Source organism: Ruegeria atlantica, from assembly GCF_013032505.1.
GTDB classification, from domain to species: Bacteria; Pseudomonadota; Alphaproteobacteria; order Rhodobacterales; family Rhodobacteraceae; genus Ruegeria; species Ruegeria atlantica_F.
Genome location: NZ_WQCG01000008.1, coordinates 55,984 through 111,754, shown reverse-complemented (window position 1 = coordinate 111,754; position 55,771 = coordinate 55,984). Strand labels below are relative to the sequence as shown.

Annotated in this window: 59 protein-coding genes (2 of these 59 running past the window's edge); 38 read left to right on the top strand and 21 right to left on the bottom strand. The window is 58.4% G+C overall.

Annotated features, from left to right (window positions below):
* From fabD to mltG, 7 genes are all read left to right on the top strand, one after another.
* A protein-coding gene (gene fabD / locus GOW92_RS21250; protein WP_170564606.1) for an ACP S-malonyltransferase crosses the window boundary here: on the top strand, positions 1–857 show its 3' portion. It extends 82 nt beyond the left edge of the window; 857 of the gene's 939 nt are visible here — the last part of the coding sequence; its start codon lies beyond the left edge, outside the window; the stop codon is at positions 855–857.
* A gap of 41 nt (positions 858–898) precedes the next feature.
* A complete protein-coding gene (gene fabG, locus GOW92_RS21245) occupies positions 899–1,636 on the top strand; it encodes a 3-oxoacyl-[acyl-carrier-protein] reductase (RefSeq protein ID WP_170564603.1) in 738 nt (245 codons plus the stop codon).
* Positions 1,637–1,845: 209 nt separating this feature from the next.
* Positions 1,846–2,079, top strand: coding sequence for an acyl carrier protein (locus tag GOW92_RS21240; RefSeq protein WP_005982462.1), 234 nt, complete (start codon positions 1,846–1,848; stop codon positions 2,077–2,079).
* Between the two features lie 140 nt (positions 2,080–2,219).
* Positions 2,220–2,759 (top strand): GNAT family N-acetyltransferase, encoded by a 540-nt coding sequence (locus GOW92_RS21235; RefSeq protein WP_170564600.1) that lies wholly within the window; start codon positions 2,220–2,222, stop codon positions 2,757–2,759.
* 123 nt (positions 2,760–2,882) lie between these two features.
* Positions 2,883–3,626 carry a HisA/HisF-related TIM barrel protein gene (locus GOW92_RS21230; RefSeq protein ID WP_170564597.1) on the top strand — a complete coding sequence of 248 codons (744 nt, stop codon included), beginning with the start codon at positions 2,883–2,885 and terminating at the stop codon, positions 3,624–3,626.
* Positions 3,627–3,819: 193 nt separating this feature from the next.
* Positions 3,820–5,085, top strand: a complete 1,266-nt coding sequence (gene fabF / locus GOW92_RS21225) for a beta-ketoacyl-ACP synthase II (RefSeq protein WP_170564594.1) — start codon at positions 3,820–3,822, stop codon at positions 5,083–5,085.
* Positions 5,086–6,246, top strand: coding sequence for an endolytic transglycosylase MltG (gene mltG / locus GOW92_RS21220; protein WP_170564591.1), 1,161 nt, complete (start codon positions 5,086–5,088; stop codon positions 6,244–6,246).
* Between the two features lie 45 nt (positions 6,247–6,291).
* On the opposite strand, the gene GOW92_RS21215 is transcribed toward mltG, so the two are convergent.
* Entirely contained in the window at positions 6,292–7,554 is a 1,263-nt protein-coding gene (locus GOW92_RS21215; protein WP_170564588.1) for a DEAD/DEAH box helicase, read from the bottom strand.
* Between the two features lie 265 nt (positions 7,555–7,819).
* Between GOW92_RS21215 and GOW92_RS21210 the strand changes: the two genes are divergently transcribed.
* The 19 genes from GOW92_RS21210 (at position 7,820) to GOW92_RS21120 (ending at position 23,015) form a co-directional block, all read left to right on the top strand.
* On the top strand, positions 7,820–8,083 hold the full coding sequence (locus GOW92_RS21210; RefSeq protein ID WP_170564585.1) for a hypothetical protein: 264 nt from the start codon (positions 7,820–7,822) through the stop codon (positions 8,081–8,083).
* A gap of 217 nt (positions 8,084–8,300) precedes the next feature.
* A complete protein-coding gene (locus GOW92_RS21205; protein WP_170564582.1) occupies positions 8,301–8,645 on the top strand; it encodes a hypothetical protein in 345 nt (114 codons plus the stop codon).
* A complete protein-coding gene (locus tag GOW92_RS21200) occupies positions 8,554–9,924 on the top strand; it encodes a DNA-packaging protein (RefSeq protein ID WP_170564578.1) in 1,371 nt (456 codons plus the stop codon). The genes GOW92_RS21205 and GOW92_RS21200 overlap by 92 nt, the downstream gene beginning before the upstream one ends.
* Before the next feature lie 554 nt (positions 9,925–10,478).
* Complete coding sequence (locus tag GOW92_RS21195) at positions 10,479–11,639, top strand: phage portal protein (RefSeq protein ID WP_170564575.1); 1,161 nt, start codon at positions 10,479–10,481, stop codon at positions 11,637–11,639.
* Positions 11,632–11,850 carry a GTA head formation protein, RCAP_rcc01685 family gene (locus tag GOW92_RS21190; protein WP_170564572.1) on the top strand — a complete coding sequence of 73 codons (219 nt, stop codon included), beginning with the start codon at positions 11,632–11,634 and terminating at the stop codon, positions 11,848–11,850. The genes GOW92_RS21195 and GOW92_RS21190 overlap by 8 nt, the downstream gene beginning before the upstream one ends.
* A 26-nt stretch (positions 11,851–11,876) precedes the next feature.
* Positions 11,877–12,422, top strand: a complete 546-nt coding sequence (locus tag GOW92_RS21185) for an HK97 family phage prohead protease (protein ID WP_438826361.1) — start codon at positions 11,877–11,879, stop codon at positions 12,420–12,422.
* 34 nt (positions 12,423–12,456) lie between these two features.
* Positions 12,457–13,635: a phage major capsid protein gene (locus tag GOW92_RS21180; protein ID WP_170564566.1), complete on the top strand. Its 1,179-nt coding sequence runs from the start codon at positions 12,457–12,459 to the stop codon at positions 13,633–13,635.
* A gap of 169 nt (positions 13,636–13,804) precedes the next feature.
* The gene (locus tag GOW92_RS21175) at positions 13,805–14,404 is read left to right on the top strand and encodes a head-tail connector protein (protein ID WP_170564562.1); all 600 of its coding nucleotides are present in this window, start codon (positions 13,805–13,807) and stop codon (positions 14,402–14,404) included.
* Positions 14,401–14,739, top strand: coding sequence for a head-tail adaptor protein (locus tag GOW92_RS21170; protein WP_170564559.1), 339 nt, complete (start codon positions 14,401–14,403; stop codon positions 14,737–14,739). The genes GOW92_RS21175 and GOW92_RS21170 overlap by 4 nt, the downstream gene beginning before the upstream one ends.
* Positions 14,736–15,149, top strand: a complete 414-nt coding sequence (locus GOW92_RS21165; RefSeq protein ID WP_170564556.1) for a DUF3168 domain-containing protein — start codon at positions 14,736–14,738, stop codon at positions 15,147–15,149. The genes GOW92_RS21170 and GOW92_RS21165 overlap by 4 nt, the downstream gene beginning before the upstream one ends.
* A gap of 20 nt (positions 15,150–15,169) precedes the next feature.
* Positions 15,170–15,583: a phage major tail protein, TP901-1 family gene (locus tag GOW92_RS21160; protein WP_170564553.1), complete on the top strand. Its 414-nt coding sequence runs from the start codon at positions 15,170–15,172 to the stop codon at positions 15,581–15,583.
* 4 nt (positions 15,584–15,587) lie between these two features.
* The gene (locus GOW92_RS21155; RefSeq protein WP_170564550.1) at positions 15,588–15,908 is read left to right on the top strand and encodes a gene transfer agent family protein; all 321 of its coding nucleotides are present in this window, start codon (positions 15,588–15,590) and stop codon (positions 15,906–15,908) included.
* Complete coding sequence (locus tag GOW92_RS21150) at positions 15,905–16,114, top strand: rcc01693 family protein (RefSeq protein WP_170564548.1); 210 nt, start codon at positions 15,905–15,907, stop codon at positions 16,112–16,114. Before GOW92_RS21155 ends, GOW92_RS21150 begins: the two co-directional genes overlap by 4 nt.
* On the top strand, positions 16,101–16,763 hold the full coding sequence (locus GOW92_RS21145; protein WP_170564545.1) for a phage tail tape measure protein: 663 nt from the start codon (positions 16,101–16,103) through the stop codon (positions 16,761–16,763). Before GOW92_RS21150 ends, GOW92_RS21145 begins: the two co-directional genes overlap by 14 nt.
* A 16-nt stretch (positions 16,764–16,779) precedes the next feature.
* Positions 16,780–17,412, top strand: coding sequence for a DUF2460 domain-containing protein (locus tag GOW92_RS21140; RefSeq protein WP_170564542.1), 633 nt, complete (start codon positions 16,780–16,782; stop codon positions 17,410–17,412).
* Positions 17,412–18,299: a DUF2163 domain-containing protein gene (locus GOW92_RS21135; RefSeq protein WP_170564540.1), complete on the top strand. Its 888-nt coding sequence runs from the start codon at positions 17,412–17,414 to the stop codon at positions 18,297–18,299. The genes GOW92_RS21140 and GOW92_RS21135 overlap by 1 nt, the downstream gene beginning before the upstream one ends.
* Positions 18,296–18,742 (top strand): NlpC/P60 family protein, encoded by a 447-nt coding sequence (locus GOW92_RS21130; RefSeq protein ID WP_170564537.1) that lies wholly within the window; start codon positions 18,296–18,298, stop codon positions 18,740–18,742. Before GOW92_RS21135 ends, GOW92_RS21130 begins: the two co-directional genes overlap by 4 nt.
* Positions 18,743–22,711, top strand: coding sequence for a baseplate multidomain protein megatron (locus GOW92_RS21125; protein WP_170564534.1), 3,969 nt, complete (start codon positions 18,743–18,745; stop codon positions 22,709–22,711).
* Between the two features lie 7 nt (positions 22,712–22,718).
* The gene (locus GOW92_RS21120) at positions 22,719–23,015 is read left to right on the top strand and encodes a DUF7742 family protein (RefSeq protein ID WP_170564532.1); all 297 of its coding nucleotides are present in this window, start codon (positions 22,719–22,721) and stop codon (positions 23,013–23,015) included.
* On the opposite strand, the gene GOW92_RS21115 is transcribed toward GOW92_RS21120, so the two are convergent.
* Positions 22,996–23,334 (bottom strand): TraR/DksA family transcriptional regulator, encoded by a 339-nt coding sequence (locus GOW92_RS21115; RefSeq protein WP_170564529.1) that lies wholly within the window; start codon positions 23,332–23,334, stop codon positions 22,996–22,998. The genes GOW92_RS21120 and GOW92_RS21115 overlap by 20 nt on opposite strands.
* Positions 23,335–23,418: 84 nt before the next feature.
* Here GOW92_RS21115 and cysE point away from each other — a divergent pair, with 84 nt between their 5' ends.
* On the top strand, positions 23,419–24,228 hold the full coding sequence (cysE, locus tag GOW92_RS21110) for a serine O-acetyltransferase (protein ID WP_058277511.1): 810 nt from the start codon (positions 23,419–23,421) through the stop codon (positions 24,226–24,228).
* A gap of 6 nt (positions 24,229–24,234) precedes the next feature.
* Here the strand turns inward: cysE and GOW92_RS21105 are convergent, their stop codons facing one another.
* The 7 genes from GOW92_RS21105 to GOW92_RS21075 form a co-directional block, all read right to left on the bottom strand.
* Complete coding sequence (locus GOW92_RS21105) at positions 24,235–24,471, bottom strand: hypothetical protein (RefSeq protein ID WP_170564526.1); 237 nt, start codon at positions 24,469–24,471, stop codon at positions 24,235–24,237.
* Between the two features lie 148 nt (positions 24,472–24,619).
* On the bottom strand, positions 24,620–25,930 hold the full coding sequence (locus GOW92_RS21100) for a pyruvate dehydrogenase complex dihydrolipoamide acetyltransferase (RefSeq protein WP_170564523.1): 1,311 nt from the start codon (positions 25,928–25,930) through the stop codon (positions 24,620–24,622).
* A 14-nt stretch (positions 25,931–25,944) separates the two neighbouring features.
* Entirely contained in the window at positions 25,945–27,318 is a 1,374-nt protein-coding gene (locus GOW92_RS21095) for a pyruvate dehydrogenase complex E1 component subunit beta (protein ID WP_170564521.1), read from the bottom strand.
* A gap of 15 nt (positions 27,319–27,333) precedes the next feature.
* Positions 27,334–28,323, bottom strand: a complete 990-nt coding sequence (gene pdhA, locus GOW92_RS21090; RefSeq protein WP_170564519.1) for a pyruvate dehydrogenase (acetyl-transferring) E1 component subunit alpha — start codon at positions 28,321–28,323, stop codon at positions 27,334–27,336.
* Positions 28,324–28,480: 157 nt separating this feature from the next.
* Positions 28,481–28,780 (bottom strand): FtsB family cell division protein, encoded by a 300-nt coding sequence (locus GOW92_RS21085; protein ID WP_170564516.1) that lies wholly within the window; start codon positions 28,778–28,780, stop codon positions 28,481–28,483.
* A gap of 164 nt (positions 28,781–28,944) precedes the next feature.
* The gene (locus GOW92_RS21080; RefSeq protein ID WP_170564513.1) at positions 28,945–29,289 is read right to left on the bottom strand and encodes a lysozyme inhibitor LprI family protein; all 345 of its coding nucleotides are present in this window, start codon (positions 29,287–29,289) and stop codon (positions 28,945–28,947) included.
* Between the two features lie 65 nt (positions 29,290–29,354).
* Positions 29,355–30,545, bottom strand: a complete 1,191-nt coding sequence (locus GOW92_RS21075; protein ID WP_170564510.1) for a phosphoglycerate kinase — start codon at positions 30,543–30,545, stop codon at positions 29,355–29,357.
* Positions 30,546–30,681: 136 nt separating this feature from the next.
* On the opposite strand from GOW92_RS21075, the gene GOW92_RS21070 reads away from it, so the two are divergent.
* Positions 30,682–31,188: a peptidylprolyl isomerase gene (locus GOW92_RS21070; protein WP_170564507.1), complete on the top strand. Its 507-nt coding sequence runs from the start codon at positions 30,682–30,684 to the stop codon at positions 31,186–31,188.
* Positions 31,181–31,729 carry a peptidylprolyl isomerase gene (locus tag GOW92_RS21065; protein ID WP_058277518.1) on the top strand — a complete coding sequence of 183 codons (549 nt, stop codon included), beginning with the start codon at positions 31,181–31,183 and terminating at the stop codon, positions 31,727–31,729. The genes GOW92_RS21070 and GOW92_RS21065 overlap by 8 nt, the downstream gene beginning before the upstream one ends.
* Before the next feature lie 39 nt (positions 31,730–31,768).
* Here the strand turns inward: GOW92_RS21065 and GOW92_RS21060 are convergent, their stop codons facing one another.
* The 7 genes from GOW92_RS21060 to GOW92_RS21030 form a co-directional block, all read right to left on the bottom strand.
* On the bottom strand, positions 31,769–32,611 hold the full coding sequence (locus GOW92_RS21060) for an alpha/beta fold hydrolase (RefSeq protein ID WP_217356569.1): 843 nt from the start codon (positions 32,609–32,611) through the stop codon (positions 31,769–31,771).
* An 85-nt stretch (positions 32,612–32,696) separates the two neighbouring features.
* Entirely contained in the window at positions 32,697–33,386 is a 690-nt protein-coding gene (gene aqpZ / locus GOW92_RS21055) for an aquaporin Z (protein ID WP_170564503.1), read from the bottom strand.
* Positions 33,387–33,499: 113 nt separating this feature from the next.
* Entirely contained in the window at positions 33,500–34,309 is an 810-nt protein-coding gene (locus GOW92_RS21050; RefSeq protein WP_170564500.1) for a zinc-dependent peptidase, read from the bottom strand.
* 115 nt (positions 34,310–34,424) lie between these two features.
* A complete protein-coding gene (locus GOW92_RS21045; RefSeq protein WP_170564497.1) occupies positions 34,425–34,925 on the bottom strand; it encodes a bactofilin family protein in 501 nt (166 codons plus the stop codon).
* Positions 34,915–36,240: a DUF5930 domain-containing protein gene (locus GOW92_RS21040; RefSeq protein ID WP_170564494.1), complete on the bottom strand. Its 1,326-nt coding sequence runs from the start codon at positions 36,238–36,240 to the stop codon at positions 34,915–34,917. The genes GOW92_RS21045 and GOW92_RS21040 overlap by 11 nt, the downstream gene beginning before the upstream one ends.
* A 183-nt stretch (positions 36,241–36,423) precedes the next feature.
* Positions 36,424–37,236, bottom strand: a complete 813-nt coding sequence (locus GOW92_RS21035; RefSeq protein ID WP_170564823.1) for a ferritin-like domain-containing protein — start codon at positions 37,234–37,236, stop codon at positions 36,424–36,426.
* An 85-nt stretch (positions 37,237–37,321) separates the two neighbouring features.
* The gene (locus tag GOW92_RS21030) at positions 37,322–37,783 is read right to left on the bottom strand and encodes a peroxiredoxin (protein ID WP_170564491.1); all 462 of its coding nucleotides are present in this window, start codon (positions 37,781–37,783) and stop codon (positions 37,322–37,324) included.
* 68 nt (positions 37,784–37,851) lie between these two features.
* Here GOW92_RS21030 and GOW92_RS21025 point away from each other — a divergent pair, with 68 nt between their 5' ends.
* The 4 genes from GOW92_RS21025 (at position 37,852) to GOW92_RS21010 (ending at position 44,430) form a co-directional block, all read left to right on the top strand.
* The gene (locus tag GOW92_RS21025; protein WP_254453106.1) at positions 37,852–41,235 is read left to right on the top strand and encodes a YhdP family protein; all 3,384 of its coding nucleotides are present in this window, start codon (positions 37,852–37,854) and stop codon (positions 41,233–41,235) included.
* 77 nt (positions 41,236–41,312) lie between these two features.
* On the top strand, positions 41,313–42,359 hold the full coding sequence (queA, locus tag GOW92_RS21020) for a tRNA preQ1(34) S-adenosylmethionine ribosyltransferase-isomerase QueA (protein WP_170564488.1): 1,047 nt from the start codon (positions 41,313–41,315) through the stop codon (positions 42,357–42,359).
* Between the two features lie 112 nt (positions 42,360–42,471).
* Entirely contained in the window at positions 42,472–43,743 is a 1,272-nt protein-coding gene (locus GOW92_RS21015; protein WP_170564485.1) for an MFS transporter, read from the top strand.
* Between the two features lie 108 nt (positions 43,744–43,851).
* Positions 43,852–44,430 (top strand): DUF924 family protein, encoded by a 579-nt coding sequence (locus GOW92_RS21010; protein ID WP_170564482.1) that lies wholly within the window; start codon positions 43,852–43,854, stop codon positions 44,428–44,430.
* Here GOW92_RS21010 and GOW92_RS21005 read toward each other — a convergent pair.
* On the bottom strand, positions 44,427–44,861 hold the full coding sequence (locus GOW92_RS21005) for a hypothetical protein (protein ID WP_170564479.1): 435 nt from the start codon (positions 44,859–44,861) through the stop codon (positions 44,427–44,429). The genes GOW92_RS21010 and GOW92_RS21005 overlap by 4 nt on opposite strands.
* Positions 44,862–45,077: 216 nt before the next feature.
* On the opposite strand from GOW92_RS21005, the gene lpdA reads away from it, so the two are divergent.
* On the top strand, positions 45,078–46,472 hold the full coding sequence (gene lpdA, locus GOW92_RS21000) for a dihydrolipoyl dehydrogenase (RefSeq protein WP_170564476.1): 1,395 nt from the start codon (positions 45,078–45,080) through the stop codon (positions 46,470–46,472).
* A gap of 54 nt (positions 46,473–46,526) precedes the next feature.
* Here the strand turns inward: lpdA and GOW92_RS20995 are convergent, their stop codons facing one another.
* The gene (locus GOW92_RS20995) at positions 46,527–47,912 is read right to left on the bottom strand and encodes a dipeptidase (RefSeq protein ID WP_170564473.1); all 1,386 of its coding nucleotides are present in this window, start codon (positions 47,910–47,912) and stop codon (positions 46,527–46,529) included.
* A gap of 335 nt (positions 47,913–48,247) precedes the next feature.
* Between GOW92_RS20995 and hemA the strand changes: the two genes are divergently transcribed.
* From hemA to ispG, 3 genes are all read left to right on the top strand, one after another.
* Positions 48,248–49,471, top strand: a complete 1,224-nt coding sequence (gene hemA, locus GOW92_RS20990) for a 5-aminolevulinate synthase (protein ID WP_170564471.1) — start codon at positions 48,248–48,250, stop codon at positions 49,469–49,471.
* A gap of 129 nt (positions 49,472–49,600) precedes the next feature.
* A complete protein-coding gene (locus GOW92_RS20985; protein WP_170564468.1) occupies positions 49,601–50,815 on the top strand; it encodes a helix-turn-helix domain-containing protein in 1,215 nt (404 codons plus the stop codon).
* Between the two features lie 71 nt (positions 50,816–50,886).
* Positions 50,887–52,008, top strand: a complete 1,122-nt coding sequence (gene ispG / locus GOW92_RS20980) for a flavodoxin-dependent (E)-4-hydroxy-3-methylbut-2-enyl-diphosphate synthase (protein WP_170564464.1) — start codon at positions 50,887–50,889, stop codon at positions 52,006–52,008.
* Between the two features lie 26 nt (positions 52,009–52,034).
* Here ispG and GOW92_RS20975 read toward each other — a convergent pair whose 3' ends face one another.
* From GOW92_RS20975 to GOW92_RS20965, 3 genes are all read right to left on the bottom strand, one after another.
* Positions 52,035–53,105, bottom strand: coding sequence for an agmatine deiminase family protein (locus GOW92_RS20975; RefSeq protein WP_170564461.1), 1,071 nt, complete (start codon positions 53,103–53,105; stop codon positions 52,035–52,037).
* A 62-nt stretch (positions 53,106–53,167) separates the two neighbouring features.
* Positions 53,168–53,926 carry a DsbA family protein gene (locus GOW92_RS20970; RefSeq protein ID WP_170564458.1) on the bottom strand — a complete coding sequence of 253 codons (759 nt, stop codon included), beginning with the start codon at positions 53,924–53,926 and terminating at the stop codon, positions 53,168–53,170.
* Positions 53,923–55,305: a M48 family metalloprotease gene (locus tag GOW92_RS20965; RefSeq protein ID WP_170564455.1), complete on the bottom strand. Its 1,383-nt coding sequence runs from the start codon at positions 55,303–55,305 to the stop codon at positions 53,923–53,925. The genes GOW92_RS20970 and GOW92_RS20965 overlap by 4 nt, the downstream gene beginning before the upstream one ends.
* Between GOW92_RS20965 and GOW92_RS20960 the strand changes: the two genes are divergently transcribed.
* Positions 55,304–55,771, top strand: partial view of a pyridoxal phosphate-dependent aminotransferase gene (locus GOW92_RS20960; protein ID WP_170564453.1) — the 5' portion only. 696 nt of this gene lie beyond the right edge of the window; only the first 468 of its 1,164 coding nucleotides appear in the window; its start codon is at positions 55,304–55,306; the stop codon falls past the right edge of the window. The two genes, GOW92_RS20965 and GOW92_RS20960, sit on opposite strands and share 2 nt — an antisense overlap.

Sequence of the window (55,771 nt, the reverse complement as noted above, 5' to 3'; positions counted from 1 at the left end):
CACAGGCTGTTTTCGACGAGGTCGATGAAGCGCTGGGTGAAAAGCTGAGTGACCTGATCTGGAATGGTGACATTGCAGACCTGACCCTGACGCAGAACGCACAGCCCGCATTAATGGCAACCTCGATGGCCGCGATGCGTGCGTTGGAAGCCGAAGGTGCAGCCGTCACGGATGCTGCGTTCGTAGCGGGGCACTCGTTGGGGGAATACTCGGCGTTGGCCGCTGCTGGCGCGCTATCGGTTGCTGATACGGCGCGTCTGCTGCGCACCCGTGGTCAAGCGATGCAAAGCGCTGTGCCAGTTGGCGAAGGCGCGATGGCCGCCATTCTGGGGCTGGACCTTGAGGCCGTGCGCGCAGTCGCAGAAGAGGCCGCGCAAGGTGAGGTCTGTCAGGCCGCGAATGACAACGACCCCACACAGGTTGTCGTTTCGGGGGCGAAGGCCGCCGTGGAACGCGCCGCCGAGATTGCTAAGGAAAAAGGTGCAAAGCGCGCTGTAATGCTTCCCGTTAGTGCTCCGTTCCATTGTGCGCTGATGCAGCCTGCTGCCGATGTGATGGCAGAGGCACTGGCCGCGGTGGAAATCAAGGCTCCGGCGGTTCCGCTGATCGCCAATGTGCGGGCTGAGGCTGTCAGCGACCCGGACCTGATCCGTCAGTTGCTGGTCGAGCAGGTCACCGGGTCAGTGCGCTGGCGCGAGAGCGTGCAGTACATGGCGACGCAGGGCGTCACCGAGACTTGGGAGATCGGTGCAGGCAAGGCGCTTTCGGGGATGATCCGCAAGATCGACCGCGCGATTGCTGGCAAGGCTGTCGGCACGCCGGATGACGTGCAGAATGTGGTTAAGAGCGAATCATAAGAACAATGTGCAACCAAGTTGCGCTGCAAAAGGAAGATCGAATGTTTGATTTGACAGGTAAGAATGCGTTGATCACCGGTGCATCCGGCGGGATTGGTGGTGAGATTGCGCGCGTGTTGTACGGTGCGGGGGCCACGGTTGCGTTGTCAGGCACACGTGTCGAACCGCTCGAGGCACTGGCTGCCGAGCTGGGTGAGCGGGCGCATGTCCTGCCGTGCAACCTGAGCGACGGTGAGGCCGTTGCGGCGCTGCCCAAGCAGGCGGCCGAGGCGATGGGCTCAGTTGATATTCTGGTCAACAACGCCGGGATCACACGTGATAACCTGTTCATGCGCATGTCGGATGATGAATGGCAAAGCGTGATCGACGTGAACATGACCTCGACTGCCAAGCTGTGCAAAGGCGTTCTGCGGGGCATGATGAAAGCCCGTTGGGGTCGGATCATCAACATCTCGTCCGTGGTTGGCGCCACCGGCAACCCCGGTCAAGCGAACTATGCCGCGTCGAAGGCGGGTATGGTAGGTATGACGAAGTCGTTGGCCTATGAAGTTGCCAGTCGTGGGATCACTGCTAACGCGGTTGCGCCTGGCTTCATCACCACAGCCATGACTGACAAGCTGACCGACGATCAGAAATCGGGCATTTTGGGGCAGGTTCCCGCCGGTCGTATGGGCGATGCGTCGGAAATTGCTGCGGCAGTTCTGTATCTTGCCAGCCCCGAAGCAGGATATGTTACCGGAACCACCTTGCATGTTAACGGCGGTATGGCCATGTTGTGAGCGCGGACAGGGGCAGGTGCGAAAGCGTTTGCCTCGCGCGTTGTCTATGCTATAGGCGGCGCATAAATGCTGGGGTCGACCAAATGGTCGGCCTTCTACTTTCCCGGTCATCCGGGACCCAACCGCCCGCACCGGGCAAATCAAAGCCAGCCTGAGCGGGCAAGGGCAGAACCGGGCACTAGGCCCTGAAAACGGAATGAGGAATAGACATGAGCGACGTCGCAGATCGCGTAAAAAAGATCGTTGTTGAGCACCTGGGTGTTGAAGAAGACAAAGTGACCGAAAACGCGTCCTTCATCGACGATCTGGGCGCAGACAGCCTGGACACTGTTGAGCTGGTTATGGCCTTCGAAGAAGAGTTCGGCATCGAAATCCCTGATGACGCAGCCGAGACCATCCAGACATTTGGCGACGCCGTCAAATTCATCTCGGAAGCTTCCTAATAGCTTCGAAATAGTTGAAAAGCGGCGCTTCCGGGCAACGGAGGCGCCGTTTTTTTGTGCCTTTCCCAATTCTGGCTTGCAAGGTGCCGTATTCGTTCGCAACCTTTTACCCGAGGCTCATAATTCAGAGCGGGAAGGGCATGATAAGATCCACCCCGATGATCAATACGGCCCGTTTGACGCTGAGCGGCATGCGGCCAGAGGATTTCAACCGGTTCGCCGAGATTTGGCGTAACCCATGCATTGTGCGACATATCGGCGGCAAGCCGCGGTCGCGCGGTGAGGCGTGGGATTCCTTCCTTCGCAATGCGGGTCACTGGCAAATGGCCGGGTTTGGCCAATGGGCCGTGGTTCAGCAGTCGAATCGGCAGATGATCGGTCAGGCGGGATTCTTTTACGGCAACCGATCTGTTGGCGAAGATTTCGACAATTTCCCCGAGGCAGGATGGATTCTGGTCCCTGAGGCGCAAGGGCAGGGATTGGGGCTGGAAGCAGCACAGGCTGCCCATGACTGGTTTGACCGGATCATGCCCGGGCCATTAGTCGCTATGGTGAATTCGGAAAACCTGGCTTCGCAAAAGCTTGCGGATAAGTTGGGTTACATTCCAATGCGTGAATGCGTTTTCAACGGCAGCGACGTTACGCTACTGCGCCGCAACGGACCTCCGCCGCGCCACTGACAATTTGAGACTTCCTGAATGCCGCAAACCGGCCGTAGTTTGCCGATCCTGGTAAAATCGGGCTGATTATCCGCGTGTATGGTACTCTGGATTTGCAGAGCGATTGAGCGGAGGAGAATGCTCATGAGGATTTACCCCACGATGGAATTGCAGAACGGCCGGTGTGTCACACTGGACAAGGGCCGTCTGGACGACGCGATGATCTGGCATGTGAATCCGACGGACACGGCACGCAGCTGGTCTGCGGCTGGTGCCACGTGGATGCACCTAACGGATTTCGACGCAATCGAAGGCCGGGATACCAACGCCGAGTTGGTTGAGGAAATCATCCGCACGTCTGAGATGTCGGTGCAACTGGCCGGCGGTATGCGGACGCGAGAACAGGTCGAGTACTGGATCGACAAGGGCGCAGGGCGGATCGTGATTGGCACGCTGGCGGCCTGGGATCCGAATCTGGTTAAGGAGCTGGCCAAGCTTTACCCGGATCAGATCGTTCTGGCCGTGGATGTCTGGCAAGGTCAGGTCATGACCGAAGGTTGGCGCAGCCAAAGCGCGTTTACGCCCGAAGCCTTCATCGAAGCCTTCAAAGGAACGCCCTTTGCAGCGATTCTGGTAACCGATATCGACAGCGATATCGAAGATGTTGACGCGCAGCTGGGACTGATCTCCGGTCTCGCCGAAGCGTCACGGACGCCGGTTATCGCTAGCGGTGTCGTCCGAACCTCGGATGACATCTCGCGTCTGGCCTATGTGCACAACATCTCGGGTGCTTTGGTCGGGCGGGCTTTGTTCCGCAAAACGATTGACTTGGCGGATGCTATTAACGTCGCCGCGCATGCCCACGAGCCGGTCGCTGAGTTCCAGTAAATCTATGCCACAAGATATTGCCCCGGCTCTTTCAAATCTGCGAAAGGGTCGGGGCAATTTGTTTCGGCACAACTCGCACCGGCGGACGACCCGGCGAAATGGTGCCGGGATGGAATGTGCCGTTGCTCTTGCCCCCGGACCCCGGGCCGGGGTATGAGCGGTTCTCAAATAGGAAGCAGGCAAGAGGCATTTCATGCGCAGAGTCGTTGTAACCGGTCTGGGATTGGTCACTCCTTTGGCCAGCGGGGTCGAGGAATCTTGGTCACGGCTGTTGGATGGGGAATCCGGCGCGGGCCCGATCACGCAGTTTGATGCCGAAGCAAGCGGTGTCACCACGACCTATGCCTGCGAAGTACCGCGCGGCGATGGAACCGACGGGACGTTTAACCCAGACGATTGGTTGCCACCTAAAGAGCAGCGGAAGATCGAAGACTTCATTCTGTATTCGATCGCGGCAGCCGATATGGCCTGCCAAGATGCCAACTGGCTGCCTGAGGATGAAGAAGACCGCCTGCGTACGGGTGTGTTGATCGGTTCGGGTATCGGTGGATTGGGCTCGATCGCTGAAACAGCGAACCTGATCCGCGATAAAGGTCCGCGCCGTGTATCGCCATTCTTTATTCCCGGAGCGCTGATAAACTTGGCATCCGGTCAGGTGTCTATCCGCCACGGGTTCAAGGGGCCCAACCATTCGGTCGTGACAGCTTGTTCGACCGGTGCGCACGCCATTGGTGATGCCAGCCGCATCATTCGTGCAGGTGACGCGGACGTCATGGTTGCCGGTGGCGGTGAAGGCTGCATCTGCGAGATCGGTATCGCTGGTTTCAATGCGTGCAAAGCGCTGTCGACAAAGTATGCAGACGACCCGAAGAAAGCCAGCCGCCCGTATGATGTGGACCGTGATGGCTTTGTCATGGGTGAGGGGGCAGGCATCGTGGTTCTGGAAGAATACGAGCACGCCAAGGCCCGTGGTGCGAAGATTTACGCCGAAGTCTTGGGCTATGGCATGTCTGGCGACGCTTATCACATCACCGCGCCGTCCGAGGATGGCGATGGTGCCGAGCGTTCAATGAAAGCCGCCTTGCGTAGCGCGGGCCTTGAGCCTTCGGATCTGGATTATATCAATGCGCATGGCACATCGACCATGGCTGATACGATCGAACTGGGCGCGGTAGAGCGCCTGTTGGGCGATCACGCCGGCAAGGCCACGATGACTTCAACCAAATCGGCCACCGGTCACCTTTTGGGTGCGGCAGGCGCGATTGAGGCAATTTTCTCGATTCTTGCGATCCGGGATCAGGTGGCCCCGCCAACGATCAACCTGGACAACCCTGCCGTTGAAACTCCGATTGATCTGGCACCCAACGCCAAACGTGAGCGTGAAATCAACGTGGCGTTGTCGAATTCATTCGGCTTTGGCGGCACCAATGCCAGCGTGATTTTCGGAAAGGTCAGCTAAATGTTGCGGGCTCTTGCTTCGAATGCGCTGACCCTGCTGATTGTTGGCTTGTTCCTGATGGGCGGGCTGGTTGTGTGGGGGCAGTCGCAATACAAAGCCGAGGGTCCACTGGAAACCGCCATCTGCCTGCAGGTCAGGAGCGGGTCGAACATGACCCGCGTCAGTCAGCAGCTTGAGGATGACGGAGCCATCAGCAGCGCCATGATATTCCGAATGGCAGCGGATTATTCAGATAAATCGCAGCAGCTTAAGGCCGGCAGCTTTTTGGTTCGTGAAGGCGCGTCGATGGAGCAGATCATCGACGAGATCACGAGCAGCGGTGCCAGCACCTGCGGGTCCGAGATTGAATACCGAATTGGTGTTACGCGCATCCAGACGCGAGTGCGTGAACTGGACCCGGCGACACTGGAATTTGTCGAAATCGCTTCGTTTGATGTGACCGACGAGGAAATCCCTGCTGAATACACCCAAAAGCGTGAAGAGGCCGACACTCGGTATCGTGTGTCCGTTGCCGAAGGTGTTACGTCTTGGCAAGTGGCTCAAGGACTGCAGTCCATTGAATCTCTGACAGGCGAGATTGCCGAAATCCCTGCAGAGGGGATGCTGGCACCTGACAGCTATGAATTGGCACCGGGCGACGACCGGACCGCTGTTCTGCAGGCGATGCAGGACAAACAACAGTTGCGCATCAATGCAGTGTGGGAAAATCGCCAAAGCGACCTGCCCATCAGCAGCCCGGAAGAAATGTTGATCCTTGCATCGATTATCGAAAAGGAAACCGGTGTTCCCAATGAACGTGGGCAGGTTGCAAGCGTCTTTGTGAACCGGCTTGAGCAGGGTATGAAGCTGCAGACGGACCCGACTGTCATCTATGGCGTTACCAAGGGTCAAGGTACGCTGGGTCGCGGCTTGCGTCGTAGTGAGCTGCGTCGTGCAACGCCTTGGAATACTTATGTGATTGACGGTTTGCCGCCGACGCCAATTGCCAACCCAGGTCTGGCCAGTCTTGAAGCCGCGGTTGCCCCGGAAGAGACCAATTTTGTCTTCTTTGTTGCAGATGGAACCGGAGGGCACGCGTTCGCGGAAACGCTTCAGGAACACAATCGAAACGTCGCCAAGTGGCGCGAAATCGAGGCGGAGCGAAACAGCTCAAGCAATTAAGAAATAAGGGCCGCGTCTAAAACGCGGCCCTTATTGTTTGAACGTTTATGCAGCAGGGCGCCTACGTGGACGGCGACGCTTGGATGGTGCCGGTTTTTGTCCGGCGTTCGCTGCCTTTGGCTTGACCCCGCGTCCGCGGAAGCCACCGCGGTTGCGCGGTTTTTTAGGCTCTGCATGTTCTGGCATGGTGCCGCTTGCCACCGGGATTTCAATTTTCATGAGTTTCTGAATCTGGCGGAACTGATCCAGCTCATCAGGGGCGCAGAATGCAATGCCTTCACCTTCGCGCCCGGCCCGTGCGGTCCGGCCGATGCGATGAACATAGTTGTCCGGCACCTCGGGCAGGTCATAGTTGATTACATAGGCCACGCCCGGGATATCGATACCTCGTGCGGCTACGTCGGTGGCGACAAGCACGTTGATTTCGCCTGCGCGAAACGCCTTGATTGCTCGGTCGCGCTGTCCTTGGCTTTTGTTGCCGTGAATTGAAGCAGCGTTAAACCCGTCCTTTACAAGGTCCTTCATCAACCGCTCGGCACCGTGCTTGGTCCGTGAAAAGACCAAAGTCAGCGCGCCCATATCTGCCGACAGGATTTCGCGCAGTTTAGCAGGTTTCTCGGTCCGGCTTAAGAAGTGTACGGACTGCGCGATCTTATCGGCCGCCTTGCCCGGAGGTGATACCTGTACACGGTGTGGGTTGGTCAGGTAGGCCTGGCTCAGTTCTTCCATCTGCTTGGGCATAGTTGCTGAAAACAACATGGTTTGACGTGGGGTACCCAGCTTGGGCGCGATTTTGCGCAAGGCATGGATGAAACCCATGTCCAGCATCTGATCAGCCTCGTCCAGAACCAAGTGGCGTACCTGACCAAGGTCGACTGCCTGGCGTTCCATCAGGTCAATCAAACGTCCGGGCGTGGCGACCAGAATATCGGTGCCGCGCGACAGGAATGAAATTTGTTTTCCGATCGACTGACCTCCGACCACAGTAGCTACGCGTAGCTTGGTGTTGCCGGTCAGGTTGCGCAGGCTGTCTGCAATCTGATTGACCAGTTCGCGGGTGGGGGCAAGGATCAGCGCCTTGGCGGTTTTGGGCGCGGGTTTACCGGGCTGTGCCAGCAGGTGGTCGATCAGGGGCAGGCCGAAGGCCAGAGTTTTGCCGGTGCCAGTCTGTGCCAGACCGAGGATATCGTGACCATTCAGCGCCAGCGGAATGGCCTGGTTTTGAATTGGGGTCGGTTGCGAAAAGTTAGCGCGTTTCAGCGCGTCATTCAGGGCTGGTGCAAGCCCCAGCATGTCAAAGTCGAACAAGTAACTATCCTTTATAGTCCGCGAGCCGGTGGCCGCGCGAACGAGAAGTGACTGGCCACGCAGTACGTGACCGGCAAGGGTTCCGCGTGACCTCGGGACGTGCAGGCGAACCCTGCGCCATCCGGTCGTCGCGTCAAGAACCCTGCGTGAAGGGGAACTGGATGTTATGGGCGCTGTGGGGCAGATGTGCCCGTCGATGCTCACGCGTCAGCGCTTGAATTTGGTGGGCAGATGACGGGTATCCGGGAAAAAGTCAAGTTCGATCATGAAAAAGCCGAATTCTGTTGTGGAGCTCGCCAATGCAGTCGAAGTCTTTATGGAGTGTCAGGTTTTTGAAAAGCGAAGCGTTTCAGGCGCCCAGAAAATGAAGGAAAACAATCGCGCGCAACACCTTTCAGTGGCAAAACCTGGATCACTTCGATTTGACCCTGCCCAGCTTCGCGCTTGTTCGCAAAAATACAGTGAATACCGGGCAAAGAGAGTTTTTGATGTCGCCGATTGGGGGCTCTTGTGTGTTGTCGAGGATTGAAGGCAAATGACGCTTGCAATGGGTAGGTCTTAAGATCGGGTTACCCGATCGCGCCTTTCGTGTTGCGGGCGTGTTGCGTAAATCATTGACTTTACGTGATTAATATCGTACTCATTGTGCCATGCTAGAAGAAGTGGGCAACGGCCCCGGGGAAACCCGGCGGCCGTTTTTCGTTTCTCTCGTGCGGAAAAACTCACGCATGAGGTCACAGGCAAACATGACTTTGATTACCCCGGAAGAGCGGATGTCCCAGACGGCAGAACTATTGCAGTCGCTTGAGACGTCCATTCGCGGTCTGCGCAAAGCAGCAGAAGAACTGCACAGGCAGATCGGAGCCGGGGAGGATGCAGATCTTGCTGGTACAGGCAAGCAACTGGGTCAGCTAGAGGGGCTGATCCGAAGTTGTCAGAAAGTGGAGACAAGCTTTGTCGAACAACATCACAGACAAGCCGGAATTGCCCAAGGGGGCTATGCGCTCGACCTTGATCGGGCACGATCTGAGATCGGGTGCAGGCTGGCTCGCCTCCGCGCCTGCTGCGGTGCAAGACAGATTTCTGAGTGAGATCGGGGAGGGGGGGCTGTGTGCCCTCCCTTTCCTGTTCGAGTTCTGGGCGCTGCCACATCAGTTGCCGCCCGAGGGCGACTGGCGGTCTTGGGTCATCATGGGCGGGCGCGGTGCAGGTAAGACGCGGGCCGGGTCTGAATGGGTGCGGTCCATGGTTGAGGGGGCGAAGCCGCTGGATCGGGGTGAGGCCAGCCGTGTGGCATTGGTTGGTGAGACATTTGATCAAGTGCGCGATGTGATGATCTTTGGCGATAGCGGGATATTGCAGTGCGCACCGCCGGATCGTCGGCCTGTGTGGAAGGCGTCGGAACGCAAGCTGGTCTGGCCCAACGGGGCCGAGGCGCAGGCGTTTTCGGCGCATTACCCAGAGGGGCTGCGCGGGCCGCAGTTTGATGCGGCCTGGGTGGATGAGCTGGCCAAGTGGAAAAAGGCGGGCGAGACCTGGGATATGCTGCAATTCGCGTTGCGTCTGGGCGAGCGGCCTCGGGTCTGTGTGACGACAACGCCGCGGAATGTGAAGGTTCTGAAGGAGTTGCTGTCGTCTTCGTCTACGGTGCAGACCCATGCGCCGACCGAGGCGAACCGGGCCAATCTGGCGGTGTCGTTTCTGGACGAGGTACGCGCGCGTTATGCGGGCACGCGGTTGGGGCGGCAGGAATTGGACGGGGTGCTGCTGTCGGATGCTGAGGGCGCGCTGTGGACCGGGTCTATGTTGGAGGCGGCGCGCTGCGCGCAGGTGCCTGAGTTGGATCGGATCGTGGTGGCGCTGGACCCTGCGGTGACCGCGGGGGCGGATGCAGATGCCTGCGGGATCGTGGTCGTGGGTGCACAGGTACAAGGGCCGCCCGAGAAGTGGCGCGCCTATGTTCTGGCCGACCGGACAGTGCAGGGCGTCGGCCCGGCGAGCTGGGCGCAGGCGGCGATTGACGCCATGGACGAATTCGGAGCCGAGCGTCTGGTGGCCGAGGTCAATCAGGGCGGACAGCTGGTGGAAGAGGTCGTGCGGCAGGTGGACCCTCTGGTTCCGTTCCGCGCGGTGCGGGCCTCACGCGGCAAGGTCGCGCGGGCCGAGCCTGTGGCAGCATTGTATGAGCAGGGGCGGGTAAGCCATGTGGCCGGGCTAGACGCGCTGGAGGAGCAGATGTGCCAGATGACCGCGCGTGGGTTCGAGGGGCAGGGCTCACCCGACCGGGTGGACGCATTAGTCTGGGCGCTGCATGAGGTGGTTGTCGGGCCTGCGGGGGCGTATCGGCGCCCGAGGGTGCGGGTGCTGTAGAGCCGAGCGGTCAATGATGTCTGCTAAGGAGTTACGACAGAATCCTGGCAGTTCTAGAGAATAACGTGTCCAGCGTCGTAGCAGCACCTTTTGCCGAGCGACGCAAATCAAACCGCCCTTACGAACAACAAGCAGCCTGTCTGATGTTCGGATAGGCCAGTGTCTATCGCCCAAATCAACGATGACCAACCTATCATTCATCGATTTTCCCGGAGCCTGTATGACGTCTACCACGTGTACCTTATGGTACTCGACTCCGATTTTCATATCATAAACAACGAGGGCGACGATTAGGAATAGGATACATCCTCCAATAACATTGAGTTTACGCTGTATTCGTGTGCGAATTGGTGCTCTCAAAAAAGTTAGCCTTTATAGAGTATTGCGGGCGATGCTAGCAATGGCTTCGAGCTTACACAGTCCTTGATTGAACGTTGCGATGCGGTCACAACCCGTTGCCCAACCCCCGTACGCCCAATTCCCAAGGTTTAAACTTCTTTCCCTCATAACTTCTTTCAACAAGCCGGGCAGAGCGGCGGCAGAAAGGAGCACAGATGGTATTCGATTTCTTGCGTCGTGGATCGGCTGAAGCAGCGCCCGAGGCGAAGGCGAGCGCGGCGGGGCCTGTGGTGGCGTGGCAGACGGGTGGGCGAGTGGCGTGGAGCCCTCGGGATGCGGTGTCGCTGACGCGGACGGGGTTTTCCGGGAACCCGGTGGGGTTTCGGTCCGTCAAGCTGATTGCCGAGGCGGCGGCGGCCTTGCCACTGGTGCTGCAGGATCAGGCGCAGCGCTATGATACCCATCCGATCCTGTCCCTGATGCGCCGTCCGAATGCGGCACAAGGACGGGCGGAGTTGATGGAGGCTCTGTTCGGGCAGTTGCTGCTGTCGGGCAATGCCTATGTCGAGGCGGTTCGGGCTGACGAGGGGCTGCCGGTTGAGTTGCATGTGCTGCGGTCCGACCGGATGAGCGTGGTGCCGGGTGCGGATGGGTGGCCCAAGGCGTATGATTACGCGGTTGGTGGCAAGAAGCACCGGTTTTCAGCGGAAAATATCTGCCATATCAAGTCGTTCCACCCGCAGGATGATCACTATGGGTTCTCGCCCATGCAGGCGGCGGCGATGGCGATTGATGTGCATAACAGCGCGTCGCGGTGGTCGAAATCGCTGCTGGACAATGCGGCGCGGCCTTCGGGGGCGCTGGTGTGGAAGGGTGATGGCCATGGGGTGATGGCCGAGGATCAGTTCCGGCGTCTGTCCGATGAGATCGAGCAGAACTATCGCGGGGCGCGCAATGCTGGTCGTCCAATGGTTCTGGAAGGGGGACTGGATTGGAAGCCGATGGGGTTCTCTCCGTCCGATATGGAGTTTCAAAAGACCAAGGAAGCCGCCGCCCGCGAGATCGCGCTGGCCTTTGGGGTCCCGCCGATGCTGCTGGGGATCCAGGGCGATGCGACCTATTCGAACTATCAGGAGGCCAACCGGGCGTTTTATCGCCTGACCGTGTTGCCCCTGGTGACGCGGGTGGCGGCGGCGGTGTCGGAGTGGCTGGTGGGCTTTACCGGTGAGGATCTGATGCTGAAGCCCGATCTGGATCAGGTGCCCGCGCTTTCGGCGGAGCGGGATGCGCAATGGGCGCGGGTCAACGGGGCGGATTTCCTGAGCGATGCCGAGAAGCGCGCGTTGTTGGGGTTGCCGGAGCGTGCCGATGGGTGAAGGGTATCCTCCGTTTGAATGCGCGCCTGGCCTGCGTCTGGCCGCGCACGAACGGGTGGCCGAAATCCAGCATGCGCATTTGTGTCGGCGATTGGATCAGATTGAAGAGATGATGGAGCGGTTGGAGAAACGGTTGTGGCTGACGGTCTATGGCGTGGTGGCCGTGATCCTGGCACAGGCATTTCAATCCATTCTGGTGGCAACGCCATAAATTCACATGTTTACGAGGGTATGTTCATGGAATTGGAGCACAAGTTTGCGCGGTTCAGCGATGGGTTGTCGGTGACCGATGATGCGGTGATTGAAGGTTATGCCAGCCTGTTCGGGCAAGTCGATCAAGGTAGCGACATGGTGCAGCGTGGTGCGTACCGCACTTCGTTGGCGGAGCTGAAGGCGGCAGGTCAAAGGGTCAAGATGCTGTGGCAGCACGACCCGGCGCAGCCCATCGGTGTATGGGATGACGTGCGCGAAGACGAGCGTGGGCTGTGGGTTAAGGGACGTATGTTGGAAAGTACGCAAAAAGGCCGTGAGGCCGCGGAACTTATCCGGGCGGGAGCAATTGACGGCTTGTCAATTGGCTATCGCACCAAGAGGGCCGTGAAAAATGAAAAGGGCCAAAGGGTCCTGACTGAACTGGAGCTGTGGGAAGTCTCACTTGTGACTTTTCCGATGCTGCCCAGTGCGCGGGTAGCGGCAAAAGGGACGACCCCGGACGCCGAAGACACCCTGCGCAGTATTGCCGAGGCGTTTGATCACGCTCGGCTGGAGCTGGCGCGAACCTAGCGCGCCTCAAACCCACCCAAACAAGGAAGTTCTGATGAGCAAGACCGAGACCCCGGCCTTGACCGGAGAGGGTGTGCCCTTGGTTCAGGAGGTGAAGCAGGCGATGACTGGCTTCGTGAACGAATTCAAGGGCCTGAAGGCTGAAGTTAAAACCAAATTGCAACAGACAGAAGAGCGACTGACTATGCTGGATCGTAAATCAACCATTGCGGCGCGCCCGCGTCTTGCGGCCTCGACCCTGGACGGAGCCCCGCATCAAAAGGCATTTGACGCCTATGTGCGGTGTGGCGACGATGACGGCTTGCGCGGTCTGGAGATGGAAGCCAAATCGCTGTCCAGCGCGGTCAACAGCGATGGCGGCTACCTGGTCGACCCACAGACTGCCGATATCATCAAGTCGGTTTTGAAATCGACCGCGTCGATCCGCTCGATTGCGTCTGTGGTGAATGTCGAGGCAAATTCGTTCGACGTGCTGATCGACCACACAGACGTGGGTGCAGGCTGGGCCGACGAAAACGCCGCCGCGAGCGAGACAACGACACCGTCGATTGATCGTATCTCGATTGCGCTCCACGAGTTGAGCGCGTTGCCTAAGGCGTCGCAGCGCCTGCTCGATGACAGCGCCTTCGATGTTGAGGGTTGGCTGGCCGGTCGTATCGCCGACAAGTTTGCCCGCGCCGAGGCGGCAGCATTCATCTCGGGCGATGGTGCGGACAAACCAAAAGGTATTCTGGACCATGCCAAGGTGGACAATGATGTCTGGACCTGGGGCAATCTGGGCTATGTCCCGACTGGCATTGATGGCGGTGTCGATGCGGATGCGATTGTCGATGTCGTCTATGCGCTGGGCGCGCAGTACCGCGTAAATGGCACCTTCGTGATGAACTCGAAAACTGCCGGTGTAATCCGCAAGCTTAAGGACAGCGATGGTCGCTTCCTTTGGTCGGACGGACTGGCTGCGGGTGAGCCCGCGCGCCTCATGGGTTACCCGGTGTTAATTGCCGAGGACATGCCGGATGCGGGTACCGACAGCTTCTCGATTGCGTTTGGCGATTTCCAAGCCGGTTACACTATTGCCGAGCGCCCTGATCTACGCGTCTTGCGCGATCCGTTCAGTGCCAAGCCACACGTTCTCTTCTACGCAACCAAGCGCGTGGGTGGCGACGTGAGTGACTTTGCCGCGATCAAGCTGGTGAAATTCGGCACCGCCTAAGCGGTGACGGAACCCGGGGGGCATTTGCCCCTCGGGCGCGGGCGCGGGCCGGGGTGAGACCCCCTGCGTTGTCTAGCTGCTCCCCTCCGTCCGAGCAACGTGGGGCGGCGCGTGCCCGTCATTTTCCTGAAGTCGGACCCGGAGGGGTCCGAGATTGCGGAGTGAATGGATGATGTTGATCGAAGAAACCGCCATCGCGGATGCGGCGCTGCCGGTGGATCAGTTCAAGGCCCATCTAAGGCTGGGCACAGGTTTTGCCGAAGATGATGTGCAAGACGATGTTCTTAAGGGATTTCTGCGCGCGGCGATCGCGGCGATCGAGGCGCGCACCGGCAAGGTGCTGATCGAGCGGGATTTCTCATGGAGTCTGAACATTTGGCGGGACCAGTTCGGTGAGGTGCTGCCGGTGGCCCCGGTCACCGAGGTTAGAACTGTGACGTTGGCGGACGCAGAAGGTGGGGAGTCCATCGTTTCTTCGGATATGTACCGGTTGGAAAAAGACGTTCAGCGCCCGCGGTTGCGCCCTATGGGGTCATTGATGCCAAAGATGCCCAGTGGGGGGGCTGTCAGGGTCGACTTCACCGCCGGGATGGCGGGTGATTGGGGCAAGTTGCCTGCCGATCTGGGGCAGGCGGTGCTGCTGTTGGCTGCGCATTACTATGAGTACCGTGATGAAACGGCGCTGGGTGCGGGGTGCATGCCATTCGGTGTTACCAGCCTGATCCAACGCTATCGTACGGTTCGGTTTGGCGCTGGGGTGATGCAATGAAGTCGCCGCGATTGAACCGAAAGCTTGTGCTGGAAGCGCCGGTGCGCGTGGCAGATGGCTCTGGCGGATACAACGAGACTTGGGCAATTCTCGGCGCAGTGTGGGCCGAGGTGACCGCGCGCAGCGGGTCTGAGCGGAAGGTGGCAGGCGTCCCCGTATCACGGGTTGGATATCGCATCGTCGTCCGAGGCGCGCCCCTGGGGTCAACCATGCGGCCATCGCCAGATCAGCGCTTTGCAGATGGCACGCGCCGCTTTGTAATCCGCGCTGTCGCCGAGCGCGACCCGCGTGGCCAGTTCCTGACCTGCTTCGCGGATGAGGAGGTCGCAGCATGAGCTATGGCGTTTCGGCCGCCCTGCAGGCGGCGGTGTTCAAACAGATTTCAGAAGATGTGCAAGTCAGCAGTTTGTCGGCGGGCGCAATCTATGACGCGGTTCCAGCCGGCGCTGTCCCACAGATTTATGTGACCTTGGGACCGGAAGACGTTCGTGACGCTTCTGATCGATCGAGCGGAGGCGCGGTGCACCGGTTTTCGGTTTCGGTTGTCTCAGAGGCTGCAGGTTTTGGGGCTGCGAAAACCCTGGCCGGTGCGGTGTGTGACGCGCTGGATGGCGCCACACCCACCCTCGACCGCGGACGCATCGTGGGCCTGTGGTTCGAGCGCGCCTCTGCCAGACGCACCGGGACCGGAGGCGCGATCCGCCAGATCGACCTGAGATTCCGCGCGCGCGTGGAAGACGAATAAGCAATCAACGGAGAGAGCAAATGGGTGCCCAGAACGGCAAGGACCTTTTGGTCAAAGTGGATATGAACGGCAGCGGTCTGTTCGAAACAATCGCGGGGCTGCGCGCCACGCGGGTCAGCTTCAACGCGGAAAGCGTGGATGTCACAAGCCTGGAAAGTCAGGGTGGCTGGCGGGAACTTCTTTCAGGGGCTGGGGTCAAATCGGCGTCAATCTCAGGCTCGGGCGTGTTCAAGGATGCAGGCACGGATGAGCGCGCGCGGCAATTGTTCTTTGATGGCGAGACGCCCGATTTTCAGGTGATTATTCCCGATTTCGGTATTGTTGAGGGCGCGTTTCAGATGACCGGTATCGAATATGCGGGCTCGTATAACGGTGAGGCGACATATGAGATGAGCATGGCCAGCGCCGGCGCGCTGAGCTTTACGGCACTGTAATCCGATGGCCAATCCGTGGACGGGCGAGGTGGCTTTGACCATCGATGGAGAGAGGCGAGTGCTCAAACTGACCTTGGGCGCTTTGGCGGAATTGGAGCAAGAGCTGGGCACGGGTTCATTGGTTGAGTTGGTGCAACGGTTCGAAGGCGGTGCATATTCAAGCGGTGACGTGCTGGCGCTGATCGTGGCTGGGTTGCGGGGCGGGGGCGGTGATGTCACCCGTGCCGACCTGCTAAGCGCCGAGATTGCGGGTGGCCCGATGGCGGGCGCTCGGGTGGCGGCCGAGTTGCTGGCGCGGGCCTTCATGGTGCCGGAACAGGCATGAGTGGGTTCAACTGGCCTGTCCTGATGCGGGCCGCGCTTGTCGGTCTGCGTCTGACGCCAGATCAGTTCTGGCGGCTGACCCCGGTCGAGCTGCAACTGATGCTGGGGCAGGGCGCTGGGATGCCCGCGATGAACCGGGCTGGCCTGGACGCGTTGCTAGAGGCCTATCCCGACAAAACACAAGGAGAGCGTGATGACGGATCGTGACGGTTTCGATGACCTGCAGGAACGCGGCGAGGCGCTGGGCGACTCGCTGGGCGACGCGGCGTCGATGGCGGCTGCTTTTGACAGCCAGATGAAACGGATCAGCGCGGCGTTTGAGGAAACTGGCAAGGATGTCGCCACGCTTGAACGCGGTATGTCCGGCGGGTTGCGCAAGGCCTTCGATGGCGTGGTGTTGGACGGGATGAACCTGTCGGATGCGTTGGACGTGCTGAAGAATTCAATGATCCGTACAGCGTATTCGGCGGCGATCAAGCCGGTAACCGACCATTTCGGGGGGATGCTGGCGAACACCGTTGGTGGTCTGGTGCAGGGGCTGTTGCCCTTTGCTGATGGCGGCAGCTTTTCGCAGGGGCGCGTCATACCATTCGCCAACGGCGGTGTCGTCAGCGGTCCGACCACCTTTCCCATGCGCGGCGGCACAGGATTGATGGGCGAGGCCGGTCCTGAGGCGATCATGCCGCTGGCACGCGGGCCGGATGGCAAGCTGGGGGTGCGTAATTCGGGCGGAGGTCGCGCCGTCAACGTCGTGATGAACATCACCACCCCGGATGTGCAGGGGTTCCGGCGCAGTCAAAGCCAGATTGCTGCGCAGATGAGCCGAGCCTTGGGCCGCGGCAATCGCAACAGATAAAACGAGGGAGCAGGTCATGAATTTCCACGAAGTGAGATTTCCCGCCAGTCTGAGCTTTGGTTCGGTCGGCGGGCCCGAGCGGCGCACGGATATCGTGACGCTGGCCAACGGGTTCGAAGAACGCAATACGCCCTGGGCCCATTCGCGGCGGCGTTACGATGCCGGGTTGGGAATGCGGTCCCTGGACGATATCGAAACGCTGATTGCGTTCTTCGAGGCGCGGCAAGGGCAGATGTTCGGATTTCGGTGGAAGGATTGGTCTGACTTCAAATCGGGCGCAGCAACGGCTGAGGTGGATTATGCCGATCAGATCATCGCGCGGGGTGACGATAGAACGACTGAATTTCAACTGGTTAAAATCTATTATTCCGGTGGATTTAAATATGTGCGCCCGATTCTGAAACCGGTTCTTGGGACAGTGAAGCTGGGCCTTGAGCAGGATGAAATGCGCGAGGGTGTGGATTTTGAGGTGGATTTGGCACGCGGCCGGATCTCGTTCACCAATGCGCCACCGCAGGATGTCGAAATAACGGCGGGGTTCGAGTTTGACGTGCCCGTTCGGTTCGACACGGACAAGATTCAGACCAGCGTGGCCAGCTTTCAAGCGGGCGACGTGCCGAACGTTCCGGTTGTTGAGGTGCGGGTCTGATGAGTGGCGGCACGCAAGGATTGCAGGAACATCTGCAAAGCGGAATGACGACAACCTGTCGATGCTGGACCATCAAGCGCGAGGATGGGCAGGTTTACGGCTTTACCGACCACGATATGGAGCTGCGCTTTGACGGGCTGGCCTTCAAGGCAAGCAGTGGTCTGACCGCGGCAGCGCTCGAACAGGCGACAGGCCTTTCGATTGACAACTCCGAGGCGATGGGTGCGCTGTCTGATGCAGCAATCAGGGAAGAAGACATCGAGGCCGGGCGGTTCGACGGCGCTCAGGTCCGGGCCTGGCTGGTGAACTGGGCAAACCCCGAACAAAGGGTGTTGCAGTTTCGTGGCTCGATTGGGGAAATGCGTCGCGGTGGCGGGGCGTTTCATGCCGAGCTGCGAGGGCTGACGGATCTGCTGAACCGGCCGTTGGGACGGATTTATCAAAAGCCCTGCACCGCAGTGCTGGGCGATGGTGCCTGTCGGTTCAATGCGGCTGCAGCCGGTTTTCAGGCAGAAGCGGAGATTGTCAGCCTGTCGGCGGGTAGTGTGCTGCAGCTGAGAGGAGCAGAATCGCGGGACACGACGTGGTTCGAACGTGGCCGGTTGGATGTGATTTCCGGTTCGGCATCGGGTCTTTGGGCCTCGGTCAAACAGGATGAACGTGTCGCGGGCGGGCGCAATGTCACCTTATGGACCGGAATCAGCGGCGGGCTAACCGTTGGCGACCGCGTCAGGCTGACCGCAGGCTGTGACAAGCGTATGGAAACGTGCCGAAAGAAGTTCAACAACCTCATCAACTTCCAGGGCTTTCCGGATTTGCCGGGGGAAGACTGGGTGATGGCAGTTCCCAAGAAAGACAAACCGAACAAAGGGGGCAGCCGGCGATGACTATAGAACGGAACGACATAGTTACGGAAGCACGCCGATGGCTTGGCACGCCTTATGTTCATCAGGCGTCCGTTCAGGGCGCGGGAGCCGATTGTTTGGGATTGCTGCGCGGTATCTGGCGCGCGCTGTACGGAGCAGAGCCTGAAAGAGTACCGAGCTACAGCATGGACTGGTCAGAACCGCAGGGCGAAGAACGCATGTGGGATGCGGCGCGGCGAAACCTGACGGCGAAGCCACCCAGTGAATTGGCGCCTGGGGATGTGCTGCTGTTTCGCATGCGCGATGGCGGTGTTGCCAAGCACGTAGGTGTTGTCAGTGAAACTGGGACAGTTCCACGGTTCATTCACGCATATTCCGGGCACGGCGTTGTTGAAAACGCCCTGAGCGACCCCTGGCGCCGCCGGGTTGTCGCCTGTTTCGCATTTCCGCTGGAGGTCAGGTAAATGGCTACGATTGTACTTTCTGCAGCAGGGGCCGCAATTGGCGGGTCGATCGGCGGCACTGTCGCAGGTCTTTCCACAGCAATCATAGGCCGGGCCGTTGGTGCCACATTGGGGCGGGTCATTGACCAGCGATTGATGAGCCAATCGGTGATGGGCGGCGGCAGCGAGGTTGTTGAAACCGGGCGGCTGGATCGTTTCCGTCTGACCGATACCGGAGAGGGTTCTCCGGTCACCACAATATTTGGCCGTATGCGCGTCGGGGGGCAGGTCATTTGGGCGTCGGACTTTCTGGAAACCCGCAGCACTAGTACGACAACGCAATCAACGCGTGGTGGAAAAGGGTCGCGCAAGCCAAGCTCGGCGACGACAACAACGACCACGCATACCTACAGCTATTCGATCTCGCTGGCGATCGCGGTCGGGGCCGGGCAGATTTCTGACGTCTCGCGCATCTGGGCAGATGGCGAAGAATTGGAACGCGCGGGGTTGAATATGCGCCTGTACAAAGGCACCGATGACCAATTGCCAGACCCATTGATCGAGGCGGTTGAGGGCGCCGGGCAGGCTCCGGCCTACCGGGGCACGGCTTATGTTGTGATTGAGGACCTTCAGCTTGCCGCATTCGGCAACCGCGTCCCGCAGTTTTCCTTTGAGGTTGTCCGACAGGAACAGCCGGGTCTGCCAGATACGCCAGATGCTGTATCCCGGATCGTGCGCGGTGTGGCGATGATCCCGGGAACGGGTGAATATTCGCTGGCAAGCTCTCAGGTGAACTATTCCAAGGGTCAGGGCCAAAGCTGGGCTGCAAACGTGCATTCGGCTTCGGGAGTTTCCGATCTGGTTACTTCGACAAAAGCGCTGAGTGCTGAACTGCCCGCCTGCGATGCAGTATCGCTTGTTGTGTCGTGGTTTGGTGATGATCTGCGATGCGGCCAGTGCAAGGTGCAGCCGAAGGTCCTGCAAAAGGAGTTTGACGGCGAAAACATGCCCTGGAGCGTTTCGGGCATATCCCGGGCCGCCGCACAGGTTGTTCAGATCGAAAACGATAGGCCTGTCTATGGCGCAACACCAGCGGATGCGTCCGTGATTGAGGCGATCAGGCATTTGAACTCATCAAGCAAGCGGGTGATGTTTTATCCGTTTATCCTCATGGACCAACTGCGAGATAACGGGCTGCCGGATCCGTGGTCGAATGCCATGGATCAACCGCACCTGCCTTGGCGAGGTCGGATCACGCTGAGCGAGGCACCGGGGCGCAGTGGGTCGCCGGACAAGACGGCAGAGGCCGACGCTCAGGTTGCGCAGTTCTTTGGTCAGGCTCGGGCAAGCGACTATACGGTGGGCGATGGCACCGTCACTTATACGGGGCCGCAGGAATGGGGGCTGTTCCGGTTCATTCTGCACTATGCGGCGCTCTGCAAGGCGGCCGGCGGTGTGGCGTCGTTCTGCATTGCATCCGAGATGCGCGCTCTGACCCAAATCAGAGGGACGACCGGGTTTCCAGCCGTGAACCAGATGCGAACTCTTGCGTCTGAGGTACGCAAAATCCTGGGGTCAGGCACCAAAATCGGCTATGCCGCCGACTGGAGTGAGTATTTCGGTTACAAACCCTTCGATGCTGGAAGCGACCGCTATTTCCATCTCGATCCGCTTTGGGCAGATGATAATATCGACTTTGTTGGGATCGACAATTACATGCCGCTGTCTGACTGGCGGGACGGCGAGGATCACGTCGACGCCAACGCGGGTGCATATGCGATCTATGATCTAGATTACCTGCGCGGCAACGTTGAAGGCGGGGAAGGGTACGACTGGTATTACGCCTCGACCGAAGAATCCAAAGCCCAGATCCGGTCCGCAATCGAAGATCAAGCGCATGACGAGGCTTGGATCTGGCGATACAAGGACATACGCAATTGGTGGTCGCAACCACATCACGAAAGGATCGGAGGGGTACGGCAAGCCAATCGGACGGCATGGGAACCCATGTCCAAGCCGATCTGGTTCACAGAACTGGGTTGCGCTGCCATCGATAAGGGCACCAATCAGCCGAACAAATTTCTGGATCCGAAATCATCGGAATCCAAACTGCCGCGATACTCCAACGGCCTGCGTGACGACTTCATTCAGGTGCAGTACCTGAAGGCGGTTCTGGGTTATTGGTCCGAGGCGGAAAACAACCCGGTTTCGGATATTTACGGTGGACGCATGATTGATTTGTCCAACATCTATGTCTGGGCCTGGGATGCGCGGCCATACCCAACCTTTCCGAACCTGCAGAGCCAATGGAGCGATGGTGAGAATTACGCCCGTGGACATTGGCTAAACGGGCGGTCCGGGTCGCGCACGCTGGCATCGGTGGTGACCGAAATCTGTTATGGCGCAGGGGTGCCCGACATCGACACATCGCGCCTTTACGGTGTGGTGCGCGGCTACGCTATCGAGCAGGTTTCGGATGCACGGTCGGCCCTGCAGCCGCTGATGCTGCGCTACGGTTTCGATGCGGTCGAACGGGACGGCGTATTGCGGTTTCAGATGCGCAATGGTCAGCGCGCCATCGCTCTGGATCAGCAGCGTCTGGCGCTTAGCTCTGATATTGAGACAGGTATCGAACATCGTCGTGAGGCCGAGGCTGAGATGACAGGTCGGGTTCGCCTGCGCTTTGTGCAATCGGATGGGGACCACGACATTGTCGCGGAAGAAGCCATATTACCCGACACGCGCACTCATTCAGTGGCTGTCAACGAGATGCCCCTGTCCATGACCCGTGCAGAAGGTCGTCAGACGGCAGAACGTTGGTTGAGTGAGGCGCGTGTGTCGCGCGAAACAGTGCGCTTTGCGCTACCACCTTCATCGGGGCACATCGGCGCAGGTGATGTCATCAGTCTTGATCAAAGCGGCGAGGGCGCTCGTTTTCGCATCGACCGACTGGAACAGGGCGAGATGCAACTGGCGGATGCGGTTCGGATTGAGCCGGGGATATACGCGCCGTCAGACCTTCCCGATGACAAAGTCTCGATCAGGCCATTTGTCGCCCCGGTTCCGGTCTTGCCGGTGTTCATGGATTTGCCGCTAATCACCGGATCGGAAGTTCCACACGCGCCCTACCTTGCCGTGTCCGCCGACCCCTGGCCCGGCAGCGCCGCGGTGTATTCGGCCGTGAATGACGAGGATTATGCCCTGCAGGAGGTCATCTCGGCGCAGGCTGTAATCGGATTTACCCAAACACCTCTGCCACGGGCCAGCATCGGGGTTTGGGACGATGGTGCACCACTACGCGTCGGGCTGGTCGATGGCTTGCTGGAATCGCGCCCCCGCGATGCTTTGCTGAATGGGGCCAATCTGGCCGCAATCGGGGACGGAACGCCTGGCAACTGGGAGCTGTTCCAGTTTGCCAATGCCGAGCTGGAGGGACCGGGTATCTTTGCCATTTCAGGTCGCCTGCGCGGCCAACTGGGTACAGACGTTACAATGCCTGACATCTGGCCCGATGGTTCGACATTTGTCCTGCTGGATGAACGGGTATTTCAAACTGGGTTGTTGAGGTCTGAACGGCGTGTGGCGAAACACTACCGTATCGGGCCGGGAACGCGGAGCTATGACGACCCGTCGTTCCTCCATCAGGTTCAAGCTTTTGAGGGTAACGGGTTGCGACCTTATGCTCCGGTGCATGTCAGACTTACATCAACCGGCGATGGTGACGAAATAACTTGGATACGTCGAACCCGGTTGGATGGGGATGCTTGGGATGGTTTCGACGTGCCGTTGGGGGAAGAAACCGAATCCTATCTGGTGAAAATCAGGATCAACGGGTCGATAATACGCGAACAGATGACGTCAGAGCCGCGCTGGACATACGCATCGGCGATGAAAGCTGCCGATGGCGTGACTGCGGCTTACGAAGTTTATGTTGCACAAATCTCTGCCAGCTACGGGCCAGGTCCCGCCGCACGTCTTCAGGTTGCGTGAGGCACACATGCGTCCTGTTCTACATGGCGATGTAAGTGCTGCGGCGCGCGCGTTGCTGAACGTGCCGTCGGCCGAACGGGAACACCTGTGCGCCAGAATGATCAACGAAGCTGAACTGGCCGACACTTTTGTCGGCCAGTTTGGGCAATTGCACCCGCTTTTCGGCAATGGGTCTTTGATGACGGCGGCTCGAACCCGGCCCTTGGCCGATGAGCCCAGTTTTGACGACATGCAATACTGTCAGTGTTTTGAGATGGTTTTGCGGTGTCTGGTTCATTTTCACGTTACCCGGAAGCACAGCTGACGCACTTGCTGGCAGCCGGGTCAAGGTTCAGGCGAGCCACCGGAATCCCTTCGCCGCAATCTTCGCAATAACCGAATTCACCGTCGTCAATCCGGGTCAGGGCTGCCGTCAATCGGCGTGTTTCGATATCCCGATTTGCTTGCTGAGCCTTAGCCATTGCCTGATTTTGCAGGGCGTCCATCCGGCTTAGCCGCCCGACAGCTTGCTGGTCCAGTTCAACCACCGCCTGCGCCTCGGTTCCAAGGACGGAATGCTGCGCCAACTCGTCCAATCGTGCACGGATACGGTCTTTGAAATCCTCCACCTGCGTCTCATTCATTTTCGTTGCCCTGTCGATCACGGGTTTGCGTTTGGCGTTTTTGCCACTAAATGGCATTCTAGGCGCAGCAAAGGATGAAAAGCCATGTTCGAAACGCGCAGCCACGTGACCCCCGTCGACCCTGTTTGGGATCGCATCACCGCCGAAGCTCAGTCTGCAGTTGAGATCGAGCCTTTGATGGGTGGGCTGGTTCACGCCTGTATCTTGCACCACCGCAGCCTGGAACGGGCGCTGTCCTACCGGATTGCGGCCAAACTGTGCTCGAACGAAATGTCGATGATGGTGCTGCGCGAGATCGTGGACGAAGCCTATGCCGACGACCCCGCACTGCTCGAAGCTGCGCGCGCGGATTTGATGGCCGTCTACGAACGCGACCCGGCCTGCCACCGCCTGTTGCAGCCAATCCTTTACTTCAAAGGGTATCAGGCGATGCAAGCCTATCGCGTGGGGCACTGGTTGTGGCGCAAGGGGCGTTATGATCTGGCGTACTTCTTTCAGATGCGCTCGTCCGAGATTTTCGGGATTGATATCCACCCCGCGGCAAAGATCGGGAAAGGTATCATGATCGACCACGCGCATTCGATCGTGATTGGCGAAACGGCGATCGTTGGCGACAACGTCTCGATGTTGCATTCGGTGACCCTTGGCGGGACCGGCAAGGAAGAAGAACAGCGCCACCCCACGATTGGCGATGGCGTGCTGATCGGAGCGGGTGCCAAGGTTCTGGGCAATATCGTAGTTGGCCATTGCAGTCGTATCGCTGCAGGCTCGGTCGTACTGCAGGAAGTGCCGGCATGCAAAACCGTGGCCGGAATACCGGCCAAGATCGTCGGAGAGGCCGGGTGCGATCAACCCTCGATCTCGATGGATCACATGCTGGGCAAAGACCAGTAACTCAAGTCAGTTCAAGCGGTCGTTCTTTTTGATCGACCGCCTGCGCCGCTGTTCTTCACGCCGCTTTTTTCGTTCTTCTTTCCTTTTCGCGCGTTCAGCTTCACGTTTAGCCGTTTCGGCTGGATCAGAAACGAAGGCGGAATGTTCACCCGGATAGGTATTGGGCTTCGCCGCCGCAACCGCCGGCATACCAAACACAAGGGCTGCAACCAGCAAGAACTTTATCGAATAGGTAGAAGTCATAGGGCACCTGTGTCCGTGATTTTCATTCAGACAAGGTGGTTTACGGTAGGCGTCCGCGCAACGCGCGTGGTGATCACAAGCGCTCACATGACGGTTGTGATCTGGTTGGGCCGCGCCGGTCTGGTATCGGCGCGGCCCTAATTTTTTCTTAGGCCAGCATGACCATCGGGTTTTCCAGGTTTTCCACAATGGCTTGCAGCAACTGGGCGCCAAGCGCACCGTCAATAACCCGGTGATCGACAGACATTGTGACCGACATAACCGTAGCTACTGTCAGTTCACCGTCATCTCCGACAACCGGTTTTTTCAGCCCGGTTCCCACTGCCAAGATGCCCGCGTGCGGCGGGTTCACGATGGCGTCGAAATTGTCGATACCGAACATACCAAGGTTCGAGACCGCGAATGTGCCGCCCTGATATTCATGCGGGGCCAACTTACGCTCGCGGGCACGCCCGGCAAGATCCTTCATCTCGGTCGACAATGCGGATAGCGATTTAGTGTCGGCGTCCTGCAGAACCGGAGTAAACAAACCGCCTTCAATGGCGACTGCGACAGCCACGTCCGAGGGTTTAAGTTGCAGAACCCGGTCACCGGCCCAGACGGCGTTACATTCGGGAACCTGTTGCAGCGCGTTGGCGACAGCCTTGATGATGAAGTCGTTGACGCTCAACTTTACGCCGCGGCCTTCCAACTGCTTGTTCAGCTGGCTGCGGAACTTGAGCAGCGCGTCCAGCTTGATATCGCGGCGCAGGTAGAAATGCGGGATCGTCTGCTTGGCCTCGGAAAGGCGGGCAGCGATGGTCTTGCGCATCCCGTCAAGCTTGATCTCTTCGTAGTCGCGACCTTCGTACATCCGGGCAACAGCATCCGCGGACGGACCGGCCGGAGCTGCAGCGGCTGCTGGTGCAGCATCGGCGGGTGCGGATGCGGCAGCCGGAGCCGGGGCAGTTGCAGTTGCGCCTTCGACATCTGCTTTCACGATCCGCCCATGTGGGCCAGAACCAGCGATCTGCGCCAGATCCAGACCTTTCTGGGCCGCGATACGGCGGGCCAGCGGAGATGCGAAGATCCGACCACCATCCGCCTTGGCCGGAGCAGCCGGAGCAGGGGCGGGCGCCTCGGGTGCCGCAGGCGCGGCAACCTCGTTGCCCGCTGCGGCAGCAGGAGCAGCCGTCGGCGCAGCGGCAGGGGCTGCGGCAATGTCATCCGCGCTTTCGCCATCTTCCAGCAGCACCGCAATGGCAGTGTTGACTTTGACCCCTTCGGTGCCCTCAGGGATCAGGATCTTTCCTACCACGCCTTCGTCAACGGCCTCGAATTCCATCGTGGCCTTGTCGGTTTCAATCTCGGCCAGCAGGTCGCCGGACGAGACGGTATCGCCTTCCTTGACCAGCCACTTGGCCAGCGTGCCTTCCTCCATGGTCGGTGACAGGGCGGGCATCAGAATTTCTGTAGGCATCTGTCTGTCGCTCCTTACCGGTAGGTCACTTGTTTGACGGCGGCGATCACTTCTTCGGTTGTGATCAGGGCCAGTTTTTCCAGGTTTGCGGCGTAAGGCATCGGGACATCCTTGCCGGTGCAGTTGATGACAGGCGCATCCAGATAGTCGAAAGCCTCTTGAATCACGACGGACGAGATGTATCCGCCGACAGAGCCTTGCGGCCAGCCTTCTTCGACTGTCACCAAACGGTTGGTCTTCATCACCGAGTTAATGATCGCGCCGGTATCCATCGGACGGATCGTGCGCAAGTCGATAACCTCGGCGCTGATGCCTTCCTCAGCCAGTTTGTCAGCTGCTTCAAGCGCGTATTGCATGCCGATACCAAAGCTGACGATTGTCACGTCCGAGCCTTCGCGCCAGATGCGTGCTTTGCCCAGCGGAATCGTAAGGTCATCCACCTGCGGCATGTCGAAAGAGCGACCGTAGAGGATTTCATTTTCCAGAAATACAACCGGGTTGGGATCGCGAATTGCCGATTTCAGCAGACCTTTGGCGTCAGCGGCGGAATAGGGCATCACCACCTTGAGACCGGGGATTTGCATATACCACGCCGCGTAATCCTGGCTGTGCTGAGCGGCCACGCGCGCGGCCGCGCCGTTTGGACCACGGAACACGATAGGGCAACCCATCTGGCCACCGGACATATAGAGCGTCTTGGCCGCCGAGTTGATGATCTGGTCAATCGCCTGCATGGCGAAGTTGAAGGTCATGAACTCGACAATCGGTTTCAGTCCGGCCATGGCGGATCCGACGGCGATGCCGGCAAAGCCGTGTTCGGTGATCGGGGTGTCGATGACCCGCTTGCTGCCGAACTCGTCCAACATACCTTGGCTGATCTTGTAGGCGCCCTGATACTCAGCGACTTCTTCGCCCATCAGGTAAACATCTTCGTCGCTGCGCATTTCTTCGGCCATCGCATCGCGCAAGGCTTCACGCACGGTCTGCTGTTCCATCGGCGCATCTGCCGGCCAGTCCGGAGACAAGTCCACCTTCGGTGCGGCAGGAGCAGCTGCGACAGGGGCGGGGGCCTCTGCCGCCGCTGGGGCGGCCTCGGCCACCGCCGCGGCTGCGGGTGCAGCCGCCGGAATGGCAGAGGCGTCTTCGCCTTCTTCAACTAGCACCGCGATAGGGGTGTTCACCTTCACCCCTTCGGTGCCCTCAGCGATCAGGATCTTACCGACGATGCCTTCATCGACGGCTTCGAATTCCATCGTCGCCTTGTCGGTTTCGATCTCGGCCATGATGTCGCCGCTTGATACAGTGTCGCCTTCCTTGACCAGCCATTTGGCCAATGTGCCTTCTTCCATCGTGGGCGAAAGGGCGGGCATGAGAATTTCGGTTGCCATGTCTTATTCGTCCTCTCAGGCGTAAATGTCGGTCCAGAGCTCTTCGACGGAAGGCTCGGGGCTTTCTTTTGAGAATTCGGCGGCCTGATTGACGATCTCTTTGATCTCTTTGTCGATCGCCTTCAGATCATCCTCGGTCGCGTGTTTGCCGGTCAGCAGCAGCTCGCGCACGTGTTCGATAGGATCGCTTTGTTCGCGGACTTTCTGAACCTCTTCGCGGGTGCGGTACTTGGCCGGGTCGGACATCGAGTGGCCGCGATAGCGGTAGGTCTTGATCTCGAGGATATAGGGGCCTTTGCCCGCACGACAGTGTGCAACAGCCTTTTCGCCAGCCGCTTTGACTGCCAGTACATCCATACCGTTGACGATCTCACCCGGGATGCCGAACGCTTCGCCGCGGTGGTAGATATCCTTGGTCGAGGTCGATCGCGCCTGCGCGGTGCCCATGGCGTATTGGTTGTTCTCGATCACGAACACAACCGGCAGGTCCCACAGGGCGGCCATGTTGAAGGTTTCATAGACCTGGCCCTGGTTCGCGGCGCCGTCACCGAAATAAGTGAATGTCACGCGTCCGTTGCCTTTGTACTTGTCGGCAAATGCCAGACCGGCACCCAGCGGAACCTGTGCACCAACGATGCCGTGGCCACCATAGAAATGCTTCTCTTTCGAGAACATGTGCATCGAGCCACCCTTGCCCTTGGACAGTCCGCCAACGCGCCCGGTCAGCTCGGCCATCACACCGCCCGGATCCATGCCGCAGGCCAGCATGTGACCGTGGTCGCGGTACGATGTGATGCGCTTGTCACCTTCTTCAGCGGCCGCTTCGAGGCCGACAACAACGGCCTCTTGGCCGATGTAGAGGTGGCAGAAACCGCCAATAAGACCCATGCCGTAGAGCTGACCGGCCTTTTCCTCGAATCGGCGGATCAGCAGCATCTCACGGTAGTATTCGGTAAGTTCTTCCGCAGAAACATTTGGTTTCTTTGTGGTTTTTCGCGCAGCCATAGTGGCGATCTCCCCCTCTCGGCAAGATAGTTTAGCGTTAAACTATCTCTTAAAGCATTTCCTGCTTTCTGGCGAGGGGAAATGTGACGCAGCGTCCGGCCGGGCAGAATTCAGCGCGTGATCATAAGGTTAAATTGGGTTGGCATCGATGCCAGGATCAGCGAATGACGATTTCATCCGAGCGGATCATGCCCAGCACGGACCGTGCCTGCTGATCCAAAAGGTCCAGATCCAGATAGTTGTCCGAAAGGCGACGCGTCAGGTTTTCCATCTCGGCGATCTCGGCGTCCAGTTTAGCCAAGTCGCGCGACAGGGCGTCCCGTTCCGCTGCAATCTCGACCCGCCGGAACAGGCCATAATCACCCTGCACGGCGGCGAAGGTGAAATAAACACCCAGCATGAAAGCCACCATGAAAAATGCAACTGCGCCCAAACCGGGCCGATGGGAACGGGACACTCTGTTTACCGCCGTATGAAGTCTGCCTCTAAACGTGCCCTTTTCGGACATCTGCCAACACTATGTCACAGGTGATTCGGCTTGTGAATCCCTTGATTCGCACTTTTTGAAGATCGACGAATAAATATGATAGTCCGGTGATGCCGCACTATTTGGCGGGACCCTCAGCGCCAGGATTCAAGCGCTTGATTACGCGTTAAGGTCTGTTCTTCCATGCAGGCCCAGTAGAACATCGGTGCCGCACTGCCGTCGCTGTCAAGTTCTGGGTCGCAGGTTGCGTCACGGCGTTTCAACCAGGCGCGTTGTTCGGTCAGAAGGGGCCGCCCGTCACCGCGCGCGTCGGAGATTGGCTTGATCTCAGACCACAGGCGGTTCAGCTCCTGATCTGCCGATTCCCATTTCTCTTTGGCGCAAAAATTGAGATCGAGCTGTGTGTGCCCGTCGCAGTGTGATTGAGCGAACGCAGCAGAAGGCAGAAGCATGACAGTAAGGGCGGCAACGGCTTTCATGGCAGATCATCTCCCGGTTTAAGGGGTATTGTACCATGAACGCCGATTACCAGACAAAAGGGGCGTTACTGTTCCAGCGCAGCAACGCCGGGCAGCGTTTTGCCTTCCATCCATTCCAGGAAGGCACCCCCAGCGGTCGAAATGTAGGAAAAGTCCCTCGCAGCACCGGACGCATTCAGCGCAGCAACTGTGTCGCCGCCGCCCGCAACCGACACAAGCTGTCCCGACCTTGTCAACTCGGCCGCTTTCAAGGCCGCTGCGTTGGTCGCGGCATCAAAGGGTTCAATTTCGAACGCGCCGAGCGGACCGTTCCAGATGAGTGTTTGGCTCTTCGCAAAAATCGCGGTGATTTCAGCTACGGTCTCGGGGCCAGCGTCAAGGATCATGCCGTCTGCAGGGCATTGATCGGCTGGAAGGACCTGATTGGGGGCGTCGGCCTCGAATTTTTCAGCGACAACGACATCGCGAGGCAGGACGATCTGGCAGCCGGTCGTTTCGGCCTTGGCCAGGATCTCGGCGGCGGTTTCTTTCATCGCGCTTTCCGCCAGCGACTTGCCGACATTCACGCCTTGCGCGACGAGGAAGGTGTTCGCCATGCCCCCGCCGATGACCAGGTAATCCACCTTTTCGATCAGGTTGCCCAGCAGGTCCAGCTTGGTCGAAACCTTGGCGCCGCCGACAACCGCAGTAACCGGGCGTTTAGGCGCGCCTAGCGCGGCCTCCAACGCACTCAGCTCTTGCTGCATCAGGCGGCCCGCGCAGGCGGGCAGCAACCGGGCCAGTGCTTCAGTCGAGCTGTGCGCACGGTGCGCAGCCGAGAAGGCATCATTACAATAGACGTCACCCATCTTTGCCATGCCGGCAGCCAGTTCATGGCTGTTTTTGGTTTCTGCCGCGTGAAATCGCGTGTTTTCCAGCAATAGCACTTCGCCAGCGCTGAGGTTGGCTGCCGCTGTTTCCGCCTCGATCCCCACGCAGTCTTCGCCAAACCGAACCTTGGTCCCAAAGGCTGCCTCCAGCGTCGGAACAAGCTGCTTCAGCGACAGGTTTTGGCGACGTTCGCCGCCCGGGCGTCCGAAATGCGCCAGCAGGATGGGCTTGCCGCCAGCGGCCAAAATGTCCTTCACAGTCGGCACGATGCGCTCGATACGGGTGGCGTCGGTCACCACGCCGTCGACTACCGGCACGTTGATATCCACGCGCACCAGCACGCGTTTACCGTTCAGGTCCATGTCGTCCAGTGTTTTCCAGCCCATCGCGCAATCCTCGACAAATATGAAAGTGACTTAGGCGGTTCTTTTCCTGCATTTTGCCGTCAGGTCAATGCGTCACTTGGCATTCCCGCGCCCTGCGCATAGGTATTTGCGCAAGATAAAACGACAGGAGGGCCTCATGGCCGAGATCAAGGATCCCGAAAACACAATCATCGTCGAACTCAAAGACGGCAATGTCGTCATCGAGCTGTTGCCGGATGTAGCGCCCCAGCACAGCGCTCGCATGAAAGAACTGGCGCGCAGTGGTGAGTATGACAACGTGGCCTTTCACCGCGTGATCGACGGTTTTATGGCGCAGACCGGCGATGTTCAGCACGGCGACATGGAAGACGGGTTCAACCTGCGTATGGCGGGTACCGGCGGGTCTTCTCTGCCGAACGTTCCGGCTGAATTTTCGAAACTGCCGCATGACCGCGGCACGCTGGGTGCAGCCCGTTCGCAGAGCCCGGATTCAGCCAACTCGCAGTTCTTCATCAACTTCAAGGACAACCACTTCCTGAACGGTCAGTATACCGTTTACGGTCGCGTCATCGACGGGATGGAGCATGTGGACGCCATCGTTCGTGGTGAGCCGCCGATGAGCCCTGACCGCATGATCAGCGTCAAGGTGGCAGCCGATGTATAAGCTGGCTGCTGCTTTTGCCTTGTTGGCCAGCCCGGCGCTGGCCACGGGCCTCGAGGTCGAGATCGAAGGTGAGGGGGCCAATGGCACCGTCACTATCGACCTGTTCGATGATCTGGCCCCGAAACATGTCGAGCAAATCGCTGCCCTGGCCAATGAAGGGAAGTACGATGGCGTGGTGTTTCACCGCGTGATCGACGGCTTCATGGCTCAGACCGGCGATGTTGAGCATGGCCGTCTGGGCGGAGATTTGCGTCGCGCTGGCACCGGCGGTTCTGACCGTGCGGACCTTCCGGCCGAATTTTCGGACTTCGAATTTGACCGGGGCGTGGTTGGCATGGCGCGGGCGCAAAACCCCAACAGCGCCAACTCGCAGTTTTTCATCATGTTCGAACCGGGCCCGTTCCTGAACGGCCAGTACACGGTTGTTGGTCAGGTGACCGGCGGCATGGACGTGGTAGACGCGATCAAACGCGGTGAGGGTCAGAATGGCGCGGTGATCGGCCAGCCGGACGTGATGAAAAAAGTCACCGTTACCGAGTGATCTTTGAACTCGGCGCTTACCCCAGCGCCGGGTTTCTCGTCATTGGTCGATGAAGTTTCGGATCGCTTGCGTGTATGTGTCCGGATCTTGAAATGACGCAAAGTGACTGACGTCTTTCAAAATCAATAGTTCAGCGTCCGGAATCGCCTCGGCAATCGCCTGTGAGTGTTCGGTCAGAATTGCTTCGTCATGTTCGCTCTGCACGACCAGAGTGGGCACGTTTACGGATTTCAGCTCCTCAAGCCCTCCGGGCTTTTCCGTCGCCCACATGGCTGCGACACCGCCCAGAAACGCTTCGAACCCGTCCGGAGTGGGGGACATGGCGGCATAGTCCTCAGCCATCATCCCTACGTAAGCCCCAAAGACTTCGTTGGTTTCGACTGAGGGGTCAATCCCATCCAAAGTAACGTTGCCCGCATGGGCGAAATGGCTGGCAAGACGATCCGGCGCCGTGGTCGAGATTGTGTAGCCAATGTTGGCACCGTCCGACCATCCGACCAGATGTACTTGCTCAACATTGAGGTGATCCAGCAATGCCAGGTAATCCTGAGCCAAAAGTTCGTAGCTGTAGGTGCTGCCGTCATTGGCTGAACGGCCGTGCCCCCGCGTATCCGCCACGATCACACTGTGGTCGCTGGCCAAATCAGCAACTTGAGCTGCCCAGATATCGCCATGCGCAAGACCGCCGTGGATCAGCAAAACGGGCGTGCCTTCGGCAGTGCCATAGGTTGCGTGGTACATGTCGATGCCATTGATGTTGGCCGTACCGCTGGACACGGCTTCGGGCATCGTGGGCGGTTCTGGGATTTTCATCCAGGCATTTTGCGCCAGTACCGCTGTCGCATTCAACGTCACCGCTGTGACCATCAGTGTTCGAAGCATGTGTACCTCCCTGTTCGCGCGTGGTGTCGTCAGAGATGATAACTTAGGAATTTGAAAGCGGGGGAAATATTCCCCCGCTTAGCCTTTAGTCGTCCGTTGTCATCGCCTTCCAGATCAGTGCGCCGATCGCGCCACCGATCAATGGAGCGACCCAGAAGAGCCACAATTGTCCAAGGGCCGGCGCGTCCGCGAACAGGGCAACTCCGGTGGATCGGGCCGGGTTGACGGAAGTGTTGGTCACCGGGATCGAGATCAGATGGATCAAGGTCAAACCAAGTCCGATTGCGATGGGGCCGAACCCGGCTGGAGCGCCGCTGGATGTGGCCCCAAGGATGATGATGATGAAGAACGCGGTCATGACGATCTCGATCACAAGGGCAGAGGTCAGAGAGTAGCCTTCTGGTGACGCTTCACCGTATCCATTCGAGGCAAACCCACCCACGCCTTCAAAGCCGGGCGCACCGCTGACGATCAGGTACAGGACCGCGGCGGCGGCTATTGCGCCAATGACCTGAGCGACCCAATAGGGGATTAGATCCTTGGCCGGAAACCGGCCGCCGATCATCAGTCCAAGGCTGACAGCAGGGTTGAAATGACCGCCCGAGATATGCCCGACGGCATAGGCCATCGTCAGAACGGTTAGACCGAAGGCGAAAGAAACGCCCAGCCAGCCAATTCCCACATCTGCCACTCCGGCGGCTAGAACAGCACTGCCGCAACCTCCCAGAACCAGCCAAAAGGTGCCAAAGAATTCGGCCATTAGTTTTGATGACATGAAAAGTCCTCCAGAAAACAATGGCTTTCAGTGTAAATCAAAAATTGAAATTTGTTAAACTATCGTTTGGTCAGACAAAAGTCGTCGGTTGCCGCATGCTGGGCAAGCGGCGATCAGGCCCATGCAACCGGGTCCAGACGAAACAGTTTGGCAAGTTGGTCATAGACCTCGGGCGCTTCGGATTTCAGGTCGCGGGGCTTTTCAAAGAACACTTCGACTGAAACGGCAAAGAACTCTTCATGCCCAGTTGCGCCGTAGGCGTCGATTACGGTGCGTCGCCCGCTTTCGACGGCACGGACAAGGGTGTCGTAGGCCGACAGAAAGACGCGCTCCCACTCAGCAAAGCTCTGCCCGTCGCTCAGGATCGGGACACCATTTGTGCCACCGGAAAGGTCGTCGATTTGGTGCGCAAATTCATGCAACACGACATTCTGCCCGTCATGATCATTCAGCGCGCCGAGTTTGCTGTGGGTCCAGGACAGGATAACGGGCCCGCGGTCCCAGCTTTCACCGGTGCGCACGATCTCTTTCTCGCTGACCACATAACCCTCCTGCCTGCGTTGCCGGGACTTGAAGGCGTTGGGATAGATGAGGATCGTGGTCAGGTGATCGTACCAAAGATCGCTGTTTACAATCAGCAAGCAGGCTTGCGCGGCGATGGCCAGTTCCATCTCTTCTGTCACCTCAAGCCCGTCGCAGCCAAAGAAACGAACCTGATCCAGAAACAAGTTCACCTTGCCATCCAGCTTGACACGCAGGTCCAGGGGCAGGCGGCGGATCAGTGGTACCTGCTGTTCAATGAGGAGGCGCTTATGGTCCGTCAGCGGTGTGGACAACAGTTTTTGGCGCGCCTGAGACTTGGACCAGTGGCGATACAGAAAGAAACCAGCGATCAGCGCGATTGCAACGAAAAAGAACAACATAGGGGCCAATATAAGGACCCGTCGGGCAGTTGAAACCGGAAAACCTTAGTCCCCGTCAAATGAAAAACGCCGCAGGTTTCCCCGCGGCGTTCGAAACATTGGAAGGCAGTACGTGTTACTGCTTGGCCTCGGCCGCCGGGTTCGCGCCCGACTTGCCGCTACGGCCTGGGTTCAGGGGGTCGTCCTGACGCTGAACCGATCCTTCGAAATGCGCGCCGCTTTCGATTGCGATGGTCTTGTGGATGATGTCGCCTTCAACACGTGCTGTCGACGTCAGGCGCACCTTCAGACCACGGACGCGGCCAACGATACGGCCGTTGATCACGACGTCGTCGGCGGTGACTTCGCCCTTGATAGTCGCGGTCTCGCCGATTGTCAGCAGATGCGCGCGGATGTCGCCTTCGACAGTGCCTTCGACCTGGATGTCGCCCGAAGTCTTTAGGTTACCCGTGATGTGCAGGTCCGAGGACAGAACCGACGCCGGCGGCTTGGGCTTGGGCGCAGTGCTGGCTTTGGTTTCTGCCGGTGCAGGGGCAGCCGGAGTCGCCGGAGCGGCAGGTTTCGCCGCCTCGGGTGCATTGGATGCGGGCTCGTTGATTTTGCTCTTAGAAAACATTTCTCGCAGCCTTGATGTAAGTCATTGGGTTAACAGGTTTTCCGTTCACGCGAACTTCATAGTGCAAATGCGTGCCGGTCGACCGTCCGGTGCTACCCATATCAGCAATATGATCCCCGCGCGAGACCCTTTGACCAACCTTCACACGTATCTTCGTGTTATGGGCATAAAGTGTCTCAATTCCGAACGCGTGCTTGATTTTTACCAACCGTCCGAACCCGGACTGCCAGCCGGCGTGGGTGACCACACCGTCGGCGGTGGCAAAAATGTCGGTGCCATGGGCACCTGCGAAATCAGCGCCGTTATGCATGCGGCGACCACCTGTCTTGGGGTCGCGGCGCGTCCCGAAACCGCTCGTGAATCGCACGACGGAATTGACGGGACTTGCAAACGGCGCTTTCTCTGCTGCAATTCGATACAGGTTCAACTGATCCATCTGTTGCAGCAGAGTATTTGCGCGGATCTCGTCGGGGGTCAGTTCCTCACCGCGCGTGCTAAAAGAAATAGGGGTTAGGGGGCCGCCCATGCCGCTGTATCCGCGGCGGACTTCTTCGATGATGCGGTCGGTGGGCATGCCGGCCTGGCGGAACATCTTGTCCAGTGGTTCAACCGAGATCACCATCGCCTCTTCCAGTTGGCGGAATATCTCGTCGCTGCGTTCCTGCATCAGCCGGATTTCCAGCTCAAGATCGTCACGCTGTTCCAGTGCGTCCTTGGCGTCCGCCGCAATCTGGTCTCGTTCTTCGGCGGTGCGGGACAGCGCCTCGGTCATGAAGTTCATCTGCTCAGGGTTGGAAACGGCGGCCAGGTACATATCACCTTCGCCAGCTTCCTGCTGCAGCGTGACCAATTCTGTCCGGGCTTCTTCGCGCTGTTTCATGGTGGCACGCAGTGTGGTCTGGATGACTTCGATCCCGGTTTCAAGCTCGCGGCGGCGGTTTTCCGATGCCAGCAATTCTGACTGCATGGCCGAAATCTGCTCAAGCGCTGCATTGAACCGGTCCTGAGCTGCCAGAGCTTCTTGCGCGCGCACGTCCCGTTCTGCAGACATGATATTCAGGCGTTCCTGATAGGTCGCCTGATCGCGTTTCGCCTGCTCTCGGAAGTTCCCCGATCCGATGCTGTCCATCAAAAGGATCGCGGTCGCAACCGCCGTCCATCCTACGAATAACGCGACCCCGGCAACGGCAAAAACCTGCGTTTCCGAGCTGAGCCGGATAAATCGCGTATCGCTATCTGATTTCAGAAAGACACGGCGCTCGGGAAAGTGCCGCTCGAACAGTGAATGTAACTTAATTGCCAGACGTGTTCTCACGCGTCCTACCTCTCCATCCCCAAAGATCGGGATCGGTCGTGAGTGATAGCCGTCCCTTGGGCGAAGTGCATAGAGGGAGAGGGGGCTTTGGGCAAGTTTGTTAACAAATCGACCTTGCGTTACAGGTTTTTGCCGCCGATTCTAGGCGGGAAATTGCCGATAACGTCAACTTGAGCAGGGTTATTACGTCTGTCCCGGAAGCGGCAGATCTTCCGTCAGTGGCCAGTAGAAATCCGGCGGCAGTCCGGCCTCGGCCCGTTTTTCTTCGTTAAACGGAGGTTTCAGAACGCCATGGAAGTACTGGCGCACCAACTCGTGAAACACATCCTTGGGATCGGCATTTTCACGCCCGCACAGGAAGTGAAACCACTTTGAACCATAGGCGACGTGGCCCACTTCTTCGGCATAGATGACTTCCAGCGCGGCGATTGCCTCTTCGGCTTGAGCTTTGCGGAATATGTCGATCATGCCGGGTGTCACGTCCAGTCCGCGGGCCTCCAGGACCATGGGTACAACTGCCAGCCGTCCCATCAGGTCTTCAGTCGTATCCTCGGCGGCGCGCCACATCCCAGCATGTGCGGGCAGGGCGCCATAGTGGCTGCCCATATTTTCCAGACAATCACAGACCATCTCAAAATGCCGCGATTCTTCTTCGGCGCATTTGACCCAGTCATCGTAAAACCCGACTGGCATCGGCACGTGGCCGAACCGCGCGATGATGTCCCAGTGCAGGTCCACGGCGTTCAGCTCGATATGCGCAACCGCGTGCAACAGAGCGATACGCCCGGCCTCGGTTCCGGGTTTGCGCTTTGGAACTTCACGGGGTGACAGTAACTCGGGCTTGTCCGGGCGAGCGGGGTTCAGCGGAGGAATTGCGGTACCGACCTCGATTTCAGGCGTGTCGCCCTTGCGTGATGCGAACCAGGCGGCGGCATGGCGTTTGGACAGGGCAGTTTTTTCCCGGCCATCTGCTGTTGTCAGGACTTCGGTCGCCATCTGGGTCAGTGTTTTGGACACCGCTTTGTCTCCGTAGATTGAGATGGACGGCTCTTAAACCGGATGACGACCGTGGTCGAGAGGATTACAGGCTGCGCACCGCCGCAAGCACTTCTTCCACATGGCCGGGGACTTTGACTTTGCGCCAGACCTTGGCGATCTTGCCCTCGGCATCGATCAGGAAGGTCGAGCGCTGAATCCCCATGGATTTCTTGCCATACATATTCTTTTCAACCCAGACTCCATAGTCCTCGCAGACCGAAGACCCTTCGTCCGACAACAGCGGGGTCGTCAGGCTGTGCTTGGCTACAAATTTGTCGTGCTTGGCGACGCTGTCCCGCGAGATGCCGAAAACTTGAGCGCCTGCATCGGCAAACTCCTGAAGTTGTTCCGAGAAACCGATGGATTCCTTGGTGCAGCCCGGCGTATCATCACGGGGATAGAAAAACAGCACGACGGTGCCGCCGCGCAGATCCGAAAGGGTCACCTCGCCGCCGCCGTCACGGGGTAATGTGAAATCAGGGGCGATGTCTGTTACGTCGGGCATTGGAAACTCCGCTAAAGGATTTTAAGTGCTGCCCGGCATAATAGGGCGACGCGAGCGGGTTGAAAGACTTGGATAAAAAATTGGCTCAGCACGAAGACGCAAGTGGTGACCTGACCGAGATGCCTGTGCGTCGCCGGTCACGCCGTCATATTGCCGCGCGCTGGAGCATTGGATCCTTGTTATTGCTGTGCCTGCTGGCTGGCGCAGGGTGGTTCTTTCTGATCGGGAAACAGCTGCACGCGCCGGATTGGGTCAAGCAGAGCGTAGAAGAACGTCTTGAGCGCAGCCTTGGCGGTTTGAAATTCACCTTTGGTGACGCCAGCTTCATCGTAAACGAAAACTGGCGTCCGCGTATTCGGTTGACAGATGTAACCATCAGTGACGCGGCAGGGCAGCAGATCGCCCAAGTGTCGGACTTGCGGACCCGGTTGTCGATGCGCGCATTGCTGCGTGGCCAGATCAGGCCCCGGCGGATTGTGTTGCGTGGCGCGCAGATCGCCTTGACCCGCGGTGAGGACGGCGCCTTGTCGCTCACCGTCGGGTCGGGAAGTACACCGGTTCAGAAGGCCCCAACGCTGGCACAACTCATCGCGGAATCAGATGATGTGTTTCTGTCCCCGATCCTTTCGGGTTTGCGGTCGGTGGATCTTGAATCGTTGACGCTGGACTACCAGGATCTGCGGCTAGGGCGCGCATGGGTTATTGACGGCGGACATATCTCAATCATCCGGGATGGGGATGAAATGCGGCTGGCGACCGGCTTTTCGGTTCTGACCGGCCGCGATTACGCCAGCACGATCGAAGCAAATTATACCAGCGTGCTTGGTACCCCGCAGGCCAGTTTTGGCGTGTCGATAACTGATCTTCCCTCGGAAGACATTGCCACCCAAAGCGTTGCGCTGGCCTGGTTGCAGGTGCTCAAAGCACCGATTTCCGGCGCGTTGCGGGGCAGTGTTGACGGACAAGCCGCGCTGGGCCCGCTTTTTGCAACGTTGAATCTGGGCGAGGGCGTCCTGCAGCCAAGACCTGAGACGCGTCCTATCGGGTTCGAATCTGCGCGGGCCTATTTCACCTATGACCCGGCACGGCAGATTCTGGAATTCAACGAGGCCTCGGTTGTATCCGATCTGGGTGCCGTGCAGGCCGAAGGCAAAGCTTACCTGAACGGCGTCGAAAATGGGGTGCTTGAAAGCCTGACGTCCCAGCTGACCCTGAACAGTATCGACATCTATCCCGGCGGGCTGTTCCCGGAATCGTTGGAAACGGCGCGGGCAGATCTGGATTTTCAGTTGAAGCTTGCTCCGTTTGAGCTTCAGCTTGGGCAGTTGACCGTCACGGATGCCCTGCACGAGCTGCACGCGACGGGTAAGCTGATCGGCCAGCCAGATGGCTGGGATGCCCAGCTGGATGCACAACTGGACAGAATGGGATCCGAGAATCTATTGCGGTACTGGCCCGAGAAGCTGGCGCCGAACCCGCGAAAATGGGTGTCGGAAAACCTGTACGAAGGTCAGTTTTCGGATGTGGAGTTTTCTCTTCGCCTGCATCCAGGCAGTAAGCCGGATCTCTATCTTGGCCTCGGGTTCGAAAAGGCCAAGATCAGGTTTGCCAAGACCTTACCGCTGATCGAGGACGGGCAAGGTCGACTCAGCCTGTTGAAGGACCGTTTCACTGTCACCGCTGAAAAGGGCGTTGTCATCGCCGATCAGGGAGGGGCGGTTGATGCCTCGGGGACGTCGTTCATTATACCGGATACAACAGCCAAGGGCGGAACGCCCGCGATTGCACGGATTCAGGCGCGCGGTAGTGTCGAGGCAGCTTTATCGCTACTGGACCGTCCACCATTAAGCTTGATGAGCAAAGCCAACCTGCCGGTTGATCTGGCTGCGGGTGACGTCAGCTTGACTGGCACCTTGTCGTTGCCCTTGAAAAAAGGGCTGAAGTTTCAAGACACCGAGTTCCACTACACTGGCGAAATCGACAATGTCCAAAGTGACAAGCTTGTCCCCGGCTATTCGGTCAGCGCAGACCGATTGAACTTGTCCGGAAACCAGACCGAGGTTGAAATCGACGGCTATGGATTGTTTGGTCAAGTGCCTATGCAGGTCGCGTGGCATCAGCCCATCGGCGGAGCGGGACCACAACGCAGTGAGTTAACTGGACAGATCGAGCTGTCACCCTTGCTACTGAGCGAGCTGAACGTGCCGCTGCCATCGGGCATGCTTACCGGGAAAGGTACGGCGAACATTACCGTAGGCATCGGTGCGGATGAACCGATCAAGCTTTCGGCGACCTCGGACCTTGCGGGGGTCGGTCTGGCTATTCCGGAACTTGGTTGGCGCAAAGGTACGGGGGCGACCGGAAAGATGACGCTGGACGCCACGTTGGGTGAAAAGACCAGTGTGGATGAGTTGACACTTGATGTGGCGGGGCTGCGCACTTCAGCGTCGATCTTTTTCCGGGACGGGGGTGCCTTTGACCGGATTCGGTTCAGTTCGTTTGATTTGGGCAATTGGCTGGCAGTTCCGGCGGAATTGATCAACACCGGCGGGTCTGTTCCCAATATCGTCGTTCAGGGGGGTGTCTTGAATTTGGGCCTCGCAACCTTTGGTGAGGGCGGTGGCGGCGGTGGGTCCGGCCCCGGACCAAGGGTCGACGTCCTGTTGGACCGCCTTCAGGTGACTGAAGACATTGCGCTAACAGGGTTCCGGGGCGCGTTCCAAACCACAGGGGGCGTGAACGGCACATTTACCGCAAATGTGAATGGCGGTGCTGCGGTCAGTGGGCAGGTGAGCCCACGAGACAGCGGTAGCGCTGTAAACATCAAATCTGGCGATGCCGGGGCCGTGTTAAGGTCAGCTGGTGTAATCACGCAGGCTCGTGGCGGCGGTTTGGATTTGCAGTTGGAACCGGTCAGCGCACCGGGAAACTATGATGTCATCCTAAAAATCGTGAACACACGCATTACCGACGCACCTGCAATGGCCGCGCTGCTTGACGCAATCAGTCTTGTAGGGCTGTTGGACGAGATGACGGGGCAGGGGATCTTTTTCTCAACCATCGACAGCCGCATGCGGATAACCCCGACCGAGATCAAGGTCCTGAGCGGTAGTGCCGTCGGTCCGTCGATCGGCTTGTCCTTTGACGGAACGGTCGACACGGTTGCGGGTATGCTGAACCTGCGTGGTGCGATCTCGCCAATCTACCTGGTGAACGCGATTGGAAGTGTGTTTACGAAAAAGGGCGAGGGCATAATTGGGTTCAATTACAGTCTGACAGGGCCACTGACCAAACCAAAGGTTTCGGTAAACCCACTGTCGGGCCTTGCCCCCCTGTTCTTACGCAACTTGCTGCGCGCCCCGGCGCCGACTGTATCAGATGGTCCCAACGCACAACGACAAAAGCCGGATGAGCCCAAAAAGACGTTTGGGTCTCCGCCACGTGACAACTGACCCCAGGCTTCTGAATGTGACCCCAGGCATCAGAATGGGCTGTTGCTGAATCTGATCCGGAATTGTATGGCGCGGCTATGAAACTCAGCGATTTTGATTTCCATCTGCCAGAAGACCGGATTGCCACACGTCCCGCCAGCCCACGCTCAAGCGCGCGCCTGCTGGTGGCCGATGGTGATGCGATCTCGGACGCACATGTCTTTGATCTGCCAAACTGGCTGAAGCCCGGCGACCGCCTAGTACTGAACGACACGCGGGTTATTCCCGCGCGCCTGAACGGGCGGCGCCATCGCGACAGCGCACAGGGCCCTGTTTCAGCCGCGATTGAGGCGACCCTTCTGGATCCGCAGGCTAACGGCACATGGGCTTCCCTGATCAAGCCGCTGAAAAAGGTAAAGTTAGGCGAAGATATTCAGTTCTCGGATCAGCTTAGCGCCAGTCTCGAACGGGTCGAAGACGGGCAGGCGTATCTGCGATTCAACCTGTCTGGCGACGATTTCGATGCGGCGCTGGAACAAGCCGGTGCAATGCCGCTACCGCCTTACATCGCCGCTAAGCGACCAGCGGATGAGCAGGACAAGACGGATTACCAGACAATCTGGGCCCGCAATTCCGGCGCGGTCGCAGCCCCCACGGCCTCGCTGCATTTTGACGAGGCATTGATACAGGCGCTGGGCGAGCGCGGCATCGTATTTACCCATGTTACGCTGCATGTGGGCGCGGGGACGTTTCTGCCGGTCAAGGTCGAGGACGTGACGACGCATAAGATGCACGCAGAGTGGGGCAGTGTCAGCGCCGCCGCCGCGCAAGAGATACGTGAGACCAAGGCGGCCGGCGGGCGCGTCATCCCGGTTGGCACCACCGCACTGCGTCTGATCGAAAGCGCGGCGCGCTCGGGGCAGATCGAGCCGTGGGAAGGTGAGACTGATATCTTCATCTACCCTGGCTTCAAATTTCACGTGACCAACGCATTGATGACCAATTTTCACCTTCCGAAGTCTACCCTGTTGATGCTGGTTTCGGCCTTGATGGGGCAAGAGCGTATGAGGAATGTGTATGCGCATGCAATTGAACAGAATTACCGGTTCTTCTCGTACGGGGATGCGTCGCTTTTGATCCCGTAAGGGACGCGTTGTCGGGATCGAATCTTTCCAATGTCGTAGACAAGCATGACCAAAGCCGTTTTTGATTGCAAAACGGTGCCATAATCTTGGTCGGAAATATTCGGAGACCCTAATGCTTCAGGTCCTTTCCAGCGCATGGGCGCTATTGCTCGGTATGGGTTTGTTGATGGTCGGAAACGGCCTTCAGGGGACAATTCTGGGTGTTCGCGGCGAGATTGAGGGTTTCTCGACCCTGCAAATGTCGTTCGTGATGTCGGCCTACTTTGTCGGCTTCCTAGGCGGGTCGCGTCTCGCGCCGGAAATGATCCGCCGCGTCGGGCATGTGCGGGTCTTTGCGGCACTGGCGTCGTTCATCTCGGCTGTGATGATCATGTACCCGTTGATGACCGACCCGGTTATCTGGATTCTTGGCCGTGTCGTGATCGGTTTCTGTTTTTCCGGAGTTTACGTCACTGCGGAAAGCTGGCTCAACAATGCAGCGAGCAACGAGAACCGTGGCCAGGCGTTGTCCCTTTATATGATCTTCCAGATGACTGGCATCATCAGCGCACAAGGCTTGGTTTTGTTGGGCGATCCGGCCGGGTTCGACACCTTTGTGATCGCGTCCATTCTGGTTTCAGTCTCTTTTGCGCCAATTCTGCTGTCGATTTCGCCTACACCAGCTTTTGACACAACCAAGCCAATGACACTGCGCGAATTGTTCGGTTATTCGCCATTGGGCTGTGTCGGCATGTTTCTTTTGGGTGGCGTGTTCTCCGCGCAGTTCGGGATGGCGTCGGTATACGGTGCCCGCGCAGGCCTGACACTGGTCGAGATTTCGACTTTCATTGCCGCTTTCTATATCGGTGCTCTGGTCTTGCAATATCCATTGGGGTGGATGTCTGACCGCATGGATCGCCGCTTCCTGATTATGCTTGTTGCAGGGGTTGGTGGTTGCGCGGCTTTTGTCGGCATGGTGTTCGGGGTTACGTTTCCAATCCTGCTGGGCGTGGCATTTGTGATCGGCGGTATGTCGAACCCCTTGTATTCATTGCTGATTGCCCATGCGAATGACTTTCTGGATCACGAGGACATGGCCGCAGCGTCTGGTGGTCTGTTGTTTATCAACGGCCTCGGAGCCATCGCTGGCCCGCTGATCACCGGTTGGCTTATGGGCGATGCAGTCTTTGGTCCTCCGGGCTTTTTCCTGTTCATTGCCGCTTTGCTGGTCACGATGGCTGCTTACGCGATGTATCGCATGACACAACGAGCGGCGATCCCAATTGACGAAACAGGCACGATGTCCCCCGTCTATCCAACGGCGTCCCCGGTTGCGTTTGAGGTTGCACAGGAAGTGGCCATTGAGGCCGCTGAAGCCGAGCAAGAAACGCAAGATGTTGCCTAGGACACGAAAATATGTCGCAAGTGTTGCAATATTTTACTGTAACAAACCTGTAAAACGCACTTTAATGACGTTACGTCCCTGGGGGGGCAACACGACGGAGTTAAGGGCATGGCAAGTCCTGAAGAAGTATTGAGTTTTTGGTTAGATGAAGTTGGTCCCAAAGGGTGGTATCTGCAGGACGACGCATTGGATGCTGAAATTCGCGAAAGGTTCCTGACTACGTGGGAGGCTGCGAATGAAGGCAAGTTTTCCCTCTGGTTGACCTATCCCAGCGGTGCTTTGGCATACATCATCCTGATGGATCAGTTTCCACGCAACATGTTCCGGGGGCGGGCCAAGGCGTTCGCGTCAGACCGCGCGGCTTTGTCGGCGGCGAAATGTGCGGTGGACAAAGGGTGGGATCTGAAGATCGACGAACCGGCCCGCCAGTTCTTCTATCTTCCATTGATGCATTCGGAAAACCTGTGTGATCAGGAACGCTGCGTGCGCCTGATGTGTCAAAACATGACCGACGGCGCCGACGGCAACCTGTTGCACGCACGGGCGCATCGCGAAGTGATCCGCAAGTTCGGCCGGTTCCCTTATCGCAACGACGCCCTCTCGCGCCCGATGACCGAGCACGAGGCCGCCTATGTCGATATGGGCGGGTACGGCGCCACAGTGCGCGAGCTCCAGGCCGCCGGCTAGGACGCCGGTTCGCAGCCTCGGATTGCGATGATCCGGTCGGCAACGATGTCGGCCGAGTTTTCAATTGCTGTGTTGATTAACTGGTCCGGGGCCTCGGTCAATTCAGCTATTCTGGACTGAGCAGCTTGCAGGTTGCTTTCCAGACCATCCAGCTTTCCCAAAGCGTCAGACAGTTTCCGGGCGGTCGCGCTGTCAGCCGCTGTTCCGCTAAGCTGAAGGGATGACAAGTCGCTGCGCAATGCCGTCAATTCGCCGCGTATCCCCTGAACCTCTTCCTTCAACGGAGCTACAATCTGAACTTTTTCGGCAAATTTGCCTGTAATTCCGTCGACCGTCGAGGCCAGCTTCCACCCCAGAAACAGACAAAGTGCGATCAGGATAAGCGTGGCATTCAGCACGGCAAGCAACAAATCTTTTAGCGTTTTGGCCATGGTAAGCCTTTCGAATGACTTGGGTTTCACAAAGCCCGGGAAGGTCCGGTGTGTATCTTCTAGCCATAGCTTCGCGTGCGGTATAGGCTGAAAATTGCGCATTCCGCGCCGGTTTACCCTGCGTCCGTTTTGTCGCGGGAGCAATATGTTGATGCGTTCTGAAAATTAGTTTAATGGTAAACTAATTTCTGAATCGACCTGCGCCGAGAGGGAAACATGGCAGCACAATCTTTTGATCTGATCGTAATTGGCGCCGGCCCTGGCGGGTATGTGGCTGCTATTCGCGCCGCCCAGCTGGGCCTGAAAACAGCGGTGGTCGAGCGTGAGCATCTGGGCGGTATCTGTCTGAACTGGGGTTGTATTCCGACCAAGGCACTGCTGCGTTCCTCCGAAGTGTTCCACCTGATGGAGCGTGCGAAGGATTTTGGGCTGAGCGCGGACAAGGTTGGGTATGATCTGGACGCGGTCGTAAAGCGCTCGCGCGGGGTTGCGGCGCAACTGTCGGGCGGCATCGGCCACCTGTTGAAAAAGAACAAAGTGACTGTGGTCATGGGCGAGGCCACGATCCCTGCGAAGGGCAAGGTTACCGTCAAAACCGACAAGGGCACCGAGGAACTGGCGGCCAAGAACATTGTTCTGGCCACCGGTGCGCGAGCGCGGGAATTGCCGGGTCTGGAAGCAGACGGCGATCTGGTCTGGACTTACAAACACGCTCTGCAGCCGCCGCGGATGCCGAAGAAACTGCTGGTCATCGGATCAGGTGCGATCGGGATCGAATTCGCCAGCTTCTACAATACATTGGGTGCCGACACGACTGTGGTCGAGGTGATGGATCGTGTCTTGCCGGTTGAAGACGCTGAAATCAGTGCGCTCGCCAAGAAGGCCTTTACCAAACAAGGCATGACCATCATGGAAAAAGCGATGGTCAAGCAACTGGATCGTGGTAAGGGCAAGGTCACCGCGCATATCGAAGTTAAGGGCAAGGTCGAAAAGCACGACTTTGACACCGTGATTTCGGCCGTGGGGATTGTAGGGAATGTTGAAGGTCTTGGGCTTGAGGCACTGGGCGTCAGGATCGACCGCACCCACGTCGTAACAGATGAGTTCTGCCGTACAGGAGTCGACGGCCTTTACGCAATTGGTGACATCGCAGGCGCGCCTTGGCTGGCGCACAAGGCCAGCCACGAAGGTGTCATGGTTGCTGAGCTGATCGCCGGCAAGCACGCACATCCGGTGAAACCCGAGAGCATTGCCGGGTGCACCTACTGTCAGCCGCAGGTGGCGTCGGTTGGGTACTCCGAGGCCAAGGCCAAAGAACTGGGCTATGATATCAAGGTCGGTCGGTTCCCGTTCATCGGCAACGGCAAGGCCATTGCACTGGGCGAGCCCGAGGGCCTGATCAAGACAGTCTTTGACGCAAAAACAGGTGAGTTGCTGGGCGCGCACATGATCGGCGCAGAAGTTACCGAGTTGATTCAGGGTTACGTCGTGGGACGCCAGCTGGAAACCACGGAAGAGGACCTGATGAACACCGTCTTCCCGCATCCAACCCTGTCTGAAATGATGCATGAAAGTGTGTTGGACGCTTACGGACGCGTAATTCACATGTGATAGGGGCCTAACCTCAGAAAAAAGGCACCGCAAATTGGGCGGTGCCTTTTTTGTTTACTTGTTCAAAGCATCCAGAATGCGCGCCCACGAGCGGATGCCCTTGTGGAAGCTCTTCACGTCATACTTCTCATTAGGTGAGTGGATGGCGTCGTCATCATTGGCATAGCCGACCAGCATCGAATCCAGCCCGAGAACCGTGTCGAAATAGCCGACGACCGGAATCGAGCCGCCCATGCCGGTAAAGACAGCCTCGCGGTTCCATTCATCGGACAATGCGCCGCGCGCCGCTTCGAATTCTGGGCGGTCGAGGTTCATGACGGACGCAGGAGAGCCCTCCAGGTCATTGTCCCAGACGACTTTCGCGTCCGGCGACAGGCGATCATCAACGTGTTTGCGGATCTTGTCGCGCAGGGCGTCGGGGTCCATGTCACCGACAAGACGGCAAGTGATCTTGCAGTGCGCTTCGGACGGGATCACGGTTTTCGAACCTGCGCCGTTGTAGCCGCCCCACAAACCGTTCACTTCCAGTGTCGGACGCGCCCATTGCTGCTCCAGTGTGGAATATCCTTTTTCACCATGCGGCTGCGAATAGCCAACCGAATTCAGGTATTCCGCCTCATCAAACCCGCAGTTTTCCCACTGGCGAAGTTGCTCGGCGGGTACTTCGTGCACACCTTCGTAGAACCCTTCTACGGCCACACGCCCTGTTTCGTCGTCATAGAAAGAGGCGACGATCTTTGACAACTCACGCAGCGGGTTGAGGCCCGGGCCGCCGTAGTGACCGGAATGCAGATCGATGCGGGGACCGATGATGGTGAATTCATCCTTGAGCATGCCGCGCAATTGCGAGGCGATGGAGGGCACGCCACGCGAGACCATCGAGGTGTCGCAGACCAGTGCCAGATCGGCCTTCAACTCTTCCTTGTTGGCTTCCAGGAACGGAACCAGCGAGGGCGAGCCGGATTCCTCTTCGCCTTCGAAGAAAAACGTGATGCGGCAGGGCAGAGTGCCGTGGATGGCTTTCCACGCGCGGCAAGCCTCGACAAAGGTCATCAACTGACCCTTATCATCTGAAGAACCTCGGCCACGGATGACCTGACCGTTTTCGGTGTCTTCTAGGGCGGGATCAAAGGGGTCTCGGTTCCAAAGTTCCAGCGGGTCAACGGGTTGGACGTCGTAGTGGCCGTAAAACAGAACATGGGGGCCGTCGCCGTCTTCGCCCACATGGCCAACGACCATCGGGTGACCCGGGGTCTCGCGTTTTTCGGCGGCTATGCCGATGCTTTGTAGATCTGCAACCAGCCAATCGGCCGCCTGATTGACCTGCTCTTTGTATGCCGGGTCGGTCGAGATTGACGGGATGCGTAGAAATTCCATCAACCGGTCGATGGATGTGGTCAGATCGGTGTCGATCCTGCTCAGAACAGCGTCTAGCGACATGAGCTTCTCCTGAATGGCGTGAACTGGTGCGGAACCTATCAGCACGGGCGGCGCCGTCCAGTGCGTATCGGCAGGATTTGGAGTATACTATTGGAAACAGGAAGTGTGGCAGGGGGATCGCCTGCGTCGTTTCCTCGCGTCTGATGGCCGTAACTTTACTTGTCGGGGGGCGTTAAGAGAGATAATTGATACAGATCAATGCTGCGACTCCGGCAATGCCTCTAGGCAAGGTACTTAAGGGGAAGCAAAACCGCGGGGACGGCTAGACCCGTCATCTGGGGAAATAAAGGGTTCGGCAAACAGCAAGTTTTTGTCGGGCACATAAGGAGAAACTGGTGGACTATACTGCTCAGCTCGATTCTGCGATTGCCAGGCTGCATGATGAAGGTCGTTATCGTACCTTCATCGATATCGAACGCCAGAACGGTCATTTCCCGCATGCTGTACGCACGCGCCCAGACGGCTCGCAACAGAACATCACGGTGTGGTGTGGCAACGACTACCTAGGTATGGGCCAGAACCCGGTTGTTTTGAATGCAATGCATGATGCCGTTGACGCGGCCGGTGCGGGGTCGGGCGGAACGCGCAACATCTCAGGCACCACTGTCTATCACAAGCAGCTTGAGGCTGAACTGGCTGATCTGCACGGCAAAGAGGCCGCGCTGCTGTTCACCAGTGCGTATATTGCCAATGACGCGACACTTAGCACGTTGCCAAAGCTTTTTCCCGGCCTGATTATTTATTCGGATGCGTTGAACCACGCCTCGATGATCGAAGGCGTACGCCGCAACGGCGGTGCCAAGCGCATCTTCCGCCATAACGATGTTGCGCATCTGCGCGAATTGCTTGAGGCCGACGATCCCGCAGCCCCCAAACTGATCGCTTTCGAGTCCGTCTATTCGATGGATGGCGATTTCGGACCGATCGAGGAGATCTGCGATCTGGCCGACGAGTTTGGTGCCCTGACCTATATTGATGAGGTACACGCTGTCGGTATGTATGGTCCGCGTGGTGGTGGTGTGACCGAACGTGATCGCCTTGCGCATCGTATCGACATCATCAACGGCACTTTGGCCAAAGCCTATGGCGTGATGGGTGGCTATATCGCCGCCAGCGAGAAAATGTGTGATGCGGTGCGTTCTTATGCGCCGGGTTTCATCTTCACAACGTCCTTGCCGCCGGCTGTAGCCGCGGGTGCGGCAGCATCGGTTGCATACCTCAAAGGCGCATCTGAACTGCGCGAGCAGCACCAGACCCAAGCCAAGATTCTCAAATTGCGTCTGAAGGGGATGGGCCTGCCGCTTATCGATCATGGCAGCCACATCGTTCCAGTGATTGTTGGAAACCCTGTGCACACCAAAATCCTCAGCGATAAACTGCTGGATGATCACGGTATCTACGTTCAGCCGATCAATTTCCCGACTGTGCCGCGTGGTACCGAGCGCCTGCGTTTTACCCCGTCACCGATACATGGACCGGGTGAAATGAACCGATTGATCCAGGCGATGGACGAACTTTGGTCACATTGTGCGCTAAATCGCGCCGAACTTGCCGGTTAACCTCACGCCAAAGTGTGCAATGCGTTTGTCGCGTGTTAAGCTTACGCTAACAAAAGAGACGCACGAATCGTTAAGTGGGCGATTCGCCGTTGGCGTGTAACACGCGCAAGGCAGAATGGGGCAGCAGGGATGATTGGGCGCAGATCACAGCGCGATTCCGAAGAAAACACGGACGTCAGGCCGAAGGGCTTTGACGACTATGAGGTGCGACTTGGCGACAGGATGCGCGGAGAACGCGCGACCATGGGCAAGTCTCTTCTGGATGTTCAGCGCGAACTGCGGATCAAAGCCAACTACATAGCAGCAATCGAAGACGCGGATCCCGATGCGTTTGATACACCCGGCTTCATCGCCGGGTATGTGCGTTCTTATGCGCGTTATCTGGGCATGAACCCGGATGAAACCTTTGCTACCTTCTGCGCCGAAAGCGGATTTGAAGTAGCCCATGGTATGTCTGCCGAAGCTTCGGTCGTACGCAAACCGTCGGGCGGGTTGCCTGCGCGTGGGCCGATGGGTCGCGATCCGTTCATCTCGCCGAATACACCTTACATCCCGGGTAGGGAATCTCTGGTCAGCCAGATTGAGCCGCGCGCCATTGGATCGTCTCTGGTCCTGCTGGCTGTGATTGGTGGCATTGGCTATGGCGGTTGGGCCGTATTGAACAAAATCCAACAGGTTCAGGTGAGCCCGGTTGAACAGGCCCCGGTGGTTCTGTCCGATCTCGACCCGTTGGATGCAGCTCGCGTACCGGTAGAAATTGCCGAAGCAGCGGATTCAACAGCGCCGACCCCCGAAGCGCTGGATCGTCTCTATCGCCCACAAGCGCTGGATGTTCCGGTTCTTGTGGCACGCGATGCACCCATTGCAACGCTGGACCCACGTACTGTCGGCACGTTCCGCCCGCCGGAAGCGCCCAAAATCGAAGTGGCCGAGGTGCACACTGTTGAGCGCCCCGCATTGCCGCAAGTCGTCGAACAGGTTGATACCGCGCTGAAGATTGTGGCCGTTGCGCCGTCTTGGATGCGCATTCGTGCGGCAGATGGAAGTGTTCTCTTTGAAGGCACGTTGGGCACGGTCGAGCAGGGTAACACCTTTGAAATTCCCCTGACTGAAGAACCACCGCAACTGCGCGCAGGGGCTTCAGGTTCCGTTTATTTCTCGATGAACGGCGAACACTTCGGACCGGTTGGTGCGCCTGGCACTGTGACCAAAGGGGTTCTGCTGTCCAAGGATGCAGTTGCGGAACGCTATGAGGTTGCCGATTTGGAGGCCGAACAGAACAGCGCCCTCAAACAATTGGTGGCCGAATTGCAGGCGGAAGTACCGGAAGCCCCGGCAGAATGATCTGACCATTGCGGTGGCCCGGTAGGCGGACTATTTAAAGACGCAACTCAAGCTATTTTGGACCCGTCCTCATGTCCCTTAATCACGTCCGTCCGTGGCGCAATATCTACCGTCGCAAATCCCGTCAGATCATGGTTGGGAACGTTCCGGTCGGGGGCGACGCGCCCATCGCTGTTCAGACGATGACGAACACGCTGACAACGGATGTTGCCGGGACTGTAGCTCAGGTTCAGGCAGCCGCCGAAGCGGGCGCAGACATCGTGCGCGTTTCCGTCCCGGACGAGGCGTCGTCCAAAGCCCTGAAAGAGATTGTGCGCGAAAGCCCGGTTCCTATCGTGGCCGACATTCACTTTCACTACCGCCGCGGTATCGAAGCCGCCGAAGCGGGCGCTGCGTGCCTGCGGATCAACCCGGGAAATATCGGTGACGAAAAGCGCGTGAAAGAGGTCATCAAAGCCGCGCAGGACCACAATTGCTCAATCCGCATCGGAGTGAACGCGGGCAGCCTGGAAAAGCATCTTCTTGAGAAATATGGCGAGCCTTGCCCCGAGGCGATGGTCGAAAGCGGGCTGGAACACATCCGCATCCTGCAGGATAACGACTTTCACGAATTCAAGATCAGCGTGAAGGCCAGCGACGTTTTCCTGTCGGCCGCAGCCTATCAGGGCATTGCCGAGGCCACGGATGCGCCGATCCATCTTGGCATCACCGAGGCGGGCGGACTGGTGTCAGGCACCATCAAATCCGCCATCGGGCTAGGCAATTTGTTGTGGATGGGGATTGGTGACACGATCCGCGTCAGCCTGTCCGCCGACCCAGTCGAAGAGATCAAGGTGGGCTATGAGATCTTGAAATCTCTGGGCCTGCGCCATCGCGGCGTGAATATAATCTCGTGCCCCTCCTGCGCGCGGCAAGGATTCAACGTTATCAAAACGGTCGAAGCGCTGGAGCAGCGTTTGGAGCATATAAAGACCCCGATGAGCCTGTCGATTATCGGGTGCGTGGTGAACGGCCCGGGTGAGGCGCTGATGACAGATGTCGGTTTCACCGGCGGTGGGGCAGGGTCCGGCATGGTCTATCTGGCCGGCAAGGCCAGCCACAAGATGTCAAACGATCAGATGATCGACCACATCGTCGAAGAGGTCGAGAAAAAGGCTGCTGAACTGGATGCTGCGGCTGAGGCGGCGGAATAGTTGACGCCATTGACCCTCGGGCCAACTTAGATGGCGGGCATTTGTTGCGTTGCGCAGTGAATACCGCCACCAAGTTCGCCTAATATATCGACGTTCAATGTCACGACTTCGCGCCCTGGATAATGGCTCGTCAGGGCGTCGCGCGCGATATTGTCGGTTTCATCGTCGCCGAACTGAGCCATGATGACAGCCCCATTGCACACATAATAATTTGCATAAGATGCTACGAACTCTGGGTCATTGACCCGTCGTCTGACCGGTTCTGGAATGACATCTACTTGCAAACCTTCCGCCACTAGCTGGTCATGCGTGTCCAACCCTGCAAGATGGAAGGGGTCTTCCATGTCCGGTTCATCTGGCAGGTTGAGCAGGACGCGACCGGGTCCGGTAAAACGTGCGAGGCTGTCGATGTGGTAATCAGTGATGTCCTCGCCCCAAACGCCCTCTGACCAGATCATGCGGTCCGCCCCATAGGCGTCCAGCAGCTTGGCCTCAATAACTGCGCGGGATTGACCAGGATTGCGATTGTCGTTCACCCACGAGCTTTCATGCGCCATCAGCAGCCCGTGACCATCCTGTTCTACACCGCCTGCCTCGCCGTTCAGGCCAGAGGGCAGGAGAGGCAGGCCAAGTTGTTCAGCCACCAGGGCGGCGATGCGCGCGTCGTGTTTATGAACTTGCTTTTTTCCCCACCCGTTGAATTGAATTTGACGGATAGCGATGCCGCCGTCTTCGTTGATCACAAAGACCGGGCCGGAATCGCGGCACCAGAGATCTTCGGTCGGCACATCCCACAGATCGACGGAAGCAGTCAGCTTTTGGCGCGCGCCCGCGTGATGTTCGGCCGCAGCCAGCATCGTCACAGGTTCAAATTCGGATATCACATTGGCAACATCGGCAATCACCTGTTGCACCATGCCGAGATGATGGGAATCTCGGTAGACCTTGCGGCTAACCGGCCACTGCATGAATGTTCGTTGATGCGGCTTCTCTTCGGCAGGCACAAAAAAGCCTGAAGCTGATTGGGCATAGGACTGACCTGAAAGACTCATGACACCGAATGCCCCACCGGCAACTAGAAGATTCCGTCGGTTCATCGCGGGAAACCTAACTTATTGGCGATATTGGGACACCTCAACCTGAGATGCCCCGTAGTTTGTTAACCCTGGTCCGCCCGAACACCGTTCGCAATTTGTATCATCTGATCGGCTGGCAGGAAGCCACGCAGCATTTCGGTGCCCAAAACAAATGAAGGCGTCCCAGAGATGTTCATTCGTTGCGCCAGGGCGCGGGTCCGTGTGATTTCTTCAGAAACTTGCTCGCTGTCCATTGCTGCAATTATCGCATCGCTGTCCAGACCAAGGCCGTCCGAGATACGGCGCAGCGAAACTTCAGACGGCTCGCCACCGAATTCCAGCAACGCATCATGCACCTGTTTGTAAGCGTCATCCCCGGCAACATGTTTGGTTGCGACGGCAAACCGCGATGACAGAACCGAAGCATCGCCCAGGATCGGGAATTCCTTGATCACAAGGCGGATATTGCCGTCCGCGGCCAACAGGCTTGCGACCTCGGGCACGGCGCGGCGGCAATAGCCGCAGCGGTAATCCATGAACTCGACCAGAGTGATGTCGCCTTCGGGGTTACCACCAACCCAGCTATAGCCGTCGTTGAACAACTCGTCTGCGTTGGCCGCGACCAGATCCTTGTCTGCGGCGGCTTCGGCAGCGGCGTTGCGCTGTTCAAGGATGTTGATTGCTTCGATGATCACTTCGGGGTTTTCCAGAAGGTACTCGCGCACTTGCGCTCCGAACTGCTCGCGTTCGGCATCGCTCATGGTGCTCAGGTCCAAGGCCTGCGCGGGGCCGGCGATCAGGGAAAGCCCCAGAAGGGCGGGTGCAGCATGTCTGAGGATCATTTCCGGTTCCTTTTCTTTTTCTTCGCTCGTTCTGAGGCAATCAGCACATCTTGTGCCCGTTGCCAACCTGGTGAACCTTCGGGCAATTGCCCGACGGCGCGTCTTGCGTGGATGCCTGCATCGGCCAACCGGCCTTGCAGAGCATAACGTTCTGCGGTCACAGCCGAAGCCATGCCATTATTTCCGACCTCGGCGTAAGCCATGCCGAGATCCTGCATCAGTCGTGCATTGCGATAGTCCCGTGCGCGCGCCTTTTCAAGCACCTTGAGGGCGTCGGTCGTTTGCCCATCTGCCAGCAAAGCGCGCCCGTAACCTGCCAGAAGAAGTGGATCATTCGGGGCCATCTCAACTGCCTGCCCGTACGCTTTAATAGCGTCATCCAACTTTCTGTTTTCCAGTAATATTTGCCCCTTTAGCTCGTAAAAAAAGGGATCATCGGGTCGGACTTCCAACGCGCCGTCGATTGCCGCCCGTGCTCGGGCCAAGTCGCGGTTCTGGTGATGGGCGGCGGCTTCGCGCATCAAACGTATGTCTTGCGCGTCTTCTTCCCTGGACCGGCGCAGGGTCCAGCCTGGCGAGCGGAGAAAGGCGGACAGCTTGCCCTTGACCCGCGCGAACCAGTAGTCGGCGTTTGGGTTTGGTTGGGCAAGATCGCTGAATTCGCCCATAAAGGCCTCAGCCGCGCGCAGGCGTTCGCGGCTGGTAGGATGGGATCGCATATAGGGGTCTTGATTGGTGGTGTTCAACAACTCCTGACCTGCGAATTTTTGATGCAAGGCGACCATCCCGCTGGGCGAAATCCCTGCCGCACGCAGGTAGCTGGCCGAACTACGATCCGCCGACGCCTCTTCGGCCCGTGTGTGCCCCAGGAAACCGCGCAGGGCAGCGGCGCTTGTGCCGGCGGCGATTCCCGCGGCGGCCTCACCACCACCCGCAGCTGCGGCAATCAAGGCCAGCGCCGTGCCCAGCTGCGCATTGCGTTGTGCGGCGCGCATGTTTTCGACCCGCCTGGCCAGATGGCCATTGGCGATATGGGCCGCCTCATGCGCAATCACGGCCTGCAGCATTTCCGGGCTTTCGACGGTCAGGATCAGCCCGTAATTCACGTATATCGCGTTGTAATCAATGACAAACGCGTTGAACGTACTGTCGTTGACGACCAGAATTTTCACTCGGTTGGTGTTTAATCCGGCGGCCCGCAGAATTGGGAAGGCCAGTTCACGCAGTCCATGTTCAATGTCGGGGTCCCGGATCAGGCTCTGAGCGTTGGACTGAAACGCACTGCCCATCCATGTCACTGCAATCAGCAACAGGGCCGGGATTGACGCCAGCCTGGATAAGCGTTCAAAAGCCATGGCTGCAACATGGGAGATGGGCATGAGAAACTCAACCCGATCCGGGGTCGATCCCTTCATCGTGATGGACGTTATGGAGGCCGCGCGCCGCGCCGAAGAGGCTGGACGCCACATCATCCACATGGAGGTTGGACAACCGGGAACCGGTGCGCCAAAGGGGGCCGTTCAGGCCCTAGCCAAAGAGATGGATCAAGGCCCGCTGGGCTATACCGTTGCTTTGGGGCTGCCAGCACTGCGCCAACGGATCGCACGGCTTTACGGCGAATGGTACAATGTCGACTTGAACCCCGAACGCGTTGTGGTCACACCGGGATCATCCGGTGGGTTTCTGCTGGCTTTTACTGCCTTGTTTGACAGCGGCGACCGCGTGGGCATTGGCGCGCCGGGCTATCCGTCCTACCGGCAGATTCTGAAGGCACTTGGATTGGTGCCGATCGACCTTCCGACTGCGCCTGAGAACCGCCTGCAACCTGTCCCATCCGATTTTGCA

Bases quoted from the DNA above. Each gene is read 5' to 3' on its own strand.
- fabG (WP_170564603.1), top strand. From the start codon at position 899: ATGTTTGATTTGACAGGTAAGAATGCGTTGATCACCGGTGCATCCGGC.
- GOW92_RS21240 (WP_005982462.1), top strand. From the start codon at position 1,846: ATGAGCGACGTCGCAGATCGCGTAAAAAAGATCGTTGTTGAGCACCTG.
- GOW92_RS21235 (WP_170564600.1), top strand. From the start codon at position 2,220: ATGATAAGATCCACCCCGATGATCAATACGGCCCGTTTGACGCTGAGC.
- GOW92_RS21230 (WP_170564597.1), top strand. From the start codon at position 2,883: ATGAGGATTTACCCCACGATGGAATTGCAGAACGGCCGGTGTGTCACA.
- fabF (WP_170564594.1), top strand. From the start codon at position 3,820: ATGCGCAGAGTCGTTGTAACCGGTCTGGGATTGGTCACTCCTTTGGCC.
- mltG (WP_170564591.1), top strand. From the start codon at position 5,086: ATGTTGCGGGCTCTTGCTTCGAATGCGCTGACCCTGCTGATTGTTGGC.
- GOW92_RS21210 (WP_170564585.1), top strand. From the start codon at position 7,820: ATGAAAAAGCCGAATTCTGTTGTGGAGCTCGCCAATGCAGTCGAAGTC.
- GOW92_RS21205 (WP_170564582.1), top strand. From the start codon at position 8,301: ATGACTTTGATTACCCCGGAAGAGCGGATGTCCCAGACGGCAGAACTA.
- GOW92_RS21200 (WP_170564578.1), top strand. From the start codon at position 8,554: ATGCGCTCGACCTTGATCGGGCACGATCTGAGATCGGGTGCAGGCTGG.
- GOW92_RS21195 (WP_170564575.1), top strand. From the start codon at position 10,479: ATGGTATTCGATTTCTTGCGTCGTGGATCGGCTGAAGCAGCGCCCGAG.
- GOW92_RS21190 (WP_170564572.1), top strand. From the start codon at position 11,632: ATGGGTGAAGGGTATCCTCCGTTTGAATGCGCGCCTGGCCTGCGTCTG.
- GOW92_RS21185 (WP_438826361.1), top strand. From the start codon at position 11,877: ATGGAATTGGAGCACAAGTTTGCGCGGTTCAGCGATGGGTTGTCGGTG.
- GOW92_RS21180 (WP_170564566.1), top strand. From the start codon at position 12,457: ATGAGCAAGACCGAGACCCCGGCCTTGACCGGAGAGGGTGTGCCCTTG.
- GOW92_RS21175 (WP_170564562.1), top strand. From the start codon at position 13,805: ATGATGTTGATCGAAGAAACCGCCATCGCGGATGCGGCGCTGCCGGTG.
- GOW92_RS21170 (WP_170564559.1), top strand. From the start codon at position 14,401: ATGAAGTCGCCGCGATTGAACCGAAAGCTTGTGCTGGAAGCGCCGGTG.
- GOW92_RS21165 (WP_170564556.1), top strand. From the start codon at position 14,736: ATGAGCTATGGCGTTTCGGCCGCCCTGCAGGCGGCGGTGTTCAAACAG.
- GOW92_RS21160 (WP_170564553.1), top strand. From the start codon at position 15,170: ATGGGTGCCCAGAACGGCAAGGACCTTTTGGTCAAAGTGGATATGAAC.
- GOW92_RS21155 (WP_170564550.1), top strand. From the start codon at position 15,588: ATGGCCAATCCGTGGACGGGCGAGGTGGCTTTGACCATCGATGGAGAG.
- GOW92_RS21150 (WP_170564548.1), top strand. From the start codon at position 15,905: ATGAGTGGGTTCAACTGGCCTGTCCTGATGCGGGCCGCGCTTGTCGGT.
- GOW92_RS21145 (WP_170564545.1), top strand. From the start codon at position 16,101: ATGACGGATCGTGACGGTTTCGATGACCTGCAGGAACGCGGCGAGGCG.
- GOW92_RS21140 (WP_170564542.1), top strand. From the start codon at position 16,780: ATGAATTTCCACGAAGTGAGATTTCCCGCCAGTCTGAGCTTTGGTTCG.
- GOW92_RS21135 (WP_170564540.1), top strand. From the start codon at position 17,412: ATGAGTGGCGGCACGCAAGGATTGCAGGAACATCTGCAAAGCGGAATG.
- GOW92_RS21130 (WP_170564537.1), top strand. From the start codon at position 18,296: ATGACTATAGAACGGAACGACATAGTTACGGAAGCACGCCGATGGCTT.
- GOW92_RS21125 (WP_170564534.1), top strand. From the start codon at position 18,743: ATGGCTACGATTGTACTTTCTGCAGCAGGGGCCGCAATTGGCGGGTCG.
- GOW92_RS21120 (WP_170564532.1), top strand. From the start codon at position 22,719: ATGCGTCCTGTTCTACATGGCGATGTAAGTGCTGCGGCGCGCGCGTTG.
- GOW92_RS21115 (WP_170564529.1), bottom strand. From the start codon at position 23,334: ATGAATGAGACGCAGGTGGAGGATTTCAAAGACCGTATCCGTGCACGA.
- cysE (WP_058277511.1), top strand. From the start codon at position 23,419: ATGTTCGAAACGCGCAGCCACGTGACCCCCGTCGACCCTGTTTGGGAT.
- GOW92_RS21105 (WP_170564526.1), bottom strand. From the start codon at position 24,471: ATGACTTCTACCTATTCGATAAAGTTCTTGCTGGTTGCAGCCCTTGTG.
- GOW92_RS21100 (WP_170564523.1), bottom strand. From the start codon at position 25,930: ATGCCTACAGAAATTCTGATGCCCGCCCTGTCACCGACCATGGAGGAA.
- GOW92_RS21095 (WP_170564521.1), bottom strand. From the start codon at position 27,318: ATGGCAACCGAAATTCTCATGCCCGCCCTTTCGCCCACGATGGAAGAA.
- pdhA (WP_170564519.1), bottom strand. From the start codon at position 28,323: ATGGCTGCGCGAAAAACCACAAAGAAACCAAATGTTTCTGCGGAAGAA.
- GOW92_RS21080 (WP_170564513.1), bottom strand. From the start codon at position 29,289: ATGAAAGCCGTTGCCGCCCTTACTGTCATGCTTCTGCCTTCTGCTGCG.
- GOW92_RS21075 (WP_170564510.1), bottom strand. From the start codon at position 30,545: ATGGGCTGGAAAACACTGGACGACATGGACCTGAACGGTAAACGCGTG.
- GOW92_RS21070 (WP_170564507.1), top strand. From the start codon at position 30,682: ATGGCCGAGATCAAGGATCCCGAAAACACAATCATCGTCGAACTCAAA.
- GOW92_RS21065 (WP_058277518.1), top strand. From the start codon at position 31,181: ATGTATAAGCTGGCTGCTGCTTTTGCCTTGTTGGCCAGCCCGGCGCTG.
- GOW92_RS21060 (WP_217356569.1), bottom strand. From the start codon at position 32,611: ATGCTTCGAACACTGATGGTCACAGCGGTGACGTTGAATGCGACAGCG.
- aqpZ (WP_170564503.1), bottom strand. From the start codon at position 33,386: ATGTCATCAAAACTAATGGCCGAATTCTTTGGCACCTTTTGGCTGGTT.
- GOW92_RS21050 (WP_170564500.1), bottom strand. From the start codon at position 34,309: ATGTTGTTCTTTTTCGTTGCAATCGCGCTGATCGCTGGTTTCTTTCTG.
- GOW92_RS21045 (WP_170564497.1), bottom strand. From the start codon at position 34,925: ATGTTTTCTAAGAGCAAAATCAACGAGCCCGCATCCAATGCACCCGAG.
- GOW92_RS21035 (WP_170564823.1), bottom strand. From the start codon at position 37,236: ATGGCGACCGAAGTCCTGACAACAGCAGATGGCCGGGAAAAAACTGCC.
- GOW92_RS21030 (WP_170564491.1), bottom strand. From the start codon at position 37,783: ATGCCCGACGTAACAGACATCGCCCCTGATTTCACATTACCCCGTGAC.
- queA (WP_170564488.1), top strand. From the start codon at position 41,313: ATGAAACTCAGCGATTTTGATTTCCATCTGCCAGAAGACCGGATTGCC.
- GOW92_RS21015 (WP_170564485.1), top strand. From the start codon at position 42,472: ATGCTTCAGGTCCTTTCCAGCGCATGGGCGCTATTGCTCGGTATGGGT.
- GOW92_RS21010 (WP_170564482.1), top strand. From the start codon at position 43,852: ATGGCAAGTCCTGAAGAAGTATTGAGTTTTTGGTTAGATGAAGTTGGT.
- GOW92_RS21005 (WP_170564479.1), bottom strand. From the start codon at position 44,861: ATGGCCAAAACGCTAAAAGATTTGTTGCTTGCCGTGCTGAATGCCACG.
- lpdA (WP_170564476.1), top strand. From the start codon at position 45,078: ATGGCAGCACAATCTTTTGATCTGATCGTAATTGGCGCCGGCCCTGGC.
- GOW92_RS20995 (WP_170564473.1), bottom strand. From the start codon at position 47,912: ATGTCGCTAGACGCTGTTCTGAGCAGGATCGACACCGATCTGACCACA.
- GOW92_RS20985 (WP_170564468.1), top strand. From the start codon at position 49,601: ATGATTGGGCGCAGATCACAGCGCGATTCCGAAGAAAACACGGACGTC.
- ispG (WP_170564464.1), top strand. From the start codon at position 50,887: ATGTCCCTTAATCACGTCCGTCCGTGGCGCAATATCTACCGTCGCAAA.
- GOW92_RS20975 (WP_170564461.1), bottom strand. From the start codon at position 53,105: ATGAACCGACGGAATCTTCTAGTTGCCGGTGGGGCATTCGGTGTCATG.
- GOW92_RS20970 (WP_170564458.1), bottom strand. From the start codon at position 53,926: ATGATCCTCAGACATGCTGCACCCGCCCTTCTGGGGCTTTCCCTGATC.
- GOW92_RS20965 (WP_170564455.1), bottom strand. From the start codon at position 55,305: ATGCCCATCTCCCATGTTGCAGCCATGGCTTTTGAACGCTTATCCAGG.